The organism is Streptomyces sp. NPDC036813, assembly GCF_055609245.1.
Genome location: NZ_JBVJPV010000012.1, coordinates 53,893 through 108,875, shown reverse-complemented (window position 1 = coordinate 108,875; position 54,983 = coordinate 53,893). Strand labels below are relative to the sequence as shown.

60 protein-coding genes (1 of these 60 running past the window's edge) are annotated in these 54,983 nt (G+C 70.4%); 25 read left to right on the top strand and 35 right to left on the bottom strand.

Features of this window, described 5'->3' with window-relative positions; all coding sequences use genetic code 11:
- Window positions 1–22 precede the first annotated feature (22 nt).
- A complete protein-coding gene (locus ACZ67Q_RS24570) occupies window positions 23–1,315 on the bottom strand; it encodes a geranylgeranyl reductase family protein (protein WP_471185782.1) in 1,293 nt (430 codons plus the stop codon).
- Window positions 1,316–1,412: 97 nt separating this feature from the next.
- Between ACZ67Q_RS24570 and ACZ67Q_RS24565 the strand changes: the two genes are divergently transcribed.
- Window positions 1,413–1,919, top strand: coding sequence for a GNAT family N-acetyltransferase (locus tag ACZ67Q_RS24565; protein ID WP_471185779.1), 507 nt, complete (start codon window positions 1,413–1,415; stop codon window positions 1,917–1,919).
- A 93-nt stretch (window positions 1,920–2,012) separates the two neighbouring features.
- Window positions 2,013–2,354, top strand: coding sequence for a PASTA domain-containing protein (locus tag ACZ67Q_RS24560; RefSeq protein WP_471185777.1), 342 nt, complete (start codon window positions 2,013–2,015; stop codon window positions 2,352–2,354).
- 51 nt (window positions 2,355–2,405) lie between these two features.
- Here the strand turns inward: ACZ67Q_RS24560 and ACZ67Q_RS24555 are convergent, their stop codons facing one another.
- The 18 genes from ACZ67Q_RS24555 to ACZ67Q_RS24470 form a co-directional block, all read right to left on the bottom strand.
- Window positions 2,406–3,101, bottom strand: coding sequence for a demethylmenaquinone methyltransferase (locus ACZ67Q_RS24555; RefSeq protein ID WP_469929304.1), 696 nt, complete (start codon window positions 3,099–3,101; stop codon window positions 2,406–2,408).
- 89 nt (window positions 3,102–3,190) lie between these two features.
- Window positions 3,191–3,796 (bottom strand): hypothetical protein, encoded by a 606-nt coding sequence (locus ACZ67Q_RS24550; protein ID WP_471185774.1) that lies wholly within the window; start codon window positions 3,794–3,796, stop codon window positions 3,191–3,193.
- A 7-nt stretch (window positions 3,797–3,803) separates the two neighbouring features.
- Window positions 3,804–5,003: a cyclic dehypoxanthinyl futalosine synthase gene (gene mqnC, locus ACZ67Q_RS24545; protein ID WP_471185772.1), complete on the bottom strand. Its 1,200-nt coding sequence runs from the start codon at window positions 5,001–5,003 to the stop codon at window positions 3,804–3,806.
- A gap of 98 nt (window positions 5,004–5,101) precedes the next feature.
- Entirely contained in the window at window positions 5,102–5,854 is a 753-nt protein-coding gene (locus ACZ67Q_RS24540; protein ID WP_471185769.1) for a prepilin peptidase, read from the bottom strand.
- The gene (locus ACZ67Q_RS24535; protein WP_471185767.1) at window positions 5,851–8,841 is read right to left on the bottom strand and encodes a BTAD domain-containing putative transcriptional regulator; all 2,991 of its coding nucleotides are present in this window, start codon (window positions 8,839–8,841) and stop codon (window positions 5,851–5,853) included. Before ACZ67Q_RS24535 ends, ACZ67Q_RS24540 begins: the two co-directional genes overlap by 4 nt.
- A gap of 552 nt (window positions 8,842–9,393) precedes the next feature.
- Window positions 9,394–9,888: a hypothetical protein gene (locus tag ACZ67Q_RS24530; protein WP_471185764.1), complete on the bottom strand. Its 495-nt coding sequence runs from the start codon at window positions 9,886–9,888 to the stop codon at window positions 9,394–9,396.
- A gap of 23 nt (window positions 9,889–9,911) precedes the next feature.
- Entirely contained in the window at window positions 9,912–10,889 is a 978-nt protein-coding gene (locus tag ACZ67Q_RS24525; protein ID WP_471185762.1) for a hypothetical protein, read from the bottom strand.
- Window positions 10,890–10,936: 47 nt separating this feature from the next.
- The gene (locus tag ACZ67Q_RS24520) at window positions 10,937–11,590 is read right to left on the bottom strand and encodes a hypothetical protein (protein WP_471185759.1); all 654 of its coding nucleotides are present in this window, start codon (window positions 11,588–11,590) and stop codon (window positions 10,937–10,939) included.
- Between the two features lie 62 nt (window positions 11,591–11,652).
- Window positions 11,653–12,294 carry a hypothetical protein gene (locus tag ACZ67Q_RS24515; RefSeq protein ID WP_471185758.1) on the bottom strand — a complete coding sequence of 214 codons (642 nt, stop codon included), beginning with the start codon at window positions 12,292–12,294 and terminating at the stop codon, window positions 11,653–11,655.
- 55 nt (window positions 12,295–12,349) lie between these two features.
- On the bottom strand, window positions 12,350–12,799 hold the full coding sequence (locus tag ACZ67Q_RS24510) for a TadE/TadG family type IV pilus assembly protein (protein ID WP_471185755.1): 450 nt from the start codon (window positions 12,797–12,799) through the stop codon (window positions 12,350–12,352).
- The gene (locus ACZ67Q_RS24505; RefSeq protein WP_471185753.1) at window positions 12,796–13,215 is read right to left on the bottom strand and encodes a TadE/TadG family type IV pilus assembly protein; all 420 of its coding nucleotides are present in this window, start codon (window positions 13,213–13,215) and stop codon (window positions 12,796–12,798) included. The genes ACZ67Q_RS24510 and ACZ67Q_RS24505 overlap by 4 nt, the downstream gene beginning before the upstream one ends.
- On the bottom strand, window positions 13,216–13,677 hold the full coding sequence (locus ACZ67Q_RS24500) for a TadE family protein (protein ID WP_471186154.1): 462 nt from the start codon (window positions 13,675–13,677) through the stop codon (window positions 13,216–13,218).
- 50 nt (window positions 13,678–13,727) lie between these two features.
- Window positions 13,728–13,979 carry a hypothetical protein gene (locus ACZ67Q_RS24495; protein ID WP_103780267.1) on the bottom strand — a complete coding sequence of 84 codons (252 nt, stop codon included), beginning with the start codon at window positions 13,977–13,979 and terminating at the stop codon, window positions 13,728–13,730.
- Between the two features lie 75 nt (window positions 13,980–14,054).
- Window positions 14,055–14,975: a type II secretion system F family protein gene (locus ACZ67Q_RS24490; protein ID WP_471185751.1), complete on the bottom strand. Its 921-nt coding sequence runs from the start codon at window positions 14,973–14,975 to the stop codon at window positions 14,055–14,057.
- Window positions 14,972–15,904: a type II secretion system F family protein gene (locus tag ACZ67Q_RS24485; protein WP_471186152.1), complete on the bottom strand. Its 933-nt coding sequence runs from the start codon at window positions 15,902–15,904 to the stop codon at window positions 14,972–14,974. Before ACZ67Q_RS24485 ends, ACZ67Q_RS24490 begins: the two co-directional genes overlap by 4 nt.
- Before the next feature lie 41 nt (window positions 15,905–15,945).
- Window positions 15,946–17,253, bottom strand: a complete 1,308-nt coding sequence (locus ACZ67Q_RS24480) for a CpaF family protein (protein ID WP_471185749.1) — start codon at window positions 17,251–17,253, stop codon at window positions 15,946–15,948.
- Window positions 17,250–18,098, bottom strand: coding sequence for a hypothetical protein (locus ACZ67Q_RS24475; RefSeq protein ID WP_471185747.1), 849 nt, complete (start codon window positions 18,096–18,098; stop codon window positions 17,250–17,252). The genes ACZ67Q_RS24480 and ACZ67Q_RS24475 overlap by 4 nt, the downstream gene beginning before the upstream one ends.
- 17 nt (window positions 18,099–18,115) lie before the next feature.
- Window positions 18,116–18,841 carry a hypothetical protein gene (locus tag ACZ67Q_RS24470; protein WP_471185745.1) on the bottom strand — a complete coding sequence of 242 codons (726 nt, stop codon included), beginning with the start codon at window positions 18,839–18,841 and terminating at the stop codon, window positions 18,116–18,118.
- Window positions 18,842–19,640: 799 nt separating this feature from the next.
- Here ACZ67Q_RS24470 and ACZ67Q_RS24465 point away from each other — a divergent pair.
- From ACZ67Q_RS24465 to ACZ67Q_RS24450, 4 genes are all read left to right on the top strand, one after another.
- On the top strand, window positions 19,641–20,291 hold the full coding sequence (locus ACZ67Q_RS24465; protein WP_471185742.1) for a hypothetical protein: 651 nt from the start codon (window positions 19,641–19,643) through the stop codon (window positions 20,289–20,291).
- A gap of 149 nt (window positions 20,292–20,440) precedes the next feature.
- The gene (locus tag ACZ67Q_RS24460; RefSeq protein ID WP_471186149.1) at window positions 20,441–21,337 is read left to right on the top strand and encodes a hypothetical protein; all 897 of its coding nucleotides are present in this window, start codon (window positions 20,441–20,443) and stop codon (window positions 21,335–21,337) included.
- A gap of 53 nt (window positions 21,338–21,390) precedes the next feature.
- Window positions 21,391–21,855, top strand: coding sequence for a hypothetical protein (locus tag ACZ67Q_RS24455; protein WP_471185740.1), 465 nt, complete (start codon window positions 21,391–21,393; stop codon window positions 21,853–21,855).
- A 68-nt stretch (window positions 21,856–21,923) separates the two neighbouring features.
- Complete coding sequence (locus ACZ67Q_RS24450) at window positions 21,924–22,457, top strand: hypothetical protein (RefSeq protein WP_471185737.1); 534 nt, start codon at window positions 21,924–21,926, stop codon at window positions 22,455–22,457.
- A 26-nt stretch (window positions 22,458–22,483) separates the two neighbouring features.
- Here ACZ67Q_RS24450 and ACZ67Q_RS24445 read toward each other — a convergent pair whose 3' ends face one another.
- Window positions 22,484–22,729 (bottom strand): hypothetical protein, encoded by a 246-nt coding sequence (locus ACZ67Q_RS24445; RefSeq protein WP_471185734.1) that lies wholly within the window; start codon window positions 22,727–22,729, stop codon window positions 22,484–22,486.
- Between the two features lie 111 nt (window positions 22,730–22,840).
- On the opposite strand from ACZ67Q_RS24445, the gene ACZ67Q_RS24440 reads away from it, so the two are divergent.
- The 3 genes from ACZ67Q_RS24440 to ACZ67Q_RS24430 are packed head-to-tail and all read left to right on the top strand — an operon-like array spanning window position 22,841 to window position 25,706.
- On the top strand, window positions 22,841–25,000 hold the full coding sequence (locus ACZ67Q_RS24440; RefSeq protein ID WP_471185731.1) for an alpha/beta hydrolase: 2,160 nt from the start codon (window positions 22,841–22,843) through the stop codon (window positions 24,998–25,000).
- A 17-nt stretch (window positions 25,001–25,017) separates the two neighbouring features.
- Window positions 25,018–25,362, top strand: a complete 345-nt coding sequence (locus tag ACZ67Q_RS24435) for a hypothetical protein (protein WP_471185728.1) — start codon at window positions 25,018–25,020, stop codon at window positions 25,360–25,362.
- Window positions 25,359–25,706 (top strand): hypothetical protein, encoded by a 348-nt coding sequence (locus ACZ67Q_RS24430; RefSeq protein WP_471185725.1) that lies wholly within the window; start codon window positions 25,359–25,361, stop codon window positions 25,704–25,706. Before ACZ67Q_RS24435 ends, ACZ67Q_RS24430 begins: the two co-directional genes overlap by 4 nt.
- Window positions 25,707–25,709: 3 nt before the next feature.
- On the opposite strand, the gene ACZ67Q_RS24425 is transcribed toward ACZ67Q_RS24430, so the two are convergent.
- The 4 genes from ACZ67Q_RS24425 to ACZ67Q_RS24410 form a co-directional block, all read right to left on the bottom strand.
- A complete protein-coding gene (locus ACZ67Q_RS24425; protein WP_471185723.1) occupies window positions 25,710–26,300 on the bottom strand; it encodes a hypothetical protein in 591 nt (196 codons plus the stop codon).
- Window positions 26,301–26,317: 17 nt separating this feature from the next.
- Window positions 26,318–27,556, bottom strand: a complete 1,239-nt coding sequence (locus tag ACZ67Q_RS24420) for a mucin-2 (RefSeq protein ID WP_471185720.1) — start codon at window positions 27,554–27,556, stop codon at window positions 26,318–26,320.
- A gap of 111 nt (window positions 27,557–27,667) precedes the next feature.
- A complete protein-coding gene (locus tag ACZ67Q_RS24415; RefSeq protein ID WP_471185718.1) occupies window positions 27,668–28,489 on the bottom strand; it encodes a hypothetical protein in 822 nt (273 codons plus the stop codon).
- Between the two features lie 31 nt (window positions 28,490–28,520).
- Complete coding sequence (locus ACZ67Q_RS24410; RefSeq protein ID WP_471185715.1) at window positions 28,521–28,706, bottom strand: hypothetical protein; 186 nt, start codon at window positions 28,704–28,706, stop codon at window positions 28,521–28,523.
- Window positions 28,707–29,187: 481 nt separating this feature from the next.
- Between ACZ67Q_RS24410 and ACZ67Q_RS24405 the strand changes: the two genes are divergently transcribed.
- The 7 genes from ACZ67Q_RS24405 to ACZ67Q_RS24375 all read left to right on the top strand — a co-directional run bounded on the left by ACZ67Q_RS24405 (window position 29,188) and on the right by ACZ67Q_RS24375 (window position 34,799).
- Complete coding sequence (locus ACZ67Q_RS24405; RefSeq protein ID WP_471185712.1) at window positions 29,188–29,334, top strand: hypothetical protein; 147 nt, start codon at window positions 29,188–29,190, stop codon at window positions 29,332–29,334.
- A gap of 238 nt (window positions 29,335–29,572) precedes the next feature.
- The gene (locus tag ACZ67Q_RS24400; protein WP_471185710.1) at window positions 29,573–29,926 is read left to right on the top strand and encodes a hypothetical protein; all 354 of its coding nucleotides are present in this window, start codon (window positions 29,573–29,575) and stop codon (window positions 29,924–29,926) included.
- Window positions 29,926–31,416 carry a C2 family cysteine protease gene (locus ACZ67Q_RS24395; protein WP_471185707.1) on the top strand — a complete coding sequence of 497 codons (1,491 nt, stop codon included), beginning with the start codon at window positions 29,926–29,928 and terminating at the stop codon, window positions 31,414–31,416. The genes ACZ67Q_RS24400 and ACZ67Q_RS24395 overlap by 1 nt, the downstream gene beginning before the upstream one ends.
- Before the next feature lie 10 nt (window positions 31,417–31,426).
- The gene (locus tag ACZ67Q_RS24390; RefSeq protein ID WP_471185705.1) at window positions 31,427–31,735 is read left to right on the top strand and encodes a hypothetical protein; all 309 of its coding nucleotides are present in this window, start codon (window positions 31,427–31,429) and stop codon (window positions 31,733–31,735) included.
- Entirely contained in the window at window positions 31,716–32,480 is a 765-nt protein-coding gene (locus tag ACZ67Q_RS24385; RefSeq protein ID WP_471185703.1) for a hypothetical protein, read from the top strand. The genes ACZ67Q_RS24390 and ACZ67Q_RS24385 overlap by 20 nt, the downstream gene beginning before the upstream one ends.
- A 78-nt stretch (window positions 32,481–32,558) precedes the next feature.
- Entirely contained in the window at window positions 32,559–33,239 is a 681-nt protein-coding gene (locus ACZ67Q_RS24380) for a hypothetical protein (protein WP_471185701.1), read from the top strand.
- 123 nt (window positions 33,240–33,362) lie between these two features.
- Entirely contained in the window at window positions 33,363–34,799 is a 1,437-nt protein-coding gene (locus ACZ67Q_RS24375; protein WP_471186147.1) for a PE-PGRS family protein, read from the top strand.
- A 147-nt stretch (window positions 34,800–34,946) separates the two neighbouring features.
- Here the strand turns inward: ACZ67Q_RS24375 and ACZ67Q_RS24370 are convergent, their stop codons facing one another.
- The 5 genes from ACZ67Q_RS24370 to ACZ67Q_RS24350 form a co-directional block, all read right to left on the bottom strand.
- Entirely contained in the window at window positions 34,947–35,318 is a 372-nt protein-coding gene (locus tag ACZ67Q_RS24370) for a hypothetical protein (protein WP_471185699.1), read from the bottom strand.
- 200 nt (window positions 35,319–35,518) lie between these two features.
- Window positions 35,519–36,277: a hypothetical protein gene (locus ACZ67Q_RS24365; protein WP_471185696.1), complete on the bottom strand. Its 759-nt coding sequence runs from the start codon at window positions 36,275–36,277 to the stop codon at window positions 35,519–35,521.
- A gap of 79 nt (window positions 36,278–36,356) precedes the next feature.
- Window positions 36,357–36,977 (bottom strand): hypothetical protein, encoded by a 621-nt coding sequence (locus ACZ67Q_RS24360; RefSeq protein ID WP_471185694.1) that lies wholly within the window; start codon window positions 36,975–36,977, stop codon window positions 36,357–36,359.
- A 33-nt stretch (window positions 36,978–37,010) separates the two neighbouring features.
- Complete coding sequence (locus ACZ67Q_RS24355; RefSeq protein WP_471185692.1) at window positions 37,011–37,850, bottom strand: hypothetical protein; 840 nt, start codon at window positions 37,848–37,850, stop codon at window positions 37,011–37,013.
- Between the two features lie 35 nt (window positions 37,851–37,885).
- Window positions 37,886–38,146: a WXG100 family type VII secretion target gene (locus ACZ67Q_RS24350; RefSeq protein WP_471185691.1), complete on the bottom strand. Its 261-nt coding sequence runs from the start codon at window positions 38,144–38,146 to the stop codon at window positions 37,886–37,888.
- Between the two features lie 207 nt (window positions 38,147–38,353).
- On the opposite strand from ACZ67Q_RS24350, the gene ACZ67Q_RS24345 reads away from it, so the two are divergent.
- Window positions 38,354–38,614 (top strand): WXG100 family type VII secretion target, encoded by a 261-nt coding sequence (locus tag ACZ67Q_RS24345; RefSeq protein ID WP_471185688.1) that lies wholly within the window; start codon window positions 38,354–38,356, stop codon window positions 38,612–38,614.
- A 77-nt stretch (window positions 38,615–38,691) separates the two neighbouring features.
- Here the strand turns inward: ACZ67Q_RS24345 and ACZ67Q_RS24340 are convergent, their stop codons facing one another.
- Window positions 38,692–43,167, bottom strand: a complete 4,476-nt coding sequence (locus ACZ67Q_RS24340) for an FtsK/SpoIIIE domain-containing protein (RefSeq protein WP_471185685.1) — start codon at window positions 43,165–43,167, stop codon at window positions 38,692–38,694.
- A 190-nt stretch (window positions 43,168–43,357) separates the two neighbouring features.
- Here ACZ67Q_RS24340 and ACZ67Q_RS24335 point away from each other — a divergent pair, with 190 nt between their 5' ends.
- On the top strand, window positions 43,358–43,999 hold the full coding sequence (locus ACZ67Q_RS24335; protein ID WP_471185682.1) for a hypothetical protein: 642 nt from the start codon (window positions 43,358–43,360) through the stop codon (window positions 43,997–43,999).
- A gap of 27 nt (window positions 44,000–44,026) precedes the next feature.
- Here ACZ67Q_RS24335 and ACZ67Q_RS24330 read toward each other — a convergent pair whose 3' ends face one another.
- Window positions 44,027–45,964 (bottom strand): serine/threonine-protein kinase, encoded by a 1,938-nt coding sequence (locus tag ACZ67Q_RS24330; protein WP_471186145.1) that lies wholly within the window; start codon window positions 45,962–45,964, stop codon window positions 44,027–44,029.
- Window positions 45,965–46,296: 332 nt separating this feature from the next.
- Window positions 46,297–47,145: a menaquinone biosynthetic enzyme MqnA/MqnD family protein gene (locus ACZ67Q_RS24325; RefSeq protein WP_471185680.1), complete on the bottom strand. Its 849-nt coding sequence runs from the start codon at window positions 47,143–47,145 to the stop codon at window positions 46,297–46,299.
- A gap of 288 nt (window positions 47,146–47,433) precedes the next feature.
- On the opposite strand from ACZ67Q_RS24325, the gene ACZ67Q_RS24320 reads away from it, so the two are divergent.
- A complete protein-coding gene (locus ACZ67Q_RS24320) occupies window positions 47,434–47,637 on the top strand; it encodes a cold-shock protein (protein WP_003992177.1) in 204 nt (67 codons plus the stop codon).
- A 101-nt stretch (window positions 47,638–47,738) separates the two neighbouring features.
- On the opposite strand, the gene ACZ67Q_RS24315 is transcribed toward ACZ67Q_RS24320, so the two are convergent.
- The gene (locus tag ACZ67Q_RS24315) at window positions 47,739–48,314 is read right to left on the bottom strand and encodes a helix-turn-helix domain-containing protein (RefSeq protein ID WP_471185677.1); all 576 of its coding nucleotides are present in this window, start codon (window positions 48,312–48,314) and stop codon (window positions 47,739–47,741) included.
- Window positions 48,315–48,385: 71 nt separating this feature from the next.
- Between ACZ67Q_RS24315 and ACZ67Q_RS24310 the strand changes: the two genes are divergently transcribed.
- The 3 genes from ACZ67Q_RS24310 (at window position 48,386) to ACZ67Q_RS24300 (ending at window position 51,011) form a co-directional block, all read left to right on the top strand.
- Window positions 48,386–49,069 (top strand): AzlC family ABC transporter permease, encoded by a 684-nt coding sequence (locus tag ACZ67Q_RS24310; protein ID WP_471185675.1) that lies wholly within the window; start codon window positions 48,386–48,388, stop codon window positions 49,067–49,069.
- Window positions 49,066–49,380, top strand: a complete 315-nt coding sequence (locus ACZ67Q_RS24305) for an AzlD domain-containing protein (protein WP_471185672.1) — start codon at window positions 49,066–49,068, stop codon at window positions 49,378–49,380. The genes ACZ67Q_RS24310 and ACZ67Q_RS24305 overlap by 4 nt, the downstream gene beginning before the upstream one ends.
- Before the next feature lie 554 nt (window positions 49,381–49,934).
- Window positions 49,935–51,011, top strand: coding sequence for a DMT family transporter (locus ACZ67Q_RS24300; protein WP_471185669.1), 1,077 nt, complete (start codon window positions 49,935–49,937; stop codon window positions 51,009–51,011).
- Here ACZ67Q_RS24300 and ACZ67Q_RS24295 read toward each other — a convergent pair.
- Both ACZ67Q_RS24295 and ACZ67Q_RS24290 read right to left on the bottom strand, forming a co-directional pair.
- Window positions 50,908–51,789 carry a LysR family transcriptional regulator gene (locus ACZ67Q_RS24295; protein WP_471185667.1) on the bottom strand — a complete coding sequence of 294 codons (882 nt, stop codon included), beginning with the start codon at window positions 51,787–51,789 and terminating at the stop codon, window positions 50,908–50,910. The genes ACZ67Q_RS24300 and ACZ67Q_RS24295 overlap by 104 nt on opposite strands.
- Window positions 51,789–52,184: a PLD nuclease N-terminal domain-containing protein gene (locus ACZ67Q_RS24290; protein ID WP_471185665.1), complete on the bottom strand. Its 396-nt coding sequence runs from the start codon at window positions 52,182–52,184 to the stop codon at window positions 51,789–51,791. The genes ACZ67Q_RS24295 and ACZ67Q_RS24290 overlap by 1 nt, the downstream gene beginning before the upstream one ends.
- Before the next feature lie 88 nt (window positions 52,185–52,272).
- Between ACZ67Q_RS24290 and ACZ67Q_RS24285 the strand changes: the two genes are divergently transcribed.
- The 3 genes in view from ACZ67Q_RS24285 to ACZ67Q_RS24275 are tightly spaced (at most 52 nt apart) and all read left to right on the top strand, a layout consistent with a single transcriptional unit that may run on beyond the window.
- A complete protein-coding gene (locus ACZ67Q_RS24285) occupies window positions 52,273–53,724 on the top strand; it encodes a menaquinone biosynthesis decarboxylase (protein WP_471185662.1) in 1,452 nt (483 codons plus the stop codon).
- Complete coding sequence (mqnP, locus tag ACZ67Q_RS24280) at window positions 53,721–54,623, top strand: menaquinone biosynthesis prenyltransferase MqnP (RefSeq protein ID WP_471185660.1); 903 nt, start codon at window positions 53,721–53,723, stop codon at window positions 54,621–54,623. The genes ACZ67Q_RS24285 and mqnP overlap by 4 nt, the downstream gene beginning before the upstream one ends.
- Before the next feature lie 52 nt (window positions 54,624–54,675).
- On the top strand, window positions 54,676–54,983 hold the 5' portion of the coding sequence (locus tag ACZ67Q_RS24275; protein WP_471185657.1) for a UbiX family flavin prenyltransferase. It continues 361 nt past the right edge of the window; the window shows 308 of its 669 coding nt (coding positions 1–308); its start codon is at window positions 54,676–54,678; its stop codon lies beyond the right edge, outside the window.

Genomic DNA, 54,983 nt, shown 5'->3' with positions numbered 1-54,983 from the left:
CTGTCGCTGTCCGCGCGGAGGGCTACGCCTTCGGCGCCACCTTGCTCAGGCCGTTGATGATGCGGTCCATCGCGTCGCCGCCCGTGGGGTCGGTGAGGTTGGCGAGCAGCTTGAGGGTGAACTTCATCAGCACCGGGTGCGTCAGACCGCGCTGGGCGGCGATCTGCATGACCTTGGGGTTGCCGATGAGCTTCACGAAGGCGCGGCCGAGCGTGTAGTAGCCGCCGTAGGTGTCCTTGAGGATCCGCGGGTAGCGCTGGAGGGCGAGCTCGCGCTGGCCCGGCGTGGCCCGCGCGTGCGCCTGGACGATGACGTCGGCGGCGAGCTGCCCGGACTCCATGGCGTAGGCGATGCCCTCGCCGTTGAAGGGGTTCACCAGGCCGCCCGCGTCGCCGACGAGCAGCAGGCCCTTGGTGTAGTGCGGCTGGCGGTTGAAGGCCATGGGCAGGGCGGCGCCCCGGATCGGGCCGGTCATGTTGTCCGGGGTGTAGCCCCAGTCCTCCGGCATGGACGCGCACCAGGCCTTGAGCACCTCGCGCCAGTCCAGCTCCTTGAAGGAGTCGGAGGTGTTGAGCACGCCCAGGCCGACGTTGGAGGTGCCGTCGCCCATGCCGAAGATCCAGCCGTAGCCGGGCAGCAGCCGGTCCTGGGGGCCGCGGCGGTCCCACAGTTCCAGCCAGGACTCCAGGTAGTCGTCGTCGTGGCGGGGGCTTTCGAAGTACGTCCGGACCGCGACGCCCATCGGACGGTCCTCACGGCGGTGCAGGCCCATCGCCAGGGACAGCCGGGTGGAGTTGCCGTCGGCGGCGACGACGAGCGGCGCCTGGAAGGTGACCTCGCGCTTCTCCTCGCCGAGCTTGGCGGTGACACCGGTGATGCGGCCGGTGCGGTCGTCGACGACCGGGCCGGAGACGTTGCAGCGCTCGAAGAGACGGGCGCCGGCCTTCTGGGCCTGACGGGCCAGCTGCTCGTCGAAGTCGTCGCGCTTGCGGACCAGGCCGTAGTCGGGGAAGGAGGCGAGATCCGGCCAGTCCAGCTGGAGGCGCACGCCGCCGCCGATGATGCGCAGGCCCTTGTTGCGCAGCCAGCCGGCTTCCTCGGAGATGTCGATGCCCATCGCGACGAGCTGCTTCACGGCGCGCGGGGTGAGGCCGTCACCGCACACCTTCTCCCGTGGGAACGCGGTCTTCTCCAGCAGCAGCACGTCGAGGCCCGCCCGGGCGAGGTGGTACGCGGTCGTCGAGCCGGCCGGGCCCGCGCCCACGACGATCACATCGGCGGTGTTCTCGGAGAGGGGCTCGGTCACGACACTCACGGCGGGATCTCCCCAAGTCTGAAATCTGTGTGCCGAGCGGCACGGGACATGGGCAGTCTATTCAGCAGCATTGATCAATCGGCTGAAGGGCTGCCCCGTGAACCGAACTCTGCCCGTGGTACGACTGCGTGTCCCCACCGACGAGGACGCGGTGGCCTGGCACCGGGTCTTCGCACATCCGGACGTCATGGAGTTCCACGGCGGCAGACCCGCCGAGCTGTCCGTCTACGAGGAGCTCACCGCCCGCCAGCGCAGACACGACGCCGAGCGCGGCTTCTGCCTGTGGACCATGGTGGACGAGCAGGACCGGGTCATCGGCTTCACCGGCGCCCAGCCGTGGCCGCACGCCTGGGGACCGGCCGGCGAGATCGAGATCGGCTGGCGGCTGGGCCGGGAGCACTGGGGCAAGGGGTACGTCACCGCCGCCGCGGAGATGACCCTGGAGCGGGTGCGCGCGGCGGGCGTGGGCAATGTCGTCGCCCTGGTCGACGCGCGCAACGCCCGCTCGATCGCGGTGACACAGCGGCTGGGGATGCGGCTGGCCGAGACGTTCGTGACGCCGGAGTCGGAGCGGAAGGGGCACTGCTACCGACTCGACCTGTAACCGTGAGTAACAGATCACTACGGAGTGCGACACAACGCTTCCGGTGGGCACCCCCGGGCGGTTACCCTGCCAGTACCGCTGGGGGTGACATCTGTGCCGATAACACCCAGAACACCGGAAGTCCGTGTGCCGAGGCTCGTCGGTCTGATGGCCGTCGACGCGCGCGAGAGAGCCACCGCGCACGGGGTGCTGCTCGCCGCTCCCGACCGGCCCGACTTCCGCCGGACCGTCGTCGACTACGTCGTACGTCAGTACCCGCCGCCCGGCGTCGAGGTGCCGCGCGGGGCCGTGGTCACCGTGTGGTTCGACCTCGGCGAGGGCGAGGGGGGCGGCGGAGCGGGCGTGCACGAGCCGCGCCTGCCGCAGCCACCGCACGGCGGGCTGCAGCGGGAGCTGGACGAGCCGGGCGACCCGTACGCGATGATCGGCGGCTGACCGGCCGACGGACCGCCCCGTCCCCACCGGCCCCCGCAACCGCGGAAGGGCTCAGCTCTCCTTGAACCCCCGGTGCAGCGCCACCACGCCACCCGTCAGGTTGCGCCAGGCCACCTTCGTCCAGCCGGCCTTGCGCAGGTGCTCGGCGAGGGCGGGCTGGTCCGGCCAGGCACGGATGGACTCGGCGAGGTACACGTAGGCGTCCGGGCTGGAGGACACCGCACGGGCGACCGGCGGCAGCGCGCGCATCAGGTACTCGGTGTAGACGGTCCGGAAGGGCGCCCACGTCGGGTGCGAGAACTCGCAGATGACGATCCGCCCGCCGGGCCGGGTCACCCGGTGCATCTCACGCAGGGCCGTGTCGAAGTCCTGCACGTTGCGCAGCCCGAAGGAGATCGTCACCGCGTCGAAGGTGTCGTCCTTGAACGGCAGCTTCGTCGCGTCCCCGGCGGTGAAGGGCAGCCAGGAGCGCTTGCGCTTGCCCACCTGGAGCATGCCGAGGGAGAAGTCGCAGGGGACGACGTAGGCCCCGGTCTGCGCGAACGGCAGCGAGGAGGTCGCCGTACCGGCGGCCAGGTCCAGCACCTTCTGCGCGGGCCGGGCGTCGACCGCCTTGGCCACCTCCTTGCGCCAGCGGCGGTCCTGCCCCAGGGACAGCACGTCGTTGGTCAGGTCGTACCGGTCCGCCACGTCGTCGAACATCGAAGCGACTTCGTGCGGCTGCTTGTCCAGGGATGCGCGGGTCACCGGACCATTGTGGCAGGGGGCCTTGCGGGCAGAAGCGTCGGCTTCTGGCGCGCCGCCACCTCCCCCACCCACCCGCATCCCGGGGATGGTCAGCGGCGCCGGTACACCAGCCGGCCCGCGACGACCGTGGCGACACAGGTCCCGGCCCCGCGTTCCACCAGCTCCGTCTCGTCCCGTACGTCGAACACCGCGAACCGGGCGGCCGAGCCGGCCTCCCGCTCGGGCGCGAACTCCGCGGGCGTCCCACAGGCGTACGGGTCGAGGGACGCGCGCCCCTCCGGCCTGCCGATCCGCCCCACCACACCCAGCCCGGTGCGCCGTACCGCGTCCTGCACCGCGCGGTTGCGCAGCGGCTCGCAGGCGGCCGCGACCGTGCCGTGCGCCAGCATGCGCTGCACTCCGCGCCGGGCGCTCGCGCCCCAGCGGGCGTCGTCCAGGGCGAGCCTCGCCAGCGCGTCACCGGTCAGCGGCTCGGTGCCGAGCTCGTCCGCCTCGCGCGGGTCCGGGTGGTAGGCCGCCTCCAGCAGCTCGTTGCCGTACAGGTTGACCAGCCCCGGAGTGAGGATGCCGGGCCACTCGCGCACCCGCGCCCGCGGATGCGCGGCGCGCGCCTCCTCCAGGGGCCCGGCGGTGGTGATCCACTCGCCCTGCACGACCAGTGCACGGCCCCGGGAGTCGGCGTGAATCGTCAGCACCGCGGCGTCAGTTGGACGCGAGCAGCTTCAGCTCCGGATGAGCCGTGCCGCCCTCGATCGCGGTGGAGGAGATGTGGGAGACCACGCGGTCGTCGACGGGGTCGTTCGCCGGGTCGTCGTGCACGACCAGGTGCTCGTACGTCGTCGAGCGCTGCGCCGGGACACGGTCCGCCTTGCGGATCAGGTCGATGATCTCCATGCGGTTGGAGCGGTGCTTGGCGCCGGCGGAGGACACGACGTTCTCCTCCAGCATGATCGAGCCGAGGTCGTCCGCGCCGTAGTGCAGGGAGAGCTGGCCGACCTCCTTGCCGGTGGTGAGCCAGGAGCCCTGGATGTGCGCCACGTTGTCGAGGAAGAGGCGGGCGATCGCGATCATCCGCAGGTACTCGAAGAGGGTCGCCTGCGTGCGGCCCTTCAGGTGGTTGTTCTCCGGCTGGTAGGTGTACGGGATGAACGCGCGGAAGCCGCCCGTGCGGTCCTGTACGTCGCGGATCATCCGCAGGTGCTCGATGCGCTCGGCGTTGGTCTCGCCGGTGCCCATCAGCATGGTGGACGTCGACTCCACGCCCAGCCGGTGCGCGGTCTCCATGATCTCCAGCCAGCGCTCGCCGGACTCCTTCAGCGGAGCGATCGCCTTGCGCGGCCGCTCCGGCAGCAGTTCGGCGCCCGCGCCCGCGAAGGAGTCGAGGCCGGCCGCGTGGATACGGGTGATGGCCTCCTCGACCGGCACACCGCTGATCCGGGCCATGTGCTCGACCTCGGACGCGCCCAGCGAGTGGATCACGAGCTGCGGGAACGCGTCCTTGATGGCCTTGAAGTGCGTCTCGTAGTACTCGACGCCGTAGTCGGGGTGGTGGCCGCCCTGGAACATGATCTGCGTGCCACCCAGCTCCACGGTCTCCGCGCAGCGGCGCAGGATGTCGTCGAGGTCGCGGGTCCAGCCCTTGGCCGTGTCCTTGGGGGCGGCGTAGAAGGCGCAGAACTTGCACGCCGTGACGCACACGTTCGTGTAGTTGATGTTCCGCTCGATGATGTACGTCGCGATGTGCTCGGTGCCAGCGTACCGGCGGCGGCGCACGGCGTCGGCGGCGGCGCCGAGCGCGTGCAGCGGGGCGTCGCGGTAGAGGTCGAGCGCCTCCTCGGGCGTGATCCGTCCGCCCGCGGCGGCACGGTCGAGGACGGACTGGAGGTCGGCCTTCTCGGTCACCGGAGCGTCCTTTTCATAAGGGGTGTAACGGACCGAACCAGCGTACGCCAGGGGTCTGACGGGGCTGACCTTGGCCTTGCCCGTCGGCCGGGTGGCTCTCAGGCCGTGTACGCCCCCACCAGCATCCCCGCGAACGCCCCCGCGAGCAGGAACGGCCCGAACGCGATCACCGTACGCCGCCCGGCGCCCCGCGCGACGACCAGGAAACCGCCGTACAGCGCTCCGAACAGGAACCCGGCGAAGGTGCCGAGCAGCAGCGTCGGCCAGCCGTACCAGCCGAGTACGGCGCCCGCGCCGAGCGCCAGCTTCACGTCGCCGAAGGCCATGCCGGCCGGGTTGATCAGGAACAGCAGGAAGTAGCCGCCGCCCAGCGCCAGGGCGCCGAGCAGGGCCGTCGTCCAGTGCCCGGCGTGTTCGGGCAGCAGCGCGACCAGGCCCAGCAGGGCGGCGGCGGCTCCCGCGAGGGGCAGGGTGAGCGGGTCGGGCAGCCGCTGCACCCGCAGGTCGACCACGGCGAGCAGGACGCCGACCGGCGCCAGCAGCAGCCACACGAACAGCTCGGGCCGGGTGCCGGTGGCGGCGGCGAGCGCGGCGCACAGCGCGGCGGTGACGACGGCCGGCCACCAGGCGTGCGGGCCGTACGACGCCGTCTCGGCCGGACACGCGCGGCAGCGGGCCGGGCCGAGCCAGCCGCGGACGGGGTGCCCGTGCGGACACTCCCGACGCCAGCCCTGCTGCTCCTCGCCCTCCGCGGCACAGGGCACGCTGAAGCGGTACGCCGCCCGGGGCAGCCGTGCCCCCGCCACCGCGCCCCACAGCGCGGCGACGGCGGCCAGGATCAGGCCGCTCATCCGACGGCCGCGGCGCCCTCGCGCCACGTCGGCAGCAGCTCGTCGAGGAGGGCCTCGGTGCGCGGCGGCACGCCGCGTGCCCCGCTGCGGGCGACGAGATCGCCGGCGAGCGCCGCGAGCCGCTCCGGGTCGCCGGTGGCGTGGGTGGCGCGCAGCAGCTCGTGCCACAGGCGCTCGTCGTCGGGGGCGGTCCGCAGCGCGGCGTTCAGCGCCTCGATGGCCCGCTCGGCGCGGTCCTTCTCCAGGTGGAACTCGGACAGCGCGAGCCCGATGTCGGCGACGAGCAGCGGAAGCTGGGCGTCCACGATCTCGTGCGTCAGCCAGCGGTAGCGGCCGGCGGGCCGGTCGGCGAGCAGCGGGCCGCGCACCAGGACGAGCGCGTCGGTGAGCAGCCGTCCGCGCACGGCGCGGCTGTCGACGCCCCGGCCCTGCGTGGCCTCGTGGTAGAGGGAGCGCAGCACGTCCAGGTCGGAGACGACCGACTTGGCGAGGACGAGCCGACCGGTGGCGTCGGTGGTCAGGCGCCGGGTGCCGTCCGGGTCCGTGCCGAGCCAGGCGCGCAGCCGCTCCAGCAGCGCCTCGCGGACGTCGTCGGTGACACCGCGCGGCCACAGCGCGGAGGACAGCACGCGCGGGTGCACGCCCTCGCGGTGCAGCAGGAGCAGGGCGAGCGCCTCGTGCAGCAGCGCGCTGCGCTCGTCGTCGGGCGCCTGAAGACCGATGATCTCGTACGACCCGACGAGGCGGGCGTAGACCGCGGGGCGGCCCTGCTCGCTGACGTCGACGAGGAACGGCGGGGTGGTCGTCGGCCCGTCCGGACCGCCGTGCTCGGGGTCGGCCTTGACGAACAGCTCGACGACCGCCTGCCGCAGCGCGGCGGGCAGCATCTGCGCTTGCAGTTCCAGGCCGAGCAGCGGGGCGCGCAGCCTGCCGTCGCCGGAGATCTCCATCTCCCAGGCGGCGCCGGGCAGTTCGCCGCTCTCGCTGCCGACGAGGTAGCCGATGCCGAGGCGGCTGGCGTCGGCGGCCAGCTCGGCGAGCCGGCGGGCGTCCTCGGCGGAGGGCTGCGCGGCGAGCAGCACCAGGTGCGGTGCCCAGCGGGCGTGCTGCGCGGGGCCGGTACGGCCGGTGAGCACCGAGTCGTGCCCGGCGGCGCCCAGGGCGCCGCGCCGCTGCCGCGTCTCGGCCTCCATGGTCTCCAGCAGGGCCTCGATGCCGTCGAGGTGGCGCAGCCGGTTGGGGGCGAGGGCGGTGAGGTCCTCGCCGAAACCGACGAGGGTGATGGTCATGCGGTCCGACCAGCCGTTGGTGGCGAGTTCGGCGGCCACGGAGGCGAAGACGGCGTCCCGGTCGGCCTCGCGGCCGCTCAGCGAGACGATGCCGGGCACGGCCTCCAGGTTGAGCAGGAGCCGGGAGTCGTCCATGGTGCCGAGGCTGACCAGGCCCGGGTAGGGGGCGGCGGTGTCGGTGTCGCCGTAGGAGCGGGCGTCGCTGCCCGCCAGCACCCAGAAGGTCTGGTCCTGCCCGAGCTGCCAGGGCGCGGGCGGCTTGCCGGAGGGCTGGGCGAGCTGCAGGTGCAGTTCGCCGCCGGTCAGCCAGGCCGCGTAGACGACCGGCAGCGGCCGCGACTCTGCGGCGAGGGCGGCGGCGAGGCCGCGCAGCGAGCGGTCGAGGAGGCGTACGCCCTCGGGGTCGGCGCCGACGAGCAGCGCGTCCTGCGCGTCGAGCGCGTCACCGGTCGGCGTGGGCGGCTCCATGCCGCGTCCGCGCACGGTGCTGATCGCCGACTGCCACAGCGCCTGCCGGCGGCGCCTGCCGAGGGCGCCGAGCAGTCCGGCGGCGAGAAGGGGGGCGCCGAGGAGGGCCTGGCCGAGCCGGAAGGAGGCGTCGTCGGCGGCCTGCTGCCGCTGGTCCTGCTGCTGGTGCGGCTGCTGGTGCCGCTGGTCGGGCCCGGGGCGCTGCTCGGGCACGGAGGCGTGCGCACCGCCCCCGCCCTGAGCACCACTGTCCTGAGCCCCGCCGCCCTGGGCGTGGTCGCCGCCCTGGGCGTGGTGGCCGCCCTGGGCGTGGTGGCCGCTCTTGGCGTAGTCGTGGATCTGGTGCTGGATCTCGGGCGAGACCTGGGCGGCGTCGTCGGGCATCTCGACGAGGTCGCCGCCGCGGGCGTCACCGGGCATCTCCATGATCCAGCCGGGCCGGATGAGGCTGGCCTCGGACAGCCTGGAGCCGTCGGGCTGGATCCGGTCCTTGTTCAGCTCGTAGATCTCCTTGTACCGGCGGCCGTCGCCCAGGTGGCGCTGGGCGATCTCCCACAGGGAGTCGTGGTGGCGGCCCTCCGGCGGCTGGATCCGGTAGTACTTCGTGTCCCCGTGCTTGGCCTGGCTGTCGGCACGCGCGTGTGCGGCCTGATCCGCGAGCGCGGAGGCGGCGTTGGCGGTCTGCTCCTGCGTCTGCGCGAACAGCCCCGGCGTCTGCTGGGCGGCGGCGACGGTCGGCTTCTGGTTGCCCTCCAGGCTGTGGCCCAGCTGCGACAGTCCCGGCGTGAGGCTGGCGGCGGTGGCGCCGACGAGCAGCAGTGCGGCAACGAGCTGCCGCGCGAGCAGCTGGCTCGGCCCGGCACCGGGCACCCGCCCCGGCACCCCGACCCCGGACACCGCGGCCTTGACCTCGACGAGCACGCACGCGGTGAACTGCGCCCACGCGAGCCAGACGACGACGGTCAGGATGTGCAGGAACGTCTGGACGGTGATCTCCTGCTGGAGCCAGTCGAGACTGGGCACACCGCTGGGCAGCGGCCAGCCGACCTGCGAGGCCAGCGCGAGGGGAACCCCGGCGACGAGCGCGACGAGGGCGACAAAGGCGAGGAACGCCTTCACGAAGTCCCCGAACGAGCGCCGCCGCACCCGCACCTGCTGCGGAGTCCGGTTCCGCGGGCCCGTCGAATTGCCCGAGCTTCCCGTCGAGCTGGAAGTCCTGCGTCGCGCCATGGCGGATGTCCTGGGGTCGAGTGTGGAGGGGTGATCTGGAGCGTGGGGGGTCTCGTGCGTGAGGGTGGAACGGTCGGTGCGTGGGGTGGGTGCTTTGAGCCTACAGAGATCTTATGGACTGGGACTGACAGCGCGGAGAGGCCGGGACGGAACCGGGACACACCCGCAGGGACGGCCCGGAGGATTGCTCACCGCTTGCCGCAGAAGCCGGAGTTGTCCGCCCCGCGGCCCTCACACCTGCCCCAGCGAAGGCATGCCGCCGGGCCGGCCGGGCCGCCTTGGGCGGATACACCCGAAGGTCACCCAACTGCTCGGTCGTCAGGGCCACTTCGTCGCTCGCCCGTCAGGTGTCCGGCTTCGGGGCGTGCGGCACGTCGTGCTGCCCCACGTCGCGTCAGGTGCAACGCCGACGGGCCCTCGCTTGTGCGCACGCCGATGACGGCCACGGCCGCGAGACCGACGGCCACGGGGAGGAAGGCGTCGAGGGACACCGCCGTGAGCCGTCGGCCCTCGCCGGGCGTGGTCGTCGCGAGCGGCGGGCTGGTCATCGGTTCACCGGGCGCCGACGGCACTGCCCAGGGCCGCCAGGAACGCCGTGCGGTCGCGGGTGGCGATGGTCAGGGCCTCGCCGCGGCGGGTGGTGAGGACCACGCTGTCCATTCCCATGGGCACGCTCCAACCGCCGCCGACCAGTCGGGCCTGGACCGGCGCGTTGGTGTTCAGCGACGTCGCGTAGCGCTGCGGGGCCGTCGGCACCGCCTGCTGGGACGCCGCGTACACGCCGGCGGGGTCTAGGTCCGCGAGGGCGATGCGTTCCCGGCCGACGCGCAGGGTCTGCCCGTCGATCTGGATGCGGTTGAAGAAGTACTTCGACAGCGGCACGGCGTTGAACGGCACCCAGATCAGCACCAGGAACATCGCCGACAGGCCGAGCCACAGGCCGAAGTCGTCGGGCAGGCTGCCCGCGCCCATGGCGGCGACACCGACCAGGTAGAGCACGGTGGTGATCGCCAGCCAGGTCTTGGGGATCTTCTCTTCGTACAGCATGGGTTCCTTCCGGCCCTGCTCGCTCAGCGGTTGACCGACTGGATCTCGCGCACGGTCACGTTCTGGGTGGCACCGAAGGTGCCGTCGGGCAGGCGGTCACCCTCGCCGGTGGTACTGGTCCAGGTGATCTTCCAGGTGACGGTGGCCTTCAGCGCGTAGGAGCCGTTGGCGCCGGTCGAGCGGAGGTAGCGGACGCCGCAGGGCGGGGTCTGGTTCGCCTTGCCCTTGGCGTACGGCTCACCGATGGAGCCACCCTCGAACGTGCAGTCACCGGATGCCGGGAAGGTCTCGGCGTCGCTGGTGCCCGGGTCGATGTGCAGGGACTCGGGTGTGGCGGTGGTGGTCGCCGACAGGCCGGTGCCGGGGAGGCTGGCGGTGACGGAGACCGGGTGGAAGTCGGCCTTGTTCAGCCATATCCAGGTCGGCAGGTTCACCGTGGAGGTCCCGGCCGGGGCCATCTCGACCTTGGTCTCCGGGATGGGCAGCTCGTCGTAGGCGTACTCGGCGAGGACCTTCGGGCTGACGGCGAGGGGTTCCTTCGGGGGCTGGCCGTTGTCCACCCAGAAGGGCATCCTGTCGCAGGCACTGGCCTCGGGGTCGTCCTTGCGGTTCGGGTTGACAACGGCCGCCCAGAACATGCCCTTGCCCTGCTTGTCCAGGTTGTAGTCCTTGTAGGGGTTTCCGTCCTTGTAGTACGAGTCCAGCAAGTCGCCGACCACATTGCCGATCCCGAAGAAGGTGAACGAGCGCCAGGTCTTGACGTCCGACTCGATCTCCTTGGGCGAGAACGCGGGCTCATACCAGCAGGCGGGCGGCGTCCAGTTGGAGTCCGTCGAGGAGAGCGTGCCGGTCTTGCCGCCACTGCTGCCGCCGTTGACGGTGGTCTGGATCTTGGTCTCTACGGTGATCTTGTTACCGCTGCGGTTGCCGTTCGCGGTACCCAGGCTGGTTCCCCCGTGCGTCTTGTCCCCGGCGTACGACACCGCCGGAAAAAGAGCCAACGGGACTGCGATGGACGCGGCGACAAGGATTCGTGACTTGCTACGGCTCACGGCTGGCACTTCTGGGCCCCTCGCTTGGATGTGACGTTCACGGTCTGCCAAACACCCTGAGTGTTCTTCTCCATGCGCGCGCTGTAGGAGACGTAGTCGTCCGCGTCACCCGGCGACATGGTGACCTTCTTCGTCTTGCGGTCCTTGCTGTAGGACTTGGTCTCGTCGCTGCAGTACGTCATCGTGGCCGCGGCCGCGCCCTTGAGCGTGACCTCGCGGTTGAAGTACCGGGTCTCTCCCGTCCATGTCGTCCCCGAGTCGTAGAAGGACTGGATGTACGAGGCGGCGGAGATCAGCGCGTTGCCCTTGTTGTAGAACTTCAGCGCCGGGTGTTCCTTGGCGTCGACGGTGACGGCCTCGTCGATCGAGTTGATCATTCGCTCGTTGTCGGCGAGCACAGCGTCCTTGACCGGGTCACCCGTAGGACCGCCGTCGAAGACGTTCTTCACATCGCCCGGCAACTTGATCTCCGGCCGCTTGATCCCGTCCGCGCTCGCCGAAGGCGTCGGCGACGCGCTCGCCGACGCCCCCGTGTCCGCGCCCGCGATCTTGTCGTTGCCGGCGGAGTCCGAGCCGCCGCCGCAGGCGGACAGCAGCAGGACCGCCGCCGTCGTCAGGGCAGCCGCAGCCGCCGTCGTGCGTGTGCGCATGGGGTTGTACCTCCGTAGGGGTTCGCGCAGGGAAGAGCAGAGGGGGTCCACCGGACGATGCATCACATGCACCTCTTCGCCGACCCGGTGGAGGACACGCTCGTCGCCTGCCACACGCCTCGGCTGTCCCGCTCCAACCTGGTGACGTAGAAGACGTAGTCGCCGGCCGACGCCTTGACGGAACGGTCGACCGCGCCTGTACTCCGGTCCTTCGGGTAGGTTTGCGTCCCGTCCTCACAGTAGGCGACCTGGGCGACACCATCCCCGAGCAGCTTCACCTCACGGTCGTAGTAGCGGGCCTTGCCGGCGTAGCTGCGCCCCCTGTCATAGAACGACTTGATGAAGAGGGCGGCCGACACGAGAGCGTCACCCTTGGAATAGAACCTCAGAGCCGGGTGCTCCTTGGCGTCCACGGTGATCGCCTCTGTGAGCGAGCTGATACGCCGGGCATTGTCCGCCAGGACGGCGTCCTTGGTCGGGTCACCAGTCCTTCCCCCTTCGAAGACGTCCTGCACGTCGCTCGGCAACTTGATCTCAGGCCGGTCAATGGAGTCCGCGGCGGGAGATGCAGCGGACGTCGCGGAGGCGGTTGCGTGCGGACTGCGGGGCTTGGCCTGCGTGTCCTGGGAGCCGGAGCCGCCGCAAGCGGTGACGAGCAGGGCTGACGCGGTGAGAAGGACTGCGGCCGTCGATCGTGAGTGCATGAGGGTGAGACTCCGTCGGGGGTTGAGCGAGTGCACAGCAAGCGGCATCAAGACGTCAGCCCACCTCGTTCTCCGCTACCGCCTGGCCGTGGACCACCACGTCGCCGCCGTAGAACATGCCGCTGAACACCGGGCTGTACGTCAGCTGGACCTCGACCTCGACCTGCTGGGCGTCGGCCGCCACGCAGTGGGTCGCGGCGATGTCCGCGCCGGTCATGTCCATCTCGCGGGCGAAGGCCTTCACGCGGGCGTCGCAGTTCTGGTAGTTGATCGGTGCCGGGCCGCCCACGTTGTCGTAGAGGGCTTCCTTGTCGATGTCCTGCGCGGCGTACCGCGCCGCCTGTTCCGCGATGTCGGCCGCCCGCTCCCGTTTGGAGATGGACAGACCGCCGTCGATGACGAACGCCGACAGCGCCAGGAAGACCAGCGCGAAGATGATCACCGCGCCGGCGCCCGAGCCCCGGTCGTCCAGGCGGGACAGACGCCCCTGCCACCACCGCTTCACGCCGACCTCCGGAACGGGTCCAGCGGGGAGCTGAAGCTCGCCGTCAGGGTCGTCGGCACGTTCAGGCCGAGCATCGCCAGGCCCCGCACCTGGCAGCTGACCTCGACCGTGAAGATGGTGTCCGGCGCGAAGCCCGGGCTCGTCTGTACGACCGACACCGGGCCGGAACATACGTCCGCCAGATCCGCCTCCGCGGCCTTGCGCGCCTCCGCCATGGCCGTGCCGTGGTCCTTCTGGATGGACCCCGCGCGCGCCGCGTCCCGCGCCGCGCCGTCGAGGGCTCCACGCCCCTCGACCAGCTGCCCGAAGGCCACCAGCACCAGGATGAAGAGGATCATCACCGGGGCCAGGATCACGACCTCGACCGTGGACAGGCCCCGGTCGTCGCGCCGCAGACGTTCTCTCAGGGAGCCCATCTACCTCTCCCCCTCCCGCACGAACCGCTCCACCGGCCCCGCCGACTGCGCGTGCACCGTCAGGTCCAGGCCCGGGAACACCGTCGGGATACGGGCCGAGATCTCCACGCCGACCGTGTTCTGCTCCGGCTGGATCAGCTTCACGTCCGGCGACAGCACCAGCTGCGGGCCGAGCTGGCGGATGTAGTCGTCGACCACGTCACGTGCCTTGCCCCGCCACGCGCCCGGCTCCTCGTGCGCCGTCGCCCGGGCCTTGCGGGCGCCGGCCTGGGCCGCCGCCTGGGCCACGTGGTCGGCGAAGAAGTACAGCGCGAACTGCACCGTGGCGAAGATCATGAAGAACAGGACGGGGGTGAGCAGCACGAACTCGATCGCCGTCATGCCGGAGTCGCCGCGGTGGGCCGCCGCCTCGCGTACGGCCGACACCCTGCGGCGCACCCATCTGCCCACGCCCACGTGCAACCCCGTCACCCCGTTGAATCCGTACGACCCGTCGTGTCCCGTACGACGGATCAGCAGGTCTTGCCCGCGTCCGCGCCCTTGATGCAGTCGCCGACCTTGTTGGCGCCCTCGCTCAGCGCGGCGTTGATGATCGCGGCCACCACGCCGACGATCGCCACGACGACCGCGGAGATGATGACCCACTCGACCGCGGAGGCACCGCGGTCCAGCTCGCCGGAGCGGGCGCGCTCGACGCGGCCGCGCAGGAAGGTGACCAGGAAGTCCACGGCGGGGATGCCGGTGGAGAAGTTCCGTCCGTTCATGGTGAGTTGTCCTCTCGAAGTCCTAATCGAAGGCTGGCAAACGGTTGGCTGAAGGCTGTGTGCGGAGGTGAGACGTCAGACCTGGAACACCCGCATCGCCGCCGGGAAGATCAGGAACACCAGGAAACCCGCGCACAGCAGCAGCTGGGCGACGAGCATCGACTGCGACTTCTCGCCCGCGCTGCCCTCGATCTCGGAGAGCTCGCGGTGGCGCATCGTCTCGGCCCGGGAGGCGAGGGACTCGCGGACCTTCGCGCCGTCGTCGGCGACCAGGGCCAGGGAGGCCGAGAGGTCCTTCAGCTCCTCCACGCCCAGTTCCTCGCCGAGCGCCCCGAGCGCCTGCCACTGGCTGACGCCGGTGATCCGGGCGTCGGCCAGGGCGTACTTGATGCGCTGGTTGGCCCAGCCGTCGGAGATCTCCGCCGCCGCCATCAGCGCCTCGGGCAGACCGCGGCCGCCGGCCAGGCTCATCGACACCAGGTCGAGATACGCCCCGATGACGCGCCTGAGGTCACGCCGCTTGTCGGCGGCGTCGCGCCGTACCTCAAGGTCGGGCAGGAAGAAGAACAGCGCGCCGCACATCAGCGCCAGCCACACCGGGATGATCGGGCTCTTGCCGAAGCCCAGCGTCCACACCACCGCGAACAGGAACGGGCCGAAGAACAGGCCCGCCACCCCCAGCAGCGCCTTGGTCGCCAGGAACTTCTCCCAGCTGCGGTCCAGCACCGCGAGGTCGGCGCGCAACGAGCGCTGCTCCCAGCCCTGCTGGAGGTAGAACTCCGCGACCCGGCTGCCGACCTGAGCCCGCAGCGACCCGAGCCGCCCGCTCTCCTGGGCCCGCGTCTGCGTCTCGTACGCCGAGCCGCGCGCCCGCATCGCGTCGATCCGCGCGACCTGCTGCAGCGCGCTGCGCTTGCTCGGCATCAGGGCGCGGACGAGGGCGTAGACGCCCAGGCCGAAGACCACGCCGACCACGATCGGCATCGTGAGGTTCACCGGCGTACCCCTTCCTCCTGCTGCTGCACGGGCGTGCGGGGACGGACGAACTGCACCGACGACTCGTCGCGCACCAGGAAACGCTCGGGCGTCTCGATGGTGGACAGCTTGCGCAGCCACCAGAAGCCGAGCGCGAACAGGCCGCACACGCAGGCCAGCACGAGCTGGCCGACCGGCGTGCCGTAGGGAGAGACGAAGTCCCGGTTGAAGATGGACAGGCCGAGCACGAACGCGATGGACACCGCGACGACGATCTGCACCGAACGGCGGGTCGAGGCGCGCTGCGCCATCACGCGCTGCCGCATGTCGACCTCCTCGCGCGCCGACTTGGCGAGCGCGCCGAGCACCTGCCGCAGACCGGGGCCACGCAGCCGGGCGTTGAGGATGAGGGCGGCGACGATGATGTCGGCGGAGGCGTCGTCGATCTCGTCGGCGAGCAGCTGCAGCGCGTCCGGCAGCGGGGTGCGGGAGCGCAGCCGGTCGACGAGGGCGTCCAGGTGGGGGCGCAGGATGGGAGCGGCGGCGCGTGCGGACGCCGGGATGGCCTGTTCCAGGCCGACCGCGCCGGCGATGGTGTCGCGCAGCGACTCCGTCCAGGAGGCGAGGGCCTCCACGCGCTTCATGGCGGCACGTTCCTCCGCCGCGCCGCCGAAGAGGCGGTCCCAGAAGAAGACGAGGACGGCCGCGGCGGCGCCGGCCACGACCCAGCGGGTCAGCAGCAGCACGGCCAGGCCGACGATGGCGGCGAGCGAGCCGCGCTGCCCGGCGAAGCGGAGCAGCTCGTTCGCGCGCTCGCTCGCTTGTCGCTTCTCGTGCTCGGGCTTCGCGGGCAGGCCGCGGATCGCGAGCATGAGCAGGGCGAGTCCGCCGCCGACGGCGACGCCGCAGGCGAGGGCGTACAGGACGGTCGTGGAGAACAGCCCGCCCATCGCGCCGAGCGAACCGAGGGCCATGGTGGTCGTCATGCCGCTCACCCCCACGTTCCGTGCGGCTGGTAGCCGTGTGCGATGAGGTCCTCCAGGCAGGCGATGGGCGCATGCGGGACGACACGGCCGTCGGGCGCCTCCGCGAACACCTCGCTGGACAGCACGCGCCCGTCGACGCCGTTGACCTCGCGCACGGAGGTGACCATGCGCTGGAGTCGGCCGCCGGTCTGGTAGTTGTTGCGCCGCTGGATGAAGACGACGAAGTTCACCGCGCCCGCGATGAGCATCTGGCTGGCCTCGATGGGCAGCCGCTCGGTGGCCTGCAGGGCGTAGGTGGAGATGCGGTTGAACACCTCGTGCGAGCTGTTGGCGTGGATCGTGGACAGCGAGCCGTCGTTGCCCTGCGACATCGCGTTCAGCATGGTGACGATCTCGTCGCCGAGGACCTCACCGACGATGACCCGGGAGGGGTTCATACGCAGCGAGCGGCGCACCAGTTCGGCCATCGAGATGGAGCCCTGCCCCTCGGAGTTGGGCAGCCGCTCCTCGAACGCGACGACATTCGGGTGGAGGTCGGGGAAGGTGTCCAGGCCCAGCTCCAGGGCGCGCTCGACGGTGATGAGGCGCTCGTTGGGCGGGATCTCGTTGGCGAGGGCGCGCAGCAGCGTCGTCTTACCGGCGTTGGTCGCGCCAGCGATCATGATGTTCTTGCGGGCGCGGACCGCGCAGGCCAGGAAGTGCCCGAGCTCGGGGGTGAGGGTGCCGTTGCCGACCAGGTCGGAGATGAACACCTTGCCCATGCGGGCCCGGCGGATGGACAGCGCGGGCCGCCGGGCGACGTCCATCACGGCCGACAGACGCGAGCCGTCCGGCAGCCTGAGGTCGAGCTGCGGGTTCGCGGAGTCGAAGGGACGCGAGGACAGACCGGAGTACGCGCCGAGCACCTGGATCAGCTCGATGAGCTCCTCGTCGGTCTCGGCGACCGGCTCGCCCTTGGCCTCGCGGCCGTCGGCGTAGCCGATGAAGACCTGGTCGCAGCCGTTGATGTCGATGTTCTCGACCTGCGGGTCGTCCAGCAGCGGCTGGAGCCGGCCGACGCCGAACAGCGCCGCGTGCACGGCGGCCGCGTACTGCTCCTCGGTCTCCGCGTCCAGCGGAGTACGGCCCGCGTTGATCTCGGAGCGGGCGTACTCCTCGAGTATCTGGGCGATGACGGCGCGGGCGTACTGCCGCTCGTCCTCGCTGGACATCGGCGTGACACCGCTCGCCTGGTCCAGACGTCGCTGCTCGGCGATGCGGTCACCGGCGTCCTGGCGGAACCGCTTGACCAACTGGTGGTCGACAGCGGTCATCGCCCGGCCCCCGCGTGCCCGTTCATCGGCCCGTTCGCGGGCACGGACCAGGCGGCGCCGTAGGTCTGGTAGAGGTCGGCGGTGACCTTGCGGGCGGAGCGGATCAGCAGCGACTTGTCGAGGCGGCCGCGCCGGCGGCCGGCGAGCTGCTCGGCGCCGGCCGGGTCGTCGGCGATGGTGCCGACCACCCGGGCGCCGGTCTGCGCGTGGACGAGCATGTCGTTGACCTGGTTGACCAGCTTGCCCGCGTTGTTCGGGTCGGCGACCAGGACGACGCCGATGACCGGGTTGGCCAGGCTCGCGGCCCCGCGCGGCCCGCCGTGCAGCTTGGCGGCGAGGGCGGCGGCCCGGTCCCGGACGCGGGCCAGGGACTCGGCCTCGGTACGGGCGATCAGCAGCACCAGCGCGGCGTGCGGGAACAGCTCGACGGCCGGGGTGTCCCCGCTGACCCGGCCGCAGTCGGCGATGACGTCGGCGGGGGCGTGCGGGGAGTCGGCGAGCGAGGCGAAGGCGTGTCCGAGGGTCGGCCACAGCCCGGTCAGGCCCGCGGCCTGCTCGGCGACACCGAGGCCGACGAGCACCTCCAGACCGCCGCTGAGCGGCTGGACGTGGTCCCACAGCTGGTCGGGGACGAGGCCGCGGCGCGCGGTCGCGGCGATCGACAGCATGCCGAGGTTCGGGTTGAGCGGTCCGCCGTGCGCGGCGGCGCTGCGGTAGACGAGGTCGCCGCCGGCCGGGTCGGTCTCGGCCAGCAGCACGCGCCGCGGCCAGACCGCCGCGAGGGCGACGGCCGCGGTGGTGACGCCGGGGGAACCCTTGTCGGCGGCGAGGGCGATGAGGGCCATGGGTCGGGTGCCGCCTTCTAGTTGCCGGAGACGCGCACGATGGCGACCGCGTTCGCCGAGGCGGCACGCGCCACGGCGGCGGCGTCCGCCTGGTCGACGAGGAGGGTCAGGGAGAGGTTGCCGGTGCTGACGGTGGCGTCGCTGCTGTCCTTGACGTCGTTGACGAGCGCGTTCGCCACGAGCAGGCCGCCGGAGGACGACGAGGAGGAGGAACCGGTACCGGTCTTGCCGGAGGACGAGCCGGCAGCGGAGGCGTCCACGTTGTAGACGGCGACGTGGTCACCCGCCTTGATGGTGGAGGGGTACTGGCCCTCCTTCAGCGCGAGACCCACGGAGGCCTTGCCGGCGGGGATCTCGGCCTTCGCGGCGAACATGTCGCCCACCACGACCGTGCCCGCGTAGATGGTGGACTTGGCCTTGAGCTTGCTGAGCGCAGACAGCTGCTCCCACTTGACGTAGTGGATGCTGTCGTCGTCGGCGACCATCACGGAGGTCGTGTTGTCCGTGCCGACGGACTCACCGGCCTGGATGTCCTTGGTCACCTTGATGACCTCGATCCGGTCACCGGCGCGCAGCACGAGCATCGTCGCCCCCAGCGCGCCCACCAGGATCAGCAGGACCGCGAGCGCCGCGAGCGCCGGCTTGCGCTCCCGCGGCGGCGTGGGAAGCCGGTCACCGACCGACGGCTGAGCCGGAGCCGCGGAACGTCCCGCGCCCGCCCCCGTACGCTCCTGGATCTTCACGCAACCGCTCCCCGTACACCCAAGCTGTTGTCGGCCAACTTCTTTGCCTTCATTGCAATCCGGACACTTCGCCAGAGATCCACTCGGATCAGTGCGTTTAACCTGCGCGAGGGCGAGTGTCAAGCGATCGCACGGTATCAGCCGCACATAAGGCCCTCAAGGCGAGCTCGTTCCCTCGAAGCACGCGACCGTTCGGTTGTACTTCTGCAACCACGAACGCGTGACCTGCCGTTGAACAATGGACAGTGACCCACCAACTCGCTGTGCGGCAGCGAATCCGCGACCGGGCCCGTCGGCGGCTGCTCCCTGTACGCCGACGACTCTTCGTCACCGGCCACGCATCACTTCTGCACGGTTCGCTCACAGCGGCACGGATCGGGCATGCCACCCACCTCACCCTCGCGATCTGCGTCCCGGGGGCGGGTTCCCCGCCGCACCGAGCCCGTCCGCGCCGGCGACGCCGTGGCTGTGAACTTCTCGGTGAACGGCATGGCCATCGCGAACGGAACCTGGAGCGACGCGAAGCTGAACGCGACGATTCTCAAGGCGCAGAACGCGAGGCCGGGCTGAGCTCCGGGCGCTGGTCTCGGACACCCCGACAGTCTCAACTCCCCGCTGTGGCAAAGACATGAGTACGGATACTCATTGCGCGCCTGTGGCCTCACCCGGAACGCTCATCCGCATACGGTCGCCGTGCGCGACCCCGGGGCGCTTCACCGGATTCGCTCTGGCGAAACCGAGAAGCACACCGGTAACGTCCCTGTCCCTGACTTGACCCTCGCCCCACCGGGAGCTGCCCGTGAACCGCCGTTCTCTGCCCGTTGCTGCCGCGCTCGCCGCAACCGCAGCTCTGCTGCTGACGGCATGCGGGAGCGGGGATACGTCCAAGGGCAACGACACGATCGCAGGCGCGGACAAGGGGGAGCCGACGAAGGCTTCGCCGAGCGCCGGTACGTCCGGGTCCGTGAAACGCCCGGCGGTCACCCTGCCCAGTGACGTCAAGGACGTCTTCGAGGGGTGGCAGACCGGCGACGCGGCCAAGGACGCGTTGCTGTCGGACGTCCAGGAGCGCATCAAGGCGACCGACGCGGCCATCGTCGCCGCGGATCCGAACGCCGAGGCCCTGGCGTTCTACTACAAAGGCCAAGCGCTCGCCGGTGCCGCCGACTGGGTCCAGGGCTACGTGAAGGACGGTAAGTCGATCACGGGCACGGTGCGCTTCTACAACCCCGATCTCGTCATGGTGGACAAGAGCACGGCGGCCCTTGCTTATTGCGCGGACGAGAGCAAGGCGTTCGACAAGGACCGTAAGACCAACAAGGCGGACAAGACCGCTGCTACGAAGAACTCGTACGTCGCCTACAACACGCGTGTCGAGAGGAACGAGCAGGGCGTCTGGCAGACGACAAGCCTGCTTTCGGAGAGGGGGAACGCCAAGTGCACTCCGTGACGGTGCGCAGCAGATGGCTCCTCGCGGGGATGACGGCAACGGCGATAGCACTCACCCCGGCCGTTGCCTTCGCGGAGCGAGGCGGCGGTCACTCACAGGGTGGCTCGGCGCAGTCGAGCGGAGGGCGGTCCGGGAGTGACCTCGTGTCCATGGTCCGCTTCTCCGGCAGTACCGGAGGCGGCGGCAAGGGCGGTGGCGGCGGCACCGGAAACGTGACGCCGGTCAGCGACTGGACGCCGCCCGCCTGCTGGTACGAGCCCCGTACGGCCCAGGAGTTCTCCACCTACATGGAGGACATGTACAACGAGACGATCAACACTCCGGGCCAGCACAGCTACGCCAAGGCCGCCGTCGGCATGATGCGCGAGGACTACAAGGACGGCACCTACAAGAACTACAACCTCGACAAGGCGGACGAGGGCACCTGGTGGGTCGCCGTCCGTGACGAGGACCGGTGGATGGAGCCGGAGGCCCAGGTCTGCAACAAGATGCCGTTCTGGGTGAAGAACGGCGCCACCCCCGACGTCCCCAACGCCGTCACGCCGCAGGTCCTCGCCGAGCTGGCCTACAACCGGATTCACCTCCCGGACACCGAGGTGAGCCTCGCGCCCGCGAACGTCACCAAGGTGAACCTGAACACCTGGGCGTGGCTGGACCGGGCGAAGTTCCAGCCGGTGCAGGTGACCGCCAGCCTCAACGTGGGCGGGGTCACCCTCCAGGCCACCACAACGGCCAAGCCCGTCTCCCTCAGGCTCGAACCCGGCACACCGGACGCGGAGATTTACCCGGGCTCCGGCGAGTGCCGCTTCGGCGCCGACGGTTCCATCGGCGAGCCGTACGCCAAGGGCAAGGCCGACCGGACACCGCCGTGCGGCCTGAAGTACCTGCGTTCCTCGGGCGACGGCACCTACCGGCTGCGTGCCACGGTCACCTGGGAGATCACGTGGACCGGTACGGGCGATCCCGGTCCGCACAGCCTGCCCAACGGGACGTTCGGAAACACCCAGGACGTCAAGGTGCAGGAAATCCAGTCCGTCAACCACTGAGACGCAGGGGGTCCCGTCCGCGCGACGGCCGGGGCCCTCTCCCGGGAGTCACCGTGAACCTCCGTCCCCCGCTGATCACCGCAGCGTTAGCCGCCACTGCCGCACTCGCGCTCACCGCCTGCGGCGGCAACGGCGACGGTACGGCGAAGCCGGTCAGCAGCGAGCAGGTCAAGACGTCCCTCTCGACCGAGCTGCACGCGGCGATCAAGGCCGCGACTGCGAAGGCCGTATACCCGAAGGACGAGTTCGGCCCGGCGACCGCCGGCTCCGGTTGCTCCGGCACCCGGCTCACCGTCCGTATCGCCGGCTGGGACCCGGACGAGGGGCAGTCCAACGAGGAACTCCTCACCAAGAGCACCGCGTATCTGGAGAAACAGGGCTGGAAGATCTCTCCGGTGCCGAGCGACAGCGACGACCAGGCCGCGACGATCGACAAGGCCGGCTACGCGGAGGGGCTGCTGAACGCGTCCAACCAGGGGCTGACCTTCACCGGAAACACCGCCTGCCTCGGGGCCTGACCCGCCCGAGCAGCCGCATGCAACAGGGGGAACTTCAGATGCGAGCGCAGCAAGTGGTGAGGACGGTCGTGACCGTCGCCGCCTTCGTCAGCACGATTGCCGGGTGCTCGGCACTGCCCGGGGGGCCCGGAAAGGACAGGAAGGAAGGGTCGGGGCCGACCTATACCGATGCTCTCGAGGCCATGCGGCCCGACGTCACCAGTGCCTTGCAGGCCACGATGCCGCACGTGGAGCTGGACGAGAGTTCCGGCGCCGATGACTGCGGAGGCCTCGACGTGCTCGACAGCAAGGACGGCAGCAAGCGCACGGGCACGCTCTATCTGACCGCCCCCGGTGATCCCACGGACAAACGCGGGTCCAAGGACCTGGTGGAGGCGGTCGTGAGACACCTGACCGGTCGCGGGTGGACCGTGCAGCAGGGAGATACCGTCTCGCCCGACGAACCAGACGGCTACGAGCGGAGGGTGAAGAAGAGCGGCATGCACGGCAGCGTCATCATCTCCGCCTCACCCTTCAAGCTCACCTCGGGCAAGATCAGCCAGACTCTCGGCGCGACCGTGGTCACCGACTGTCTGCGCAACCCGGACTGGCACAAATCCTGACGCGGCTGATGGCGGCACAAGAGCGATCAGTTCCCGCCGCCGTCACTCTCCTTGCCCCGCTGGGTCGCCGACTTCTCCAGTGCGTCGGCCATCGAGCCCAACCGCCCCTTCCTGATCTGTAGCTCGCCCCGCACCTTCTCCGCCGTGGGCCCCGCCCAGCGCTCATCAGCTTTGGCGCGCCTGTCCTCAGCGATCTCGATCGGCTGGTCGAGCAACTTGCGCACATCCTCGGCCAGCTGCCGGATCTTTCCTGCGTCTTCCTGTGCTCCCACGAAAATCCCCCGCTTTCTCCACACATTCACCGGTGCCGGTTCCGATTCCCGGCTCCAGCCTATCGATGGGACAGCGTACTAGACATGGCGTTAGTTTATGCGGATCCAGAGATGCTCGACCGGCTTGCGAAGTCCTTGGACAGCAAGGCAGGAGAGATACCCCAGCTGAAGTTGCGCGCCTCCACTCTGGGTGTCACCGGAGACCTGTCCGGCCTGCCCGCGATCGCCACCTGGTTAGCTGAAACAGCCGCCGATCTGCGCAGGCGAGCCCATATCCTCAGAGCGCCTGCCGAGTCCCCTTTCGATTCCATCTCCGCATTCGGTCTGCCGACTTCCCTCGCCCGCAAACCGGGCGCCGGGAAAGAGTTCGAGTCGGGACTCAAGGCCGTCATCGCAGCCCACCGGGGCGGCACACCGAAAGAGCAGGCCCAGGCCGTCAAGGACTACTTCGGCACGCTCTCGCCGGAACAGCAGGCAGCGCTCGCAGTAACCAATCCGGGCCTCGTGGGAAATCTGGACGGCGTTCCCGTCAATGTGCGGTTCGCCGCCAATCGGATTTCGATTCAGCATGAATTCCAGGAAGAATCCGGGCGCCTCAATAACATGGCGGAGAACGATCCCGCCTACAAGCGGACCAAGGACCGCGTGGAGACGCTCCGCACCTTCCTCAGCCCTCGGGTGAAGAAGTTCGTCGATCCCCAGACCAACAGAGCGACAGAGGCCGAAGTCCCGCGCCAGTTCCTTGTTTTCGATGCGAAGTTCGGTTCGACAGCGGACCCGAAGGCTTCGCCCTACCCCGACGGCCGGGTCGCGGAGGTCGTAGGCGACCTGGAAACCGCCACGAACGTGGCGTTCCGCGTTCCCGGCATCACCAACCGTCTCGACAACTTCAACGGTTTCTCTTCCGGCGGCTATGCACTGACGACGAACACGAAAGGCTTCGAACAGCCGGACACCGCCGTGGTCAGCTGGCTCGGCTATGACACGCCGGAGCTCGGCGACTCCGTAAACCCCGAAAAGGCGGAGGTCGGCGGACGGCAGCTGAACGCCTTCCGCCAGGGCATTGCGGTGAACCTGAAGCCGGACGCGAAGACGAGTATTTTCGCGCACAGTTACGGGACCCTCGTCACGAGCAAAGCCCTGCAGAACGGGCTCACCAACATCGACAACGTCACGTTCATGGGAAGTCCCGGGCTGGGCCCCAACATCCACTCGGTCGCCGACTTCCACATGCCGAACACCAAGTTCTACGCCATGCGTGCCCCGCAGGACTTCGTCTCCTACACGCAGGGGCACGGTGACGATCCGGCCGACTTCAAGGACATCACCCGGCTCGAGACGAACGGTTCCACCGGCCATTCCCAGTACTACAAGGAAGGCACCGAAGCCCTCAAGAACATGCGAGGCATCTTCTTCGGCGGCGCGAAAGCACTGACCTTCGAACACACCACCCTCGACCAGGAGATGCCCGGCGCCTCAGAGCTACGCGATCTGGTCGGCTTCCTCCACAAGAAGGTGCCGCCCGAGGTCGTCAACAAGATGGGCGCGGACCTCGACCCCATCGTGCAGGGCCTGCTCAACGGCAGGAGCAGTTTCACCGATATAGCGCTCCCCCTCAACGCGGTTCTCAACAAATACAACATGCTCGACCGCGTGAAGCCGGACGAGCTGATGGGCGAGATCTCGACGCTCGCGTCCCGGCTCGCGTACAAGCAGGCCTACAAGGCCGCCAAGGATCACGGCGCCCCCGACTGGGTGGCCGCGTCCGCCGCCGCCACCGCGGCCGGCGCCTCCAAGGCCACGCTGGACGTCGTCACTTGGCCTGTCGTCAAGGTGCTGGAGTTCGACCGCCTGCAGAACAACACCCGCCAGTTGTTCGGCATTCTCGGGGACGGCGCGGGCAAGATCTCCGCCGACGCCTCCGCCTTGGCCAGCGGTCTCGGCAGGGACGCCGGCCGCGTCTTCACCGCTGGAACCGACATGGCGGGCAGTGCCCTGGACACCGGCGGACACCTCGTGAGCGGTCTCGGAGACACGTTGGTGAACCCCTCCCACGCGTTCAAGAACGGGCAGGACATCGCCAAGTCCTTCCAGTCGACCGGGGAGTCCTTCGCCCGCGGTGGCGCCGAGATCGTCAACTCCGTGGGAGACGCCTTCGACCAGACCGTGGACAAGGGCGGGGATATGCTCGCCAGCGGTCTGGACACCGGGAAGAAGGCACTCAGCAAGGGCGGCGACGTCGTCGACTCCGTCGTCAATTTCGTCTTCTAGAACCAGGGGGAGTCACCGTGCCCGAACAGAACAACCGCACATCCCTGACCGAAGAAGTCACTTCGGTCATCCGGACCGTCCTGCCGGGCGCGACGGTCATGGATCTGCCGTCCGTCATCGCGGCGGACGCCGTCGCCCTCACCGCGTTCGACGCCTCGGACTCCCGGTCGGGGAGCGAACTGGCCGACGCGCTCGTCTCCCGGTTGCGGGCCACCGGCTGGGCGGTCGACGAACGTATGCGCACCGAGGCGGAGTCGGAATCCGAGGCCACCTTCCACGCCGCCAAGGACGGGCTCGGCGGCGGCGCCTTCTCGGCGCAGAAGGCCGCCGTTTCCTTCCACGGTCTGGTGGAGAACGCATGACGGACGACCAGCAGGGCATCGGAGAAATCCAGCAGGCCGTCGCCGCCGAGATCCGCGCGGCGATCAAGGCCGCGACCGACAGGGCGGTGTACCCGGACGACGAGTTGGGCCCGCCGCCCGCCCCCTCGATCCGTGTCGCCGGCTGGGACCCGGACGAGACCCGGTCCAACGACCGCCTGCTCAAGCTCGGCACAGGCCATCTCGCCCAGCGCGGCTGGCGGATCTTCCCGGAAGCCACGGACAGCGACGACCGCTCGGCCCGGGTCATCAAACCCGGCGTGGCGAGCGGCCGGTTCTACGCCGCGAACCAGGGCCTGACGTTCACCGGGACGGTGGACGCCTGATCCCTAGTCGCCCAGCCGGTCCATCAAACGCCCGGGGCCCGAGATCAGGGCGCCGCGCAGCGACAGGTTGCGCGTGTACACGCCCTCGAACAGGATGGCGAGGCTGAGGTCGACGGAGTCCGCGGACCCGTGCGCCGTACCGCAAATGCGCTCGGGGTCTCGCGCGCGGGAGCGGTCCATGACGATCCTGGACTCGGAGCGCTCCAGAACGTGATGGCGGCGGTTGCCGGCCTCCGCGTACCGGTACTGCCGGCCCACGGCCCAGATCGTCAGCGCGCGCCCGCTCCGGCTGGTCCGCAGCGTCTTGCGGGTGAACGTGGCGTCCTGGCCGGCGACGCTGAGCCGTCCCCTCGCCAGCCGGGGCCGCCCGGCGTAGGGCAGCCCGGTGAAGACGGACACCGGGATGCTCTCGCCGGTCACCATCGCGCCCATGCGGATCGTGCGGTCGGTGACGGGGACCGCCTCCAGGGCGGGGACGACCAGCTCCACCGGGCCCAGTCTGCCGACGGCTCCGCGCCAGAAGGTCACGTGGTGCTGTTCCCGGGAGGTCACCGTGTTGGTGAACCGCTGGAGCTCGAAGGAGAACGCGCTCATGTACTTCTCACCCTGTCCTAGCCGAAGAGCTTGCCGATGGATTTGCCGAGGCTCTTCGCGCCGTCCGCCAGCTTCCCGGCCCCCTCACCGATCTTCTTGCCGGCCCAGGCTCCGGCGTCGGCGACCTTGCCGGGGAACTTCTTCACCGTGTCCCAGTTGTCGATGATGCTGGAGACACCGTAGACGGCGCCCGTGACCACGGCCGCTCCGATCGTCACCGGGTTGGGCGCGATCATGGCGGCGGTGAGGGAGGCGTTGAATGCCACGCCGGAGACCTTGGAGACGTAGCCGGCTTTGTCGCGCTTGAACGCCGCGACCGGGTCGCCTTCCTGCCACACGTCGAAGGCACCGACGACGGTCGCCGCCGCGCTGCCGCCGATCCCGGCCACGCGCCAGAAACCGGCCGTACGGGCGGCCGCCCCCGCCCCGGCCGCGAACGCCCCCATACGGCCCGCTCCGGTCGCCCTGCCGAGAGCGGCCGCGTTCTTGCCCACCTTGAGCAGGCTCGCCTCCCAGGCGTACTGCTTGCCGGCCAGCGCCGCGTAACTGTCCTTGCCGGTGAGCACGTCGAGGATCACCGACGGGGTGCGCGACCCGATCTGCGCCCCGAGCCGTGCGATCCTCCCCGGTATGTAGGAGGGCGCGCGTCCCTTGAGGATCTGCGCAAGCGTCGTACCGGGCGCCTTGAGGAAGGTTCCCTTCTTGAAGTACTTCATCAGGTTGAGCGTGCCGGTGGCGGCCATCTTGAACGCCCCGGGCACGGTCGAGACGAGCGCGGTCAGGTTGATGTAGTCCCCGACCACCTCACCGAGGTTCTCGTTGCCGGTCACCTTGGCCACCGCGTCGCCCGGGATCCGCTGCAGCCAGTCCTGGTAGGTCTCACCCGGCTTGCGCTTCAGCCAGGCGCTGTCGAACTTGTCCCCGTTGGCCACGGACGCGTTCGCGATCAGCATGGCCTCCGGCGGCAGGGCACCGCCCTGGAGATCCTCCGGCTTGAACCCTGCGTACAGCGCCGCGGCGAGCGGGTCACCGTTCTCCGCCCGCAGGATCGCCGCGCGCCGGCGCAGGTCGGGCGCGGTGTCGTTGGTCCAGCTCAGAACCGGCTTCAGTGGGCTCAACTTGCCGCTCACCCCCAGGTGGGACGCGCGGGTGAAGGCCTCCTCCAGCTTGTCGCGCATACTGCCGCGGCCGTCGAGCAGCGTGGCCAGTTGCTCCATGTCCTCCGGATTGGCCATGCGCTTGGAAGTGTCCGTCATCGTTTCCCCGTTGATGGTGTACTGCGCCGGGCGCACAGACTGGGTGCCGCGGAGCGGCAGGGTGGTTCGGGCGACGTGCCCGCGTCCCGGCTGGGCTGGGCTGGGCTGGGCTCAGGAAGCCGTCGTCGATGCCGCCGGAACGGCGAGTTCGGTGGCGCCGGGGAGCACATCGGCGATCCGCTGCCACAGCTCCTTCGCCGTGATCCGGCGCACCCGCAGCGCGCTGTTCGCGTCGACCTGACCGTCGACGACCGGTTCCGCGGGCAGCTCACGCAGCCAGTAGCCCTCCACACCGCAGTCCCAGACCGCGAGCGCGCGCACTGCTCCCTGCGGGTCCTCGGGATCGTCCCCCGCGGCTCGCCACACCGCGGTCATCCGCCACATGCAGTTCAGCTCGGCGAGCACCTCGGCCAGTCGTACGGGCGCTCCGGCGGCCTCGGCCACGGCCCGCGGGTCGTCGTGCTGCCCCGCTTCCATACGCCCGACGACGTCGTCGAACGTACCCATGGTGGAGTCGATCACCTCGTCCGAGTCCGCCTCGTCGGTGACGTCACGGTGCAGGTCCACCATCCTGGCCAGCGCCCACACCAGCGTCTCGGGCTCGGCGGGGACGTACTCGGACTCGGCGTCACCGGGCCAGTTCTCGTGTGTGAAGAGGAAGTCGTCCCCGATGACGGCGCCGCTCCGGGTGCTGCCCTGCGGGCCGGTCATCTCGGCGCGGACGATGACCCGCGGCTCCATCAGCGTCGCGACGAGCGGGTAGAGGTCGGCCGAGATCTTGTCGTCGGCGTCGAGGAGCGCGGCCTCGCGCAACTCGTGGCGTGCCTGCGCCAGTTCGTCCGGCAGTTGCCCCTCGTCCACCAGCAGCCCCAGCACACTGAGGTGCGCGTCGGACAGCCGCACCCGGCGGCGGGCCACATCTATGGAAGGCATCCTTCTTCTGTCCCCCTGAGATCAGATGTGATCAGAGATCGTTGAACCGATTGATGAACCGGCCGGGCAGCGACACCAGCGCCCCGGCCGTCGTCCGATTGCGCGTGTACACGCCTTCGAGTACGGCCGCGATACCGATGTCGAGGGCGTCCGCCTGGCCCCGGCAGCTGCCGGAGATGGTGTGGGGGTTGCGTCGGCTCCAACGCCGCATTTCCACCGAAGCACCCGTGCGCGAGAGGTCGTGCCCGCATGTGCCGCCCGGCTGCATGCACGTACGACCGGCCCTTGGCCTGGATGCGCAGGGCGCGCCCCACGAGTGGTTCTCTCCCCGGTCCCCGCTGCCGCATACAGCGGCACGCTGCAGCTCGAACCGGACACCGCTCATGCGCCTGATGCCTTCCTCTCGCCACCGCCGCCGCACACAGCCGCCCCGATGACGCACACCCACGCGGCACTCGACGCGAGCAGCCATCGTAAAGGGAGGGCAATGAGAATGAATGGACCACCCCAAGGACCAGCCCGCACATCTCGGGGCCCACGCGCTACCCGGGGGGTCGGCGGCCCACGCGATAACGACCTGCTCGTACACGTCGCTGGGACTGGGCAAGGGGGGTCGGCTCATCCGTGACAGTGCGGAGATCACTGTCGTACCCGGCTCGCCCGATTCGCCCCGGGACAGATCTCTGCGGACCGTCACCGTGGCGGGCCCGGCAGACGCCGTGGATCTCGCGCTCGCCGTGCTCTTCGATGTGGTCGACACCTCCGCGCTCTCCGTGGGCGGAGCCCTCGTCACCGCACCGTTCGCGCTCATGCGCCCGCACCCGCGCAACGGTGGATACGAGTAGAGGCCGCGCACTCACCACCCGACTTCCCTCAAATCCGACTCGTGAGGCCCGATGACGGGACCCCGGTACGTCCGTCGCGCCGCGTGAGAGGTCCGCGGAGTTTTTGTGGCGGCCCTGTGTCCGGTCGGGGAGATATCCGATGCCGGTGAGGGGGCCTTCGCGCGGCCCTCATATGCTGCCCCAGCAGTGCTGCTGATCACACAGCGACGATCAGCAGCCGACGGGGAGGAAGACAGACGTGGGCCCGACCGCCGACGACGGCGCCGAGTTGAAGAAGAAGGCCGAGCAGCTGCGGACGTGCGCGCGCGAGGCACGATCGCTGGCACGGCAGCTCGGTCCGTATCTGGACGACGTCGTGAAGCGGGCCAGCCCGCGCGCCGCCGCCTTCCGTACCGGTGGCGACGAGGGCGCGATCTGGCAGGGCCCCTTCGCCGACGACTGCACCGGCAAGCTGAAGCAGCGGCAGACCACGCTGAACGGGATGGGCACCTCCCTGCTCGCGGACGCCGCCCGCTGGGAGAGCCAGGCGGACGAACTGGACCGGCAGGCCAAGGAGAAGGACAAGGCCAAGGCCGGAACGGGCGGCAACTGATGGCCTTCCGCGGATTCGACGCCGGCAAGCTGACCACGCTCGCGAACGACCTGGACGCGCTCGCCCGGAACTCCGGCAAGCTGCACTCCCGTCTCGCCATGCTCCTCACCACGGCTCAGCAGAACCTGCCGCCCGGCCAGACCGCCTCCCGCAACCCGGATCTGCAGGACCTGGTCGGCGATGTCGTACCGATGCCCTCGTTCTTCGGACGCGGGCGGCTGCCGGGTGCGCTCAGCGGTGAGCTGGGCGACATGCAGGCGTCGATGAAGCGCCGTATCAAGCAGCTCGAAGGGCTGCAGGAGCTGGAGCAGCGTGGCTACCCGGTCGGCGACGCCACCCTCTTCCTCGACGAGCAGCCACCCGACCCGAAGAAGATCGACGACGCGCTGCGCCACCTGCAGGAGCTGCAGGGCAAGGACTTCGGCACCAACGGCAACCGGGACGACCTGGAGAAGATCTCCGGTGAGCTCGACGGACTGACCGCCGCCGAACTCGACGCACTGGTGACGAAGGCCTCCCCGAAGGACCTCGCCTTCTACAACCAGCTGCTGACGAACACCGACGACTCCATGTGGAACCCGTTCGACGAGAACGGCCTGCCGGAGGACCGGCGCCGGGACACCCTCAGCCGGATGCTGGCGAAGATCAGCCCCGAGAACGTGCCGAAGTTCCAGGCCGCCTTCCCCGGCATGCAGCCGACCTTCACCAACACCGGGGCGTACGAGGACGGCGGCAACAACCAGAACGGTCAGAGCAACAGCGGCATCCACTGGGCGACCCCGAGCGATCCGCTGTTCAAGGACGGCGTCTCCGCCGACGACGTCAACCAGCACCAGTTCGGCGACTGCTGGTACGTCGCCTCGCTGGCCGGCCTGGCCCAGAAGGATCCGAAGTTCGTCCAGGACGGCATCAAGCAGAACCCCAACGGCACGGTCAGCGTCCGCGTCTGGGACAAGTCCGGCAACTACCAGTGGGTCACCATGACCGCCGATCTGCCGACGGACCAGAACGGCAACCCGATCAGCACGTACGGCAACGGTGAGTCCTGGCCGGCGTACTACGAGAAGGCCTTCGCGATGGTCTACTCGGACGACGGCGACGGCGAGCGCGGCTACGGCGGCATCGAGGGCGACGACCCGAAGAAGTCCTCCCCCTACCTCACCGGCAAGGAGGGCGAGGACCTCACCACCGGCGGCTTCCTGGGCATGGGCGAGCACGACGACAAGAACATCGGCTCACTGAAGAAGGCCTTCGACTCCGGCAAGGTCGTCACCGTCTCCACGCCGGACGACGAGAGCCTGGAGAAGAACCACCCGCCCGAGTGGGAACCGTCCTACTGCACCAACCACGCCTACTACGTCCGCGGCTTCACCGACGACGGCAAGATCATCCTCGGCAACCCCTGGGGCTCCAGCTACCCGCCCATCACCGTGTCGCAGGACCAGTTCAACAAGTACTTCCAAGGCCCCGAGGCGTTCGATGCTCCCTGACCGACCGCATGTGAAATATCCCTTCGAGGTCGCCGGGCGCTGGCCGCTGCGCTATCACCGGCCCTACACCGTCGAGCATGAAGGACGGCAGCACCGGGTCGTGGCGAGCATCTTCGCGCAGCCGTCGGTGCACGGTCAGATCAAGGTCAGCTGCGAGGGCCGCCTCGTCGCGGCCTACGACGACCTCACCCCCGGGGACGTCGTGGAGATCACCGGCGACAGCTGGCGGGTCGCGGAGGTCGACTACCGTACGCGTGTCGTACTGGAGCGCGTGCAAGGCGGCGGCGAGGAGGACAGTGGTGTTCAGGCGGGTCGGTAGCCACACCGCCGTGGGTGTCGTGGCGCTGCTGGCGCTGGCGGGATGCGGCAGCTCCGGCGAGGGCGGTCACGAGCAGCCGACGGCTGCGCCGGCCGCGGACAAGGGCCCGGAGTGCGTGGGTCGGGCGCCGGCGGACGGGCTGCACGTCCTGCGCGGCGGAGGCTTCCGTCTCCCCGGCGGCGGGGGTGTGCAGTACGCCGCCGCGGACGCCGACGGCACGACCCGTACGGCCGTCCTGCGCGACGGCGCGAAGTACCAGGCGGGCCAGCGGCAGCAGACCGTACGCACCGGGCAGCGGATCACAGCCGCGGGACACGCCTTCACGGTCTCCCAGATCTGCTCCTACCGCGTGGTCCTCGAACCGGCGGACGCGAAGGACAAGGCGGCGGCCGTCGCGGCACCCCCCTCGCTGAAGCCCGTCGGGGGCGAGGCGGACAACGGCCTGTGCTTCACCGGCAATGCGTCCGTCCTGGCCGCGGCGAGCAAGGGTTTCCCGCCCCGCGGCCAGACCCTCTCCGTGCTCCGCAACGGCGGCGTGTGGAGTTTCCCCACCGGTCTGTCGATCCGGGTCTCCTACATCGACACGGACACCGGAGTCGCGGGCTTCAGCGGAGTCTGCGCGGCGCTCCCCGTGGCCAACTACAAGGACGCCCGCGTGGGTGACCCGGTGGAGTTCGCGGGAGTGCAGTTCACCGTGTCCCAGCTGACGGAGAAGGCGGTACGGCTGACGCGGACGAGCGCATAGCCCCGGTCGCTCGGGCCCGGGCCCGAGCGACTGCGGCTATGGTCGGACCAGTCCCCGCAGCGACCTGGAGAGGCCCTGGTGTTCGGCAAGAACAAACACGTCGACGAGCCCCCCGTCCCCGCTGTCCCTTGGACCGACGCGTGGGAATTCACCATCAGCGACGAGGAACGGCCGGCGGGCGCGCAGCGCAAGCACGCCGTGCTCGGCCTGCGCGCCTTCCGCGTCCCCCACGGCGGCGGCGCCCAGCGGGTCAACGCGCCCTGCGCCTTCTTCCCTCCGCAGTCACCGGCGCAGGCGACCGACCTGCGCCTGTACGAGGACGCGCAGGGACAGCGGCTGCTCTGCTCCGTCGACGAACCACAGGAGGTGAACGGTGAGCGCCACCACGCCGTCCGCGACGGCCAGGGCCGGGTGATCGGCACCGTCCGGCGCATCCCACCCCTCAAGCACGCACTCAAGCCGACGTGGCGCATCGACCAGCCGGGGCACGCCGAGATCGTGAGCAGCGCGGAGTGGGTCTCCGGAGGCCGCAAGGAAATGGTCCAGCGCGGCGCCGGCAAGCTTCTGATCGGCGTCGTACAGGCAGTGGCCGACATGGGGGCCGAAGGCGGTGACCAATCGGGCAGGTCGCGGCCCCTGGAGTGGAAGTCGGACGGGGAGCTCGTCCTGACGTCGGCGGGCGATCGCCGGTTCCTGGTCCGGGCGGCCTGGCTGGACCGGCGCCTGGTCTTCGCCTACGCGCTGCTGCGGACCGGGTGAGTCCACGGCGGTAAGGGGGGCAGGTCCGCGCACGGCACCGGCAGTGCCCTCCGCAGCATGAAACCGATTCGGCCCTCGGCAACAGACTCCGAGGACGCAGGCAATGGGGGATGAATCATGGGGATGAGGAACGTCAATCCGGACGATCTCGACCAGCTCGCGAAGCTGCTCGACGGCCGCGGTGGCGTGCAGGACAAGCTGGACGAGGCGTTCACCAGAGCGTCCCGCCTCGGCGTCTCCAGCAAAGTGGCCTCCCTCAAGCCCCTGCGCAGCTGGGTCACGGACACCGCTCCCGACCTGCGCAAGCGCGCGATCTTCGCCCGCCTGGAAAGCGGTGACCCGCAGGCCGGCCTCCTGTGGGCCGGCTTCAGCCCCAAGGACATCGAGAAGTACAAGGGCGAGGGTCTCGGTCCCGACGCCCTGCTCCTGGCGAACTCGGTCGCCGCCAGCGACGACCCGACCGCCTACAAATTCAAGCGGCAGCCCGACGAGTCCCTGGCTGACTGGATCCAGCGGCTCGAGGCCCACGCCATCTCCCAGATCCCGGGCCTTCAGCCGCACGAGGAGACGATCGCCTCCATGATCGGTCTCTACGGCGACTGGGGTTCCGTGACCGCCGCGACCGCCGTCGTCACGATCCAGGGCACCTCGCTCACCAAGGTCCTGCTCGGCAACTCCTTCAAGGCCGGTGCGCTGCGCGTCTGGAAGACCCGGCTGGGTGTGGTCCTGCGCGGCTCCAAGAGCGGACTCATACGCTCCGCCGGCAACGGTCTCATCAAGTGGTCGCCGAAGATCCGCTCTCTGAGTGCCCCGGGGAGCTGGCTTCCCGGTCAGCTCGGCAACCTTTTCGGGCGCAGCACCGCCTACCAGAACCTCTCCCGCATCCCGCTCACCAGCGGTCTGCGCGGCGACCTCATCGGCCAGGGTTACAACTGGGCTCGCGCCACACCGTTGATGAACACCCTGCGGGCCAACGGCGTCATCGACTTCCTGGTCGGTTCCGACGACGTCGCCAAGATGTACGGCGGCTTCACGCACTCCGGCCAGGCCGTCGCCCGTGCGGGCAACGCGAGCCTGGTGAAGGTGTTCACCAAGGCGGCCAACAGCCAGCGGTTCGCCAACTCCGTCGCCGAGGTCACCGATGCCGCGCGCGGCGCGGGTGCGCTGCGTACGGGGCTCGGCGCCGCCGCCAAGACCGCCGGATTCCTGCGCGGGGCCGGCATCGTCGGCGGAGTGGCCTCGACGGCCTTCAGCGCCGCCAACGTCATCTCGCAGGGAAATCCGGTCGACGCGTTCAAGAAGAAGGGCGCGGCCTACGTCGCCGACGTGGCCGAAGTCGGCTTCAACGCGTCGCTGACGGCGGCCATGGTCGCCCCGAACCCGGTCACCATCGGTCTGGCCGTCGGGACGGGCATCGTCTACGGCGGCGCCAAGATCGTCCAACACTGGGACGACATCAAGGAAGGCGCCGGCAAGGCCGTCGACTGGGCCGGCAACAAGGCCAAGGACCTGGGGAAGAGCATCGCCAAGTCGAAGGCCAATCCGATGAACTGGTTCTGAACGTCGGCTACGGGCGGCGGCGCCGACGCAGCCGCCCGTACCGGCTGAACGCCTCACCGTGCTTGCGCTGAACTGGTATCGACGACCCGGTGTCGTGTCGCTCACCGCGCTCGGCCAGGGCGTTCTCCCAGTGGGCTGCTTTGCCGGTCAGAGGGTGCCCTCGTCGCGGTGGCGGCCGAAGAGGACGTTCATGGGGATGGCGAGCAGAGCGCCACTCGTGGTGAGGACAGCCCGGTCGACCTCTTCGAAAACGAGGGCGATGGACAGGTCCGTCGCGTCGGTGTCGCCGTCGACCGTGACGAGACGGGCGGCCCCGAGATCGGGAATGTACCGGCCCTTGCCGATGGTGATGTCGACGCCGTCGCGCTTGAGTCGGCCCGAGCCGGCGGAGGTGTAGGTGTACGGCGGCCCTGATGCCCGAGTTCGAGCCACCGGGAGCCCTTGCGGACGCCCTACCTTCAGCTGCAGATCGACGACCTCCCCGTCGATCGTGAGCAGACCACTGTCCAGGGACGGCACATTCCCGTTTCCACCGCTGAAGACCGCCGCGGGGAACCTGTCGCCTGAGAGCACTGCCTGGCGCATTGGCGCCTCGCCCGGCTGGGCACGAGGCCGGAAGACACGCACGGAGCCGAAGGGGCCCGCCTCCCCGCGGTAACCGCGGCGCATCGGCCCGTCGAGTTCTGGCTTGAGTTCGAATTCAAAGCTGTCCATGTGCCCTACTGAAACCAGTTCATCGGATTTACCTTGGACTTGGCGATGCTTTTCCCCAAGTCCTGTGTCTTCTTGCCAACCCAGTCGGCTGCTTCCCCGGCACCCTTCTTGATCCCGTCCCAATGCTCCACCACCTTGGCGCCCGCGTACACCGCACCTGAGACGGCGACGGCTCCGATGGTGAAGGGGTTGGGTGCGACGGTCGCGGCGGTGAGCGAGGCGTTGAACATGAACTCGGCAGCGTCGGAGCCGTACTTCGCGCCTTGGGCCCTGTTCTTGAAGTGACTCCACGGCCTGCCCTGCACCGCCAGGTTGAGCCCGCTGTACGCCGTCGAGTACAGGCCACCGGCGATCCCGAGACCGCGCAGGACTCCGCCCATCTTCCCGGCGACCTTGAGCCCTTCCCCGGCGGCGGCCAGACGGCCTTTGCCCAGGAGGCGAGCGTCTTTGAAGACGTTCTTGCCGACCTTCCAGTAACTCGCGTTGGCTGCCCTGCTCACCGGTTGCCCGGAGTGGGTGAGCCCGCCGTACATCGCAGCCAGTTTGTCCGAGCCCACCAGCCCGTCGATCATTTGGTTCGCGCTGAGGCCGAAGGCCAACTTGGTCCTCAGCAGGGGACTCATCCGGCCCGCGTCGTACAGATCACCCGCCCGCGTCAGCAGGTAGTTGCGCAGGAGTGGAACCCGGCTGGCGTCGTGGTAAACCGCGTTTCCGGAGAGAAGGCCCGCCAACCTGCTCGGCAGCCAGGTGCCCGGCGCCGACAACGACTTGACCGGCGGATTCCACTCGTCGAGTTTTACAGCCCACTCGGCGACCTTTCCCGGAACCCGGGGAGAGTGACCCTCAAGTCGTTGCAGCCACCCCGGCGAACTGGGCCTTGCGCGCCCGCAGAGCGCCCTGCGTGAGGGAGTTGCCGACCAGGATGCGAGTGAGATTGGCGCCATGGAAGGCAGCGCTGCCACCGTGACCGACGAAAGACCGGATATCGCCGTAGGTGCCCAGGAATTCCTTGATCTGGTGTTCGTACGGCTTGAGTGCGGGGACCGACGCCAGCGCATGGGCTCTCAGACGGTCGACCCAGTCGTCGAGATTCTCCCCGGCCTGGCGCCGGAAGAACGTATCGTCCTTCGCGTCTCCGCCGACCGCCATCGCGTTGACCAAGAGCAGGACATCCGGGGCCTTGTAGATCAGGCCTGCCTTGACGATGTCCTTGACTCCGAACCCGGCCCATCGAACGCCCGCCTGCGGATCACCGTCCTCAAGTCGGGCGACAGCAGCTCGTTTGCGCAGATCCGGAGCCGTGTCCGACACCCACGAGCGCATCGGTCTCAACGCGCTCAGCTTCTCGCCTACGCCCAGCGGGGATGCCCGGATGAAAGCCTCGTCGAGCTTGTGCTGCACACCTCCCCTGCCGTCGAGCAGCGTCGCAAGGTGGTCCAGTCCGTCAGGGTCTACGTTCCTCATGCGGTGCGTTCTCGGTGCAGACGGCTTGCGCTCTCACTCGCCCTCGATGTTCAGCTCTTCCTTGTCCGGCAGGAGGTCGGTGATCTTCTCCCAGACCTTGGCGGCCGTGGACTTCGCCAGGACCAGGGCCGTGTCGGGGCCCACCTGGCCCGGCATGATGGGCTCTTCGGGCTGTTCGCGGATCCAGTAGCCGAGGGGGCCGCAGTCCCAGACCGCGAGGGCGCGGATCATCGTGGACTCCTGACCCTCGTGCCGGCCGTCCCAGGCCGTCGTGATGCGCCAGGTCGCGTTCAGCGAGACGACCAGTTCCAGGAAGCGGCCGAGGTCCGGGTCCCGCAGGGCGGGGTCCGCCTCCACGAGGGCCTTGCGGACGTTCTCCCGCGCCGCGTCGTCGTCGGCGCCGGGCTCCTCCAGGGCGACGAACGCCGCGTCCAGCGCCGCCATCGTCGTAGCGAGGCGGACCTCTTCGGCCCCCTCCTCCGGCTTGTCGCCGCGGTGCAGGTTGACCTTGCGGGCCAGCTCCCAGACCAGCGTGTTCGGCTCGATGGAGACGTACTCGGACTCCTCCTCGCCCGGCCAGCCGTCGTGCGAGAACACCGCCTCCTGGCCGACGACCACACCGTGATTGACCGGGCCGTGCTCGCCGGTGACCTCGATCTGGACCAGCAGCATCGGGTCGGCGAGCGCACCCAGCAGGTCGCGCAGCAGGGGCGCCAGTTCGCCCTCCTCGCCCACCAGACCGATGCGTTGCAGCTCGACCAGCGACTCCCACAGTTCCTCGGGTGGTGTCTCGCCGTCCAGGAGGTGCGCGAACACGGCGATGTGCCGGTCGGCGAACCGGAAACGGGCGCGGGAGCTGTCGTACGAAGGCACGGGTCGTGGTTCCTCTCGGGGAGCGGATGCTCCGGCTACTTCTTCTTGTCCTGCAGGTCCTTGGCGTCCTGAGTGCACTGGTGGGCCTCGTCACGCAGCGTCTTGGCGACGGACGCGCAGGTGGTGTGCCACGTCTTCAACTTGCCCCGAACCTCGTCCGCGTTCGGACCCGACCAGGTCTTCATTCCGGTGGTGCTGTGGTTCTTCGCGGCGTCGACGATCGAGTCGATGTGGTCGGCGAGTGCCCTCAACTGTCCGGCGCGGTGGTTGAGTTCCTGAATGTCAGGATTTGCCATAGCAGTCTCCCCCGGTGTTTCAACAGCCTCAGCATACCGACGTATCACATCGCGCCCGGTTTGGCCCCCAGCCCGTCCACACTGTTCGTTCACAGGATGTTCCGATCTCCAGCAGAGCTGGACGGGAACTACGGATGGTGCGGTAGCGTCCCCTGTTGCAAACGGGTAGTCCGCTTTTGCTTTCAGAACTACACGGGGAGGATCGCTATGGATCGCGGTGCAGATCTCGGGCGGCTCCGGGACTTGTCCAAGCTGTATGCGCGCAAGGCGCACGACCTGCAGGCCCTCATCAAGGACCTGGAGTCGTCGACCTCGGACAGCACGGGTTACTGGAAGGGCCCGAAGGCCGACCGGTTCCGCGACGACTGGCATGACGTGAAGCCGACCTTCGAGAAGTGGGTCGACACGCTGAACGACGCCAGCAAGTCCGCCAACACCAGCGCCGACAACATCGAGCGCGCCACCTGATCCCAGGCGGTCGAGCGACACTGCGGGCCCCCGCTCCTCGGAGCGGGGGCCCGCAGACGTACCGGGACCGGTCGGCGTCAGCCGTTCATCGCGCCCTGTACCGGCATGTACGTGCCGCCCGCGATGAAGATGCCGCTGCCGGCCGGGCCGCCGCCGCTGTTGGCGGGGAGGCGGATGCCGAACAGCTCGCCCTCGGACGGGGCCTGGGGCGTCAGCAGCAGGCCGTTGCGGGACTTGCGCGCCTCGACCGCGAAGCCGCGGTACTGGCCCGACAGGCTGTCCGTCGAGCCGGCCGCGATGAGACCGATACCGCCGTCGGCGCCCTTGCGCACGACCGTCTCCAACGCCTCGTCCAGGCGCGTGTCGTAGAGGAGTTCGGCGTCGTCGGCGATGACGACGTACGAGCCGTTCGGGGCCTTGGCCACCAGCTCCTCGAGGTCGTCCTCGCGGCTGTCGGCGTTCAGCACGCCGAGCACCCCGTCCCGGCCCTCCAGATCGCGCAGCGGCGAGCGGCGCGGGGTGACCAGGACGACCGGCGTGCCGGAGCGCAGCAACGACTCGGTGGCGGCCAGCAGGATCGTGGAGCGGCCGGACTTCGGCGGGCCCGCGATGACGAAGCCGGGACCGTTCTCCTCCAGGTCGATACCGACGGGGTGCAGTTCGTCTCCGCCGACGCCGATCAGCGCCCAGAGCGGGGACGACGGGGCGAACTCCGGGTCCAGCGCCAGCGCTTCCGAAGCCGTGATCCGGGTCGGCAGCGCGTCCACCCGCAGCGGGCGTCGGCCCGCCGGGATACGGCCGTAACGGCTCCGCGCCTCCTCGGCGATCTCGCGCAGCGCACGGACCTGCGCCTGACCCGCCGGGTCCTCGGCGAGCAGCCCGATCTGCGTCTCGTCGACACCCGTGTCGGTGATGCGCAGGGCACGGCCGGGAGGCATGTTCTTCGGGACCTCGCGGGCCTGCAGACCAGCCGTGGAGTAGTCGTTCGGGTCGGCGAAACGCATCACCAGGCGGTCGGCGAACGCCGAGGAGACATGGCCGCTCAGGCCGCTGCGGTCGGCCGTCATGACCACCTTCAGACCGACCGCCGAACCTTCACGGAAGATTCGCTGGGCCAACTCGAGCAACTGGCCGTAGTTGTAGCTCTCGAAGGTCGACGCGAAGCCCTCCCAGCTGTCCAGCAGCAGCACCATCCATGGCAGTCGCTCCTCCGGGGTGGCGCCCGCGCGCTGTTCGGCCGCGCTGGACGCGCCCTCCATCGCCAGCAACTGCTGGCGGCGCGCGATCTCGGCCAGCAGGCGCTCGATCAGGCGGCGCACCCGGTCCGGCTCGTCACGCGTGACGATCGCGCCGACGTGCGGCAGCCGCATCAGCGGCAGCAGGGCGTTGGACCCGCAGTCGATGCCGTAGACGTGCACCTCGTGCGGGGACGTGGAGCGGGCGAGCGAGCCGGCCAGCGTGCGCAGCGCGGTGGAGCGGCCGGAGCGGGCACCGCCGAGCAGCAGGGTGTGCTCGCCGTGCACCAGATCCAGCGAGAGCGGCTTGCGGCTCTGGTGGGCGGGCAGGTCGACCAGGCCGTACGGGATCGGCGCGACATCCGCGCCGGTCTGCGGGGCGTCGCCGTACGCGGCGAGCTGGTCCAGCGTGACCTGCTCGGCCAGCGGCTCCAGCCACGGGCTGCGCTGCTTGCCGAAGCCCATCCGCTCGGACCCCTCGCGCACCGCGTCCACCAGGACGGCCAGGTCGGTCACCATCGTGCCGTCGTCCTCGGCCTCCTGCCGCCTGGGCAGCGGGCGGGCGTAGGAGTTCCAGGCCAGCGCCGTCAGAGTCGCCTTCGGGCCGGTCTGACCGGTCGCCGGGCGACGGCCACCGATACGGGCGGACTGCACACCCACCAGGGACTGGGCGCCCGAGCGGACGTACATGCGGCCGGGCGTGGACTTGGCGATCGCGCCCGAGTCAGGGGCGTCGATGACGTCCATCGACTCGGAGGCGTCCGTCACCCGCAGCGCGATCCGCAGGTTGGTGTTGGCGCGGATGTCGGCGCTGACCACACCCGCCGGGCGCTGCGTGGCCAGGATCAGGTGCACGCCCAGGGAGCGGCCCCGTCGGGCGATGTCGACCAGACCGGCGATGAAGTCCGGGAGTTCGGCGACCAGGGACGCGAACTCGTCGATCACCAGCACCAGCCGGGGCATCGGCTCCAGCTCCGGGCGGAGCTTGCGGGTGTCGTTGTAGTCCTCGATGTCCTTGGCGGCCGCGTCGAACAGGATCCGCTCGCGGCGGTGCAGTTCGGCCGCCAGGGAGGCCAGAGCCCGCTCGGTGAGGTGGGCGTCGAGGTCGCTGACCATGCCGACGGTGTGCGGCAGCCGGGCGCAGTCCATGAAGGCGCTGCCGCCCTTGTAGTCGATGAGGACGTAGTTCAGCGCGTCCGGGCGGTTGGCCACCGCCAGCGAGGCGATGATCGTCTGGAGCAGCTCGGACTTACCTGCACCGGTGGTACCCGCGACCAGGGCGTGCGGACCGTCCCGGCGGATGTCGAGCACGAACGGGCCGTCGGCGGCGACACCGATCGGCGCGGACGTCGTCGAGCCGCCCGCCTGCCAGATGCGCTCCACGTCGACGCCCGTCGGATTGGGCATGTCGAGCAGGTTCAGCAGCCGCGCCGATGTGGGCAGGGCCGCGTCGGCGTCGTCCCGGCTGACGTCACGCACGGGTGCGAGGGAGCGGGCGAGCAGCTCGCACCACTCGTAGCTGACCTGGTCGGCGAGCACCTCGCCGGCGGACTCCAGGCCGTAGCCGCGGACCCGGACGTGGTGGGCGGCGTCCGGCGACCAGGCGACGACCGCCTTGCACTCCTCGGGCAGCAGACGCTCGTCCTCGTCGATGCACAGGGCGAGGATGCCGTACTGGGGTCCCTCGGTGAGGAGTTGGGGAACGCCGGGGACACGGCGCAGCAGGCGGGCGCCGTCGAGGACCAGCAGGATGGTGGGGTCCGGGTACAGCTGGCCGGTCATGTTGTTCTGCTCGCGGGCCGCCTTGCGCCGGGCCAGCTCGTTCAGCAGCTCGTTCACCCGGCGGGTGATGCCCTCGGAGTCGAAGCCGACCAGGGCGATGCAGTCCTGCCCCTGGTCGGGGTTGGTGTGCGGCAGCCAGTGCACCCAGTGCCACTCGGCACCGGCGGTGGGGGTGGCGGCGAGCGAGACGAAGGACAGGTCCCGGGGGCTGTGCAGCACCGCGGCCTGCACGCTCAGCCAGCGGGCGGTGGCCATCGCGCGCGCCCGGTCACCGGCGACACCGACCACCCCGAGCCGGCTGAAGGGCAGGGTGACGGGCACATCCGTCAGCAGGGGCGGCTCCGGGCGGTCCTCGTCGTAGCCCGAACCGCCGCGGCCGAGGACCAGTTCGACGTCTGACGGCAGGCCGCCCACGCCGACGCGCAGCTGCATGGCGTCCGGGTCGGTCAGCCGGCGCTCCCACAGGCGGCGGCGCGGGCCGGTCGCGAAGAGCAGGATCTCGGCCGGGTCGGGGCTGTCCTCACGGCGGGCACGCTGCTCGTCCTTGGCGACGACGGCCAGTTCGGCCTCGTGCTCGGCGAGGTCCTTCTTGTACTGCCTGAGGGAGGTCTTGTGCTTCTTCTTGCCCTCACGGTTCTCGCTGAGCCACTGGCCCAGCATCATCATCGGGCTCATCAGACAGAACAGCAGCATGTAGATCTGCTTGGTGAGGAAGTACATGCCCACGCCGAACAGCAGGGGCATGAACGCCATGATGAACTGGAACCGGGCCCGCTCGCCCTTGGTGGGCGGCACCGGCACGACCAGCCGGCGGCGGGGGCGCAGCGGGGAGAGCCGCGGCGGCCGGTTGTAGGCGAGGCCGCCCTCGCTCATCGGGGACAGATGCGCGTCCGGTTCGACCACCCGGTCCAGGACCAGCAGCGAGTCACCGACCCGTACGACGCCGCCGAGCGGCCACGCGGTCTGCCCGGTCACCGTCTCGTCGTCGAGCCGGACCTGCGCCTCGCCCTCCGGCGCGAGCGTGACGTTGCCCTGCAGATCGATGGTGAGGCGCAGTGCGACCTGCGGCAGCGAGGCGTCCGGCAGAGGCAGCGAGCAGGTCGGGGCCGCGCCGACGGTGGCTGCTCCGACGCCGAGCCGGACCACGCGGCCCGAACCCGGACCGCCGGCCACCCGCAGTTCGTACTGCCCGACCGGCTCACCCTTGCGCAGCAGCGGCCCTATGGAGTCGTCCACCGAGACCCGCATGCCGTCGCGCAGCACGGTGGTCGCGGGCACCGCCGGATCGCACGGCACCCCGTCGGCCCACAGCACCGGCGCCGCGGCCACCGCTGTCCCGTAACCCGGCATGCCTGCCGTCGGCGCCGGGTGCAGGGGCACCACGTTGCCGGCCGTGCCGCCGTGCGCCATGACGGTCGCGCCGGTGGCCGTCGACAGTGCCTCGGCGACGTCGCCGGCCGTGGCCGTGTCATCCGTGACGACAACGACGTCCTGCGGCTCACCGCCCTCACGCACGACCGTGACCAGCGTCTGCATGGTCGTCATCCTCCCCGTCGGCCCCTGGGGCCGCGTCCGTCTCCACCGTCACGAGCCGGTTGCCGGTCCCCGCACGCCGTCATCCCCGTCGCGATGCGCTGCGCGCCGGGGAAGCGATGTGGTGGGGTCCTCGTCGTTCGCTATCGCAGACACAGTAGTGACAACGGGAGCCGGTGGGAGTGACGGGGGCGTGAAGGCATCGGGGTCGGCGCGGCCGAAGCGGGGCAGGGCGGCACGCAGCGGCCTGCGCTACGAGCACCGGCCGGGACGGACGGCGGGCGACGCGAACACCGGGAAACGGGACCGAGGATGGCTGCTCGGCTGTCTGACGATCCCGGTGGCTTTCCTCGCCCTCCTCGCGCCCGTGCTCTACCTGGACACGGTCTGGGGCCAGGACATCCGGGCCTCGCTCGCGCCCGCCTGGCCGGGAGGCGCGTACTCCTTCGCCGGATGCGTCGGAGCGCTGGCACCGCTCGCCCTCCTCGCCTTCGTGGCACCGCTGACCCGGTGGGACCGGACGAAGAGCCGGCTCACGTCCCTGGCCCTGCTCCTCGCCGCGCTGCCCGGGCTCGCGGCCGGGTGGCTGCTTGCCGGGATCATCGCGGCGACCTGGCGGCCCCGGCACCGACGGGACTGGAACGGCAGTTGCCACGCGCGGGGCGGCCCCTGCTGGGTCCACGACGTGTACCCGTTCCTGTGGGCCGCCGGGACGGCCGCGACCATCGTGGTCATCGCGCTGCTGATCTGGCTCTTCGCCCGGCACGTGCGCCGCACCAACGACGCGGCACAGGTCGCCGGCCACGCCGATTCCCCGGTACATACGGCGACTTGAGCCACGCCAGCGGAATTTCCTGCGCCACTACCCGACCCGCGACAGCCGTGCCTGCGGCCTGCCTTCCGCGTCGCTCTCCGACGTGTACGTCAGGTCGTCACCGGTGGGCGTGATGCGGACGGTGTGCGCGGCCGGGTTGCAGCCCTGGTGGTTGGCCTTCGCCCCCACCGACGTCGCCACCAGCTCCTTCTTCGTCACCCGCCGCAGTGTCAGGACGTCGTCGCAGTGGCCGCCCAGTTGGTCGGTCTGCCGCAGCGTGCCCAACTCCTCGCCCACCGCGGCCCGGTGGACGGTGAGCCGGAAGGTGCCGAGCGGCAGAGTGCCGTCGAGCGCGGTGGCCTGCCCCTCCCAGGTGCCGACGTAGCGCACCGGCACCGTCCTCGGCGAGGCCGTGCCGGTGTCGGCGGGGGTGGAACCGTGTCCGGCGGACGGCGCGCTGCCTCCGTCGCCGCCGCGGCTGCCCGGCATCAGGTCGAACAGGAACGCCGACCCCACGGTCACCACGGCCAACGCTCCCGCGACCGCCAACGCCACCGAGCAGCTCAGCAGCCGGCCCCGGCCGCCCTCCCCCGGGACGGCCGCCGCGGCGACGGTGAGGGAGAGCTTGCCGGCCGGCGAAGCGGTGGCGGCGGATCGCGTCCCGGCCGCGGGGGCGAGGGCCGACTGGTCCGGCGCAGGCTCCTTGTCCCCGGACGGCGCCCGCTTCCCCGCGGTGTCGCCGTCGCCGGGCTCCGGCCGCTTTCCCCCGGACTCGACGTCCCCGTAACTCGTCTGCCTCCCGGCGGACTCGACGTCCCCGGGCTTCGGCTGCCTCCCAGCCGGCTCGACGTCCCCGTGTCTCTGCCTCTCCCCCGTCCGCGGTACGGCGTCCAGGGGCGGTGCCGGGGACGGGATCGCGTCGGGCTGCTTCTCGGGGGGCGTCTCCACCACGGGTGCCGGCATGACCGGGGGCGGGCCGAACCGTCCCACGATCGCCGGGCTGCTGAAGCCGACGGGCCCGGAATGCGCCGAAGCCGTGCCCTCCGCGATCGGCTGCGAGCCGCCCGCCGCGCCGCTCTCCGCCTCCGCCGCCGTCTCCATGTTCAGCAGCCGCACCACACTGCGGCTCACCTGCTCCACGAGCGGGCCCGGCAGCCAGCCCCCGGAGATGAGGGCGGCCGCGCCACCGGGGGCGAGGAGGCCGGCGATGCGGGACGGGGCGGGGCGCGCGTCCGGCTGCTTGGTGAGGCAGGCGCCGACCAGGTCACGCAGGTCGCCGGAGAGGCCGTCGAGGCGGGGCTCCTCGTGCACGACCTGGTACAGCAGCGCCGCCGAGGAGTCCCCGGCGAAGGGCGGCTCCCCGGTCGCGGCGTACGCCAGGAGCGCGCCGAGCGAGAAGACGTCGGCCGCACCGGTGACGGCCTTGCCGAGGATCTGCTCCGGGGCCATGTAGCCGGGTGAGCCGACCGACACGCCCGTCGACGTGAGGGAGGCCGTGCCATCGGTGGCGCGGGCGATGCCGAAATCGATCAGGAGAGGGCCGTCCAGGGTCAGCAGCACGTTGGACGGCTTGACGTCCCGGTGGACCAGGCCCAGCGCGTGCACGGCCGTCAGCGCCTCGGCGAGGCCCGCGCCGAGCGCGGCGACCGTGGCGGGCGGCAGCGGGCCGGACTCCGCGACGGCCGCCGCGAGCGACGGGCCCGCGGCGTACGCCGTGACGACCCAGGGGACGGCGGCGTCCGGGTCGGCGTCGAGGACGGGGGCCGTCCAGGCGCCGCCGACCCGGCGCGCGGCCTCCACCTCACGGCGGAAGCGGGCGCGGAACTGCTCGTCCAGCGCGAAGTGCGGGTGCACGATCTTCACGGCGACGGTCCGGCCGCCGGTGCTGCGGGCCAGGTAGACCCGGCCCATGCCGCCGGAGCCGAGACGGCCGAGGAGGCGGTAGGGGCCGACGGCTGCGGGCTCGTCGGCTGCGAGCGGCTGCAGGGCGATCACCGTTCACGTCTCCCCCCGTGCGGGCATGTACGCCTCGGTCAGGGTAGCCCTCTGTGCCTGCGGCGCCGGGGGTTGTCGTCTGCGGGTTGCAGGGTGGCTGGTCGCGCCGTTCCCCGCGCCCCCTGTATGCCTGCGGCGGCCCCTTTCCGTCCGGTGGCCGGTTGCGGTCTCGCCTGCGGCTCGTTGGGGGTCGGGGCCTGGGTGGGGCGGTGTCCGTCCTCGGTCCGGCCGGCCGTTGCCGACGAACGGCGCCGTTGCCCGGTGCCGGACGCTGCGGGCGGGCACCCCCCACCCCGGCCCCTTCCCGCCGTACGCGGGTGCGCCTACGCCCCCAGCAACTGCACCCTCACGTCCGCCGGGAAGCCTGTCGTCGGGCCGATTCGGCGGGCGAACTCCGTGACCGCTGCCAGTTGGTCGGGACCGAAGCTGAAGTCGAGGGTGGTGAAGTACTGGGCGAGGGTCTGCTCGTCGAAGGCTTCCCAGCGGGCGGCCTGTTCGGCGACCTTGGTGACCTCCTCGAGGGACAGGTTGCGGGAGGCGAGGAAGGCCTCGTGGACCTGGCGGGTGATCGCCGGTTCGCGGGCGGCGTAGTCGCGGCGGGCCGCCCAGACGGCGAAGACGAAGGGCAGGCCGGTCCAGTCCTTCCACAGCTGCCCGAGGTCGTGGACCTCGAGGCCGTAGCGCGGGCCGTCGATCAGGTTGGCACGCAGGGCCGCGTCGCCGATCAGGACCGCGGCCTCCGCCTCCTGCATCATCAGGCTGAGGTCGGGCGGGCAGGTGTAGTAGTCGGGCTGTACGCCGAACCGTTCCGCCAGGAGCAGTTGGGCGAGGCGGACGGACGTGCGCGAGGTGGAGCCGAGGGCGACGCGGGCGCCGTCCAACTGGTCGAGGGGGACCTGCGAGACGATCACGCAGGACATGACGGGGCCGTCGCAGCCGACCGCGATGTCGGGGAAGGCGATCAGGTCGTCGGCGTTGCGCAGGAACTCGACGAGCGTGACGGGCCCGATGTCGAGGTCGCCGCGGATCAGCCCCTCGCTGAGCTTCTCGGGCGTGTCCTTGGTCAGCTCGAAGTCGAGGAGCGTGCCCGTTCTCGCGAGCCCCCAGTACAGGGGCAGGCAGTTGAGGAACTGGATGTGGCCGACACGCGGCCGGGTGCGAGAAATGTCCACATCGCGAGACTAGACCTCATCGGCCACCCCGCCACCGGCGACCCCGGCGGCGCGTTACGTCAACCGGCCGCACCTCTTTCAAACCTTCGAATGAAGTGATCTTGACCTCTATTGCTTCCGGGCCTCCACGTGCTAGGCTCGCCGCAAGTTGCAGTTTGGTTTCCCTTGCAGTACAGAGCCTGCGGAGCATGTGACCGCGGGCTCTAGTCGTTTTCAGAAGAATGCATGACGTGTTTTCACACTTGCAGGTTCTGGAGCAGGGCAACCCTTTGGGCCCAAGGAGGGCTTATGGCTACCGGAACCGTTAAGTGGTTCAACGCCGAAAAGGGCTTTGGCTTCATCGCCCAGGAAGGCGGCGGCCCCGACGTCTTCGTTCACTACTCCGCGATCAACGCCTCTGGCTTCCGCTCCCTCGAGGAGAACCAGCAGGTCAGCTTCGACGTGACCCAGGGCCCGAAGGGCCCGCAGGCGGAGAACGTCACTCCGGTCTGATCGCGTCCTAGCGCAGTACCCAAGGAGCCCCGCGCCATCCGGCGACGGGGCTCCTGCCCTTTCCGGGAGCGCCTCCCGGATGAATTCCCGCCGAATTCGGCTCAAATGTGCTGCATGATCAGGACGAACTTCGTCCCCGGTTCCACCGCCTCGTACGTGTGCGGCACGTCCCCGCGATACGACATGTAGTCGCCCGGCCCGAGCTGCACCGCTTCCCCGCGCGGCCCCGCCTGCATGCGCCCGGCGCTGACGACGATGTGCTCCACCGTCCCCGGAATGTGCGGCTCCGAGTCGCGTACCGTGCCGGGCTCCAGGGTCACCGCGTAGATGTCGCGCCGGGCGCCCGGCGGGCTCGCCGACAGCAGGGTGGCCAGATAGCTGGACTGCTCGGAGTGCACGGTGGGTCCCTCGCCCGCGCGGATCACGCGCACGGCCGGCGCCGGCGCCTCCACCAGCGTGCTGAACGGCACTCCCAGCGCCACCGCCAGCGCCCAGATCGTCTCCATGCTCGGGTTGCCGCTCGCCGCCTCCAGCTGGGACAGCGTCGACTTGGCGATCCCGGCCCGCTTGGCCAGCTCCGACAGGGACAGACCGGCCCGGACGCGCTCACGCCGCAGGCTCGCGGCGATCCAGTCCAGAGGCAGGCGCGGCGGGGTCGTGGCACCGTCGGCAGTCATGATCCTGTTCGCTCCATCAATACGTTCGTTCGCCTTGACGAACGCCCTTCGGGCCGTTCATCGTAGAAAACATGCGTTCGCTGCTCCGAACACCATCGTCCATCCTGGCACCTCTCACGCGCGACGCCTCCCTCGTGTGGGTGGCCAGCGGAGTCGTCGGTGTGTCCTTCGGCGCCGTCTGCGTCGCGGGCGGCCTGCCGATGTGGGTTCCGGTGGTGATGTCCCTGGTGGTGTACGCCGGGTCGGCCCAGTTCAGCGCGGTCGGCATCCTGCTCGCCGGGGGCGGGCCGCTCGCCGCCGCGGCGACCGGGCTGCTGCTCAACACCCGCACGGCCGCCTTCAGCCTCGCCGTGGCCGACGTGATCGGCACCGGCCGCCTGGCCCGGCTCGTCGGCGCGCACCTGGTCACCGACGAGACCGTGGCCTTCGCCCTGGCCCAGGCCGACCCGGCGCGCCGCCGGGCGGCGTTCTGGATCTCCGGCATCGGCCTGTTCGCCGTCTGGAACCTCGGCGTGCTGTGCGGCGCCCTCGCCGGCACCACGCTCGGCGACACCGCGACCTACGGCCTCGACGCCGCCTTCCCGGCCGTCCTGGTCGCCCTGGTGCTGCCCGCCCTGCGCGCCGACTCCGCCGTACGGCGCAGCGCTCTGCTCGGCGCCGCGCTAGCCGTGGCGGCGACCCCGCTCGTCCCGGCCGGCGTGCCCGTACTGCTGTCGCTCGCCGGGCTTGCCGCCCTGAAGGGGGTACGGCGATGAACGCGACCGCCGCCATGATCCTCGCGCTGGCCGTGGGAACGTATGCGCTCCGGCTGGTCGGCCCGGTGCTGCACGGACGCGTCACCGTCCCGCCCCGGCTCCAGGAACTGCTGTCCACCGGCGCGGTCGTCCTCCTCGTCGCCCTGCTGGCGACCGGGGCGCTGACCGAGGCCGGGGGCTTCGCGGGCTGGGCGAGGCCGGCCGGCGTCCTGGCCGGCGGCGTCCTCGCCTGGCGCCGCGCCCCGTTCGCCGTGGTGGTTCTGGGCGCCGCAGCGACCACCGCACTGCTACGCGCTGCGGGCCTCGCCTGACAGCGGCCCGGCCTCACAGCGGCACGACTGCCCGCAGCTACGAAGGACGGCGGCCCGCGGCCGCGCGCACCACGATGTTGCGGCACCCGCCGCCCGCCACGGCGTTGGTGCAGGCGCCGACGGCGGGAAGGGGACGGGGTGGGGGGTGTCCGCCCGCAGCGTCCGGCACCGAGACACTGAGCCCTCGTCGGAAACGGCCGGCCGGACCGAGGACGGACACCCCCACCCCGGCCCCGACCCACAACGCACCGCAGGCGCGACAGCAACCGCCCACCGGACAGCAACGGGCCGCCGCAGGCACAAAAAGGGGCGCGGGGAACGGCGCGAGCAACCACAACGCAACCCGCACAGGCCGCCGCAGGCAACCGCGAGCAACCACAACGAAACCCGCACAAGCCGCCGCAGGCAACCGCGACAAGCCACAACGCACCCGCACACGCCAACGCACCGCACCACACCCCGAACAGCCCCTATCGGTACCGCCGATGACCCCATCGGCAGGACCCCCCACTGGCCCGTGGACCGCCCCCCGCCGCGCTCGTAGCGTCGTGGACATGACCTCATCGCAACGGGGCACGGCCCAGCTGACGACCGCGATGGTGCTCTCCGGCACCCTCGGCGTCTTCGTCGTCGAGTCGGGCGCATCGCCCTTCAACGTCGTCTTCTTCCGCGTCCTGTTCGGCGCCCTCGCCCTCGGCGGTTACGTGACCGCCCGCGGCTGGCTGCGCCACCACGGCTTCACCCCGCGCACGCTCGGACTCGCCGTCCTCGGCGGGGTGTTCATCGTCTTCAACTGGGTGTTCCTGTTCGAGGCGTACGAGAACACCTCGATCTCGGTCGCCACGGTCGTCTACCACACCCAGCCCTTCTACGTGGTGCTGCTGGGCGCCCTCCTCTTCCGCGAGCGGCTCACCGCCGCCAAGGTCGGCTGGGTCGCCCTCGCCTTCGCCGGGCTGGTCCTCGTCTCCGGCGTCACCCCGGCCGACTTCGCGAGCGGCGGGACGTACGTCCTGGGCGTCGGCCAGGCGCTCCTCGCCGCGCTGCTGTACGCGCTGTCGACGCTGGTCACCAAGCGGATCACCGGGGTTCGCCCGCATCTGATCGCCCTCGTCCAGGTCGTCGTCGGCATCCCGCTGCTGCTGCCCTTCGCCGACTTCGGGGCGATGTCGGGCACCGGCTGGGACTGGGGCTGGCTGGCCGGCCTCGGCCTCATCCACACCGGCGTGATGTACGTCCTGATGTACGCCGCGTACGCCCAGCTCCCCACCGCGAAGATCGCGGTGCTGGCCTTCGTCTACCCGGTGGTCGCGATGGTGGCGGACTGGGTGGTGTACGGCCACCACATCGGCCCCGTCCAGGCGCTCGGCGTCCCGCTGATCGTCCTGGCGAGCCTGAAGGTCACTTTGGCCCGGGTCCCGAAGTCCACCCTGGCCCGGACCCCGAAGGCCACCCTGGCCCGGACCCCCAAGGCCGCCGCGGCCCGGACCCCGAAGGCCACGGCCCGGACGCCCGAGGTCACCCCCGAGGTCACCCCTGCTCGGACACCAGCCGCCGTGCCCGCTCCAGGAACAGCCGGGCGTGCGCAGGCAGCCGCTTCCCGGCCCGCCACGCCAGCTGCGTCGAAAGCGTGAACGGCGGCTGCCACTCCAGTCGTACCAGCGAGCCCTCCGCGAGTTCCGCGGCGACCGTCACCTCGGGCAGCAGACAGATCCCGAGGCCGGCCGCCGCCGCGCGTTTGGTGGCCTCGATCGTGCCGAACTCCCGGAACTCCACGGCCGCCACGGCGGTCAGCTCCCGCTCGAACAGATCCCGGTAGGCGCAACCGGGCTCGGTGGCCAGCAGCGGCTCGCGCACCAGGTCGGCGACCGTGACCTCACCGCCGTACAGCCGGTGTCCGGGTGCCGCGACCAGCGCCAGCGGCTCGACGGCCAGCACCTCGCTCTCCAGGCCCGGGTGCTCGGTCGCCTCCTCCATCAGGAAGCCCAGGTCGTAGGTGCCCTGCCGCAGCGCCCGCCGGGTCTCGTCGCCGAGGGTGGGGCGCAGGGTGAGGCGGACCTTGGGGTAGCGGTGGTGGAAGTACTCCAGCAGGGGCGGCAGGCGGTAGTTGGTCAGCGACTCCATCGTGCCGACGGCGAGCGTGCCGGAGGGCTCCTCGGTGCCGGCGACCGCCGCGCGCGCCTCCTCGGTCAGCTCGATGATCTGCCGGGCGTACGGCAGCAGCCGCTCACCGGCATCGGTGAGCCGGATGCGGCTGCCGAGCCGGTCGAAGAGCTGGGTGCCGAGCGCGTCCTCCAGGGCGCGGACCTGGGAGGTCACGCTGGACTGGGCGTAGTTCAGCTCGGCCGCCGCCCGCGTGAAGCTCAGCACGGTGGCGACCTTCTCGAAGGTGACGAGCAGCCGTAGTTCCATCAGCTCTGGTCGTCCTCGCCGCGCTCCTTGCGGCGCAGCTCCTCCTCGCGGCGGCGCAGGTCGGCCTCCCACTCCTTGAGCAGGGCCTCGTCCTTCTTGTTCTCTTCCTTGAGCGACTTCAGGAAGTCGGGGTTGTCGTCGGGGGCGACCCACTCGGTGCGGTGGCCGCGGTGCCATTCCGAGGGGGTGGAGCCGCCCGCCGGGCGCGGCCCGCGCTGCTTCCCGGCCACCAGCCAGGCGACCGGTCCGACCAGCACCTCGCCGAAGAGCAGGATGATGATCACCCACACCACCTTCGGCAGTCCCCGCACCTCCTCCTCCGGGGTGTTCAGGCAGTCGATGAAGGCGTAGATCCACAGCGCCAGCACCAGCAGGTACGGCAGATACCTGAGCATGGACGGGAAATCCCCCAGGAGACGGCGGGGGGCGCACGAAGGGCCCCGGTGACGGGCTCAGACTAGCCCGTGGCCGATACTGGGACGCATGGCTTACGACGATCTTCGCTCCCTGCTCAGGGCGCTGGAGCGCGAGGGCGACCTCAAGCGCATCAAGGCCGAGGTGGACCCGTACCTGGAGGTCGGGGAGATCGTCGACCGGGTGAACAAGGCCGGTGGGCCCGCCCTCCTCTTCGAGAACGTGAAGGGCGCCTCCATGCCCCTCGCGATGAACGTCTTCGGCACCGACCGGCGTCTGCTCAAGGCCCTCGGCCTGAAGTCGTACGGCGAGATCTCGGAGCGGATCGGCGGCCTGCTGAAGCCCGAACTGCCGCACGGGTTCGTCGGGGTGCGCGAGGCGTTCGGCAAGCTCGGCGCGATGACCCACGTACCGCCGAGAAAGGTGAAGGACGCCCCGGTCCAGGAGGTCGTCCTCACCGGCGACGACGTGGACCTGGAGCAGCTGCCCGCGCTGTTCACCTGGCCCAAGGACGGCGGCTCCTTCTTCAACCTGGGCCTGACCCACACCAAGGATCCCGAGTCGGGTGTCCGCAACCTCGGTCTGTACCGCCTGCAGCGCCACGACAAGCGCACCATCGGCATGCACTGGCAGATCCACAAGGACAGCCGCAACCACTACCAGGTGGCCGCGCGGCGCGGTGAGCGGCTGCCCGTGGCGATCGCGTTCGGCTGTCCGCCGGCCGTGACGTACGCCTCCACGGCCCCGCTGCCCGGTGACATCGACGAGTACCTTTTCGCCGGGTTCGTCGCGGGCAAGCGGATCGAGATGGTCGACTGCAAGACGGTCCCGCTGCAGGTGCCGGCGCAGGCGGAGGTGGTGCTGGAGGGCTGGCTGGAGCCGGGCGAGATGCTGCCGGAGGGTCCGTTCGGCGACCACACCGGCTTCTACACGCCGCAGGAGCCCTTCCCGGCGCTGACGATCGACTGCGTGACGATGCGCAGGCGCCCGCTGCTCCAGTCGATCGTGGTGGGCCGTCCCCCGACGGAGGACGGGCCGCTCGGCAGGGCGACGGAGCGGTTCTTCCTGCCGCTGCTGAAGATCATCGTCCCGGACATCGTGGACTACCACCTGCCCGAGGCCGGCGGCTTCCACAACTGCGCGATCGTCTCGATCGACAAGAAGTACCCCAAGCACGCGCAGAAGGTGATGCACGCGATCTGGGGGGCGCACATGATGTCCCTGACCAAGCTGATCGTCGTCGTGGACTCCGACTGCGACGTGCACGATCTGCACGAGGTCGCCTGGCGCGCCCTCGGCAACACCGACTACGCCCGTGACCTCACGGTCGTCGAAGGTCCCGTCGACCACCTCGACCACGCCTCCTACCAGCAGTTCTGGGGCGGCAAGGCGGGCATCGACGCGACGAGGAAGTGGCCCGAGGAGGGCTACACGCGCGACGGCGGCTGGCCGGACATGGTCGAGTCCGACCCCGCGACGGCGGCCCTGGTGGACCGCCGCTGGAAGGAGTACGGCCTGTGAGCAGCGCGTCCGCCGCGATCCCCCAGCCGGGACGCACGAAGGCCTTCCTGCGCCTGGTGATGATCGAGCACTCGGTCTTCGCCCTGCCGTTCGCCTACATCGCCTCCCTGACGGCGATGTACGAGTGGGACCACAACATCCACTGGGCCCGGTTGCTGCTGGTCACGATCTGCATGGTCGGCCTGCGCACCTTCGCGATGGCCGTCAACCGGATCATCGACCGTGAGATCGACGCCCGGAACCCGCGCACCGCCCACCGGGAGCTGGTCACGGGCGCGATGTCCGTCCGCCACGCGTGGACCGGCGCGCTGGTCGCCCTGGTGGTCTTCCTGGGCGCGGCCGCGCTGCTGAACCCGCTGTGCCTGGCGCTGGCCCCCGTCGCGGTGGTCCCGATGGTGGTCTATCCCTACGGCAAGCGGTTCACGAACTTCCCGCAGGCCATCCTGGGCCTCGCTCAGGCGATGGGCCCGATCGGCGGCTGGCTGGCGATCAGCGGCGAGTGGTCGTGGACGGCGGTCATTCTGGGTCTCGCGGTCGGCGTCTGGATCGGCGGCTTCGACCTGATCTACGCCTGCCAGGACGTCGAGACCGACCGCGAGATCGGCGTGATGTCGGTCCCGGCCCGCTTCGGCATCCCGGCGGCCATCTGGGGCGCGCGGGCCTGCCACACCGTCACCACGGCCCTCTTCGCCTGGTACGCGGTGGTCACGCACGCGGGCTTCTTCTTCTGGCTGGGTCTGCTGATCGTGGCCGCGGCCTTCGTCTACGAGCACACGATCGTCCGCCCCCATGACCTCACCCGTCTGAACAGGGCGTTCTTCCAGGTGAACGGCTTCATCGGCATCGCGCTGTTCCTGTGCGCGCTGATCGACCTGCTCGTGCGGGGGCTCACCGTCTAGCACGAGCGGTACCGGTCCGGAACATCGCGCTGTTCACCGGTACGCTCAAGATGTGAACGCAGGGAAATCGCAGCGCACGCCTTGGATCGTGGGGGTGTCCGGGGCATCCGGGACGCCGTACGCGGCCGCCGTACTGCGGGCGCTGATCGCCGCCGGGGAGAGCGTCGACCTGGTGGTCAGCCGGGCCTCGCGGCTCACACTGCTCGACGAGACCGGCATCTCCTTCCGGGACGCGCACTGGCGTGACGACCTCACGCAGTGGCTGGCGCGAGGCGCCGACGGCAAGCCGGACAGCTTCGCCGCGGACGTCTCCGACGTGCGGTACTGGAGCGCCGGCGACCTGGCCGCCGGGCCGTCGTC

Excerpts from the sequence above, each read along its gene's own strand:
- ACZ67Q_RS24540 (WP_471185769.1), bottom strand. The coding sequence starts at position 5,854 with ATGAGCGGCCTGATCCTGGCCGCCGTCGCCGCGCTGTGGGGCGCGGTG.
- ACZ67Q_RS24535 (WP_471185767.1), bottom strand. The coding sequence starts at position 8,841 with ATGGCGCGACGCAGGACTTCCAGCTCGACGGGAAGCTCGGGCAATTCG.
- ACZ67Q_RS24530 (WP_471185764.1), bottom strand. The coding sequence starts at position 9,888 with ATGCTGTACGAAGAGAAGATCCCCAAGACCTGGCTGGCGATCACCACC.
- ACZ67Q_RS24520 (WP_471185759.1), bottom strand. The coding sequence starts at position 11,590 with ATGCGCACACGCACGACGGCGGCTGCGGCTGCCCTGACGACGGCGGCG.
- ACZ67Q_RS24515 (WP_471185758.1), bottom strand. The coding sequence starts at position 12,294 with ATGCACTCACGATCGACGGCCGCAGTCCTTCTCACCGCGTCAGCCCTG.
- ACZ67Q_RS24505 (WP_471185753.1), bottom strand. The coding sequence starts at position 13,215 with ATGGGCTCCCTGAGAGAACGTCTGCGGCGCGACGACCGGGGCCTGTCC.
- ACZ67Q_RS24495 (WP_103780267.1), bottom strand. The coding sequence starts at position 13,979 with ATGAACGGACGGAACTTCTCCACCGGCATCCCCGCCGTGGACTTCCTG.
- ACZ67Q_RS24485 (WP_471186152.1), bottom strand. The coding sequence starts at position 15,904 with ATGGGCGGGCTGTTCTCCACGACCGTCCTGTACGCCCTCGCCTGCGGC.
- ACZ67Q_RS24480 (WP_471185749.1), bottom strand. The coding sequence starts at position 17,253 with ATGACCGCTGTCGACCACCAGTTGGTCAAGCGGTTCCGCCAGGACGCC.
- ACZ67Q_RS24475 (WP_471185747.1), bottom strand. The coding sequence starts at position 18,098 with ATGGCCCTCATCGCCCTCGCCGCCGACAAGGGTTCCCCCGGCGTCACC.
- ACZ67Q_RS24460 (WP_471186149.1), top strand. The coding sequence starts at position 20,441 with ATGGTCCGCTTCTCCGGCAGTACCGGAGGCGGCGGCAAGGGCGGTGGC.
- ACZ67Q_RS24440 (WP_471185731.1), top strand. The coding sequence starts at position 22,841 with ATGCTCGACCGGCTTGCGAAGTCCTTGGACAGCAAGGCAGGAGAGATA.
- ACZ67Q_RS24430 (WP_471185725.1), top strand. The coding sequence starts at position 25,359 with ATGACGGACGACCAGCAGGGCATCGGAGAAATCCAGCAGGCCGTCGCC.
- ACZ67Q_RS24425 (WP_471185723.1), bottom strand. The coding sequence starts at position 26,300 with ATGAGCGCGTTCTCCTTCGAGCTCCAGCGGTTCACCAACACGGTGACC.
- ACZ67Q_RS24420 (WP_471185720.1), bottom strand. The coding sequence starts at position 27,556 with ATGACGGACACTTCCAAGCGCATGGCCAATCCGGAGGACATGGAGCAA.
- ACZ67Q_RS24415 (WP_471185718.1), bottom strand. The coding sequence starts at position 28,489 with ATGCCTTCCATAGATGTGGCCCGCCGCCGGGTGCGGCTGTCCGACGCG.
- ACZ67Q_RS24395 (WP_471185707.1), top strand. The coding sequence starts at position 29,926 with ATGGCCTTCCGCGGATTCGACGCCGGCAAGCTGACCACGCTCGCGAAC.
- ACZ67Q_RS24375 (WP_471186147.1), top strand. The coding sequence starts at position 33,363 with ATGAGGAACGTCAATCCGGACGATCTCGACCAGCTCGCGAAGCTGCTC.
- ACZ67Q_RS24360 (WP_471185694.1), bottom strand. The coding sequence starts at position 36,977 with ATGAGGAACGTAGACCCTGACGGACTGGACCACCTTGCGACGCTGCTC.
- ACZ67Q_RS24350 (WP_471185691.1), bottom strand. The coding sequence starts at position 38,146 with ATGGCAAATCCTGACATTCAGGAACTCAACCACCGCGCCGGACAGTTG.
- ACZ67Q_RS24345 (WP_471185688.1), top strand. The coding sequence starts at position 38,354 with ATGGATCGCGGTGCAGATCTCGGGCGGCTCCGGGACTTGTCCAAGCTG.
- ACZ67Q_RS24340 (WP_471185685.1), bottom strand. The coding sequence starts at position 43,167 with ATGCAGACGCTGGTCACGGTCGTGCGTGAGGGCGGTGAGCCGCAGGAC.
- ACZ67Q_RS24320 (WP_003992177.1), top strand. The coding sequence starts at position 47,434 with ATGGCTACCGGAACCGTTAAGTGGTTCAACGCCGAAAAGGGCTTTGGC.
- ACZ67Q_RS24315 (WP_471185677.1), bottom strand. The coding sequence starts at position 48,314 with ATGACTGCCGACGGTGCCACGACCCCGCCGCGCCTGCCTCTGGACTGG.
- ACZ67Q_RS24310 (WP_471185675.1), top strand. The coding sequence starts at position 48,386 with ATGCGTTCGCTGCTCCGAACACCATCGTCCATCCTGGCACCTCTCACG.
- ACZ67Q_RS24305 (WP_471185672.1), top strand. The coding sequence starts at position 49,066 with ATGAACGCGACCGCCGCCATGATCCTCGCGCTGGCCGTGGGAACGTAT.
- ACZ67Q_RS24300 (WP_471185669.1), top strand. The coding sequence starts at position 49,935 with ATGACCTCATCGCAACGGGGCACGGCCCAGCTGACGACCGCGATGGTG.
- ACZ67Q_RS24295 (WP_471185667.1), bottom strand. The coding sequence starts at position 51,789 with ATGGAACTACGGCTGCTCGTCACCTTCGAGAAGGTCGCCACCGTGCTG.
- ACZ67Q_RS24290 (WP_471185665.1), bottom strand. The coding sequence starts at position 52,184 with ATGCTCAGGTATCTGCCGTACCTGCTGGTGCTGGCGCTGTGGATCTAC.
- ACZ67Q_RS24285 (WP_471185662.1), top strand. The coding sequence starts at position 52,273 with ATGGCTTACGACGATCTTCGCTCCCTGCTCAGGGCGCTGGAGCGCGAG.